This is a genomic window from Myxococcales bacterium, assembly GCA_022563535.1.
Classification (GTDB): domain Bacteria; phylum Myxococcota_A; class UBA9160; order UBA9160; family UBA4427; genus DUBZ01.
In genome coordinates, this window is record JADFNE010000032.1 from 1 (window position 1) to 48,765 (window position 48,765).

The following is a 48,765-nucleotide window of genomic DNA, read 5'->3' on the forward strand; positions in this document are numbered from 1 at the left end:
CTTCACCCTGTGGTGAAGGCCATCATCCTTCATTTCTGGCTCGCTTATGACCATCCCTTCATCGACGGAAATGGTCGAACAGCGAGAGCCCTGTTCTATTGGTCAATGCTGTCGCAAGACTACTGGTTGATTGAATACGTATCGATTTCCAGCATTCTTCGGAAGGCACCAGCCAAGTACGGACGCTCTTTCCCCTATACCGAAACCGATGAGAATGACATCACGTACTTCATCGATGCCCAGCTCCATGTGATTGGAAGGGCGATCACTGAGCTTCACAACTATTTGGCCAGAAAGATGAATGAAGTTCGCAAGACCGAGCAGCTTCTTCGGTCTTCTGTTCAGCTGAATCACCGGCAGCTAGCACTGTTAAGCCACGCGCTACGTCACCCCGGAACGCGTTACTCAATCGAATCCCACAGACGAAGCCACGACATCACCTATCAGACCGCGCGCTCAGATCTTCTCGATCTCACGGATAAAGACGTGCTCATTAAATCGCGTTCAGGGAAGGCGTACCAATTTACTCCAGTGCATGACCTGTACGAATGCCTAAAGTCTCTCGCCTAGAGTAGCCTGACTGCAAGTTCAAAGTGCATTAAAACTCGAGCCTATCACGAACTCCTCCAGGGCGTGCTGACCGGTCGGGCAGGCTAGGGCTCGAGTCAAATTGAACCGTGGTATTCTGCGAACGTATCTGGCGAGTCAGCCGCGGCGCCAGGTTGCCGCCTGCCGCTGAACGCCAAACCGTTGGGCGGCAAACTTGATGCTTGAAGACCTTGGAAATATCGCTGACCTGATCGCGGCGATTGCAACCATCGCAACTCTCGGGTACCTCGCGTTCCAGGTCAAACAAAATACGAAGGCCCTCCGGGGTTCGTCGGCTGAAACGGTCATGGAGAGTGAAATCGCTGCCGTTGCATTGACTACTCAACACATCAACGTCTTTCGACGCGGCAATGACAACATTTCAGAGTTGAATGCTGATGAGAGGGCTGTGTATGACCAACTCATATTTATCGAAATCTCGCAAACCTGGTCCGCGTTCACTCAATATCAGAGCGGACTGATGAGTGAGGTCACGTTCGCAGCGTTTCGCACTTCATGGGTACGCTCAATGAGGAACCCGGGTTTTCGAATCTCTTGGGCGGAACAAAAAAAATATTTCCGGAGGATTTTTGCCGATGCTTCGACGAATTGTCCGCTGCCAGCGAGAGTGCTGCCCCGCTTCCAGATTGAAGTCCGCGGATTCTCCGTGCGAATCAGTACCGGCGTGCAGTTTGATCGGCGTGCCCAGCACTGGTCAAGGCAAGCTTAGGAGGACTAAATATGATTACAGGTCGGTGTGAATGCGGCAGCGTACAGTATCAAGTCGATGGCGAGATCAACGACTTCAGTCACTGCCATTGCAGTCAGTGTCGACGGCTCCATGGTGCCGCCTTCGCGACGTACGCCGGTGTTGTACGCAACGAATTCTCCTTTCTATCGGGGCAGCAGGATCTAACGAGGTATGGGTCATCACATGATCACACCCGTGTGTTTTGCCGCATCTGCGGGTCCAATATCCTGGTTGAACTCGATTTCGAACCGGAAGCCGTTTACCTGGCAATGGGCACGGTAGACGGTGATCCAAAGTGTCCTCCCGCCTACCACATCTTTGTCGGCTCGAAGGCACCCTGGTACAACTTTGATGATTCGTCTGTGCGGCATGACACTTTTCCGGAGGATGAGTGAGCTGCCTGTCAGCCGACAACGACCAGCAGAGTCAAATTGATCCGTGTTACCGTTCTGGCGGCGCTGCAGTCCCAACGTTGGTGGTCAGCGCTAGTCGTTGCGGCTGAAACCCAGGCCGTGATGTGGCGCCGAAAGGAAATTGATGAACTGGAACGCGGTAGCGGCCATTTCCGAAGCGTTGGGCGCAGTGGGTGTGATCGTAACGGTGATTTACCTTGCGTTTCAAATTCGACAGAACACGAAGTCGATTCAGGGGGCTACTGAACAGACCCTCATGAATGCAGAGGTGGACGTGTTCGGATTGTGGGCGCAGCACGCGAGTGTGGCTCGGCGCGGTGACGCTGATCTTGGTGATTTAGATCCAGACGAGAGGGCGGCGTACGGGTATCTCGTGAGCGCGGAGATGTCCCAGCTGTATGGTGCATTCGTTCAGTACCAGCGAAAACTCATACCCGAATCTGTTTGGGTGGCGTATTTAAATAGTTGGCGGGACGTCGTCAATAGGCCGGGGTTCCGACAGATTTGGTCCGAAATTCAAACGAGCTGGCCGAAAGAATTCAGCCAGTGCCTCGACGAGGCCGTGGCGAGTTCGGAAGGGTCGCTCAATTGCTAGTTAGGCGGCATGAGATAGTGTCGAAACACATTTCAATCGCTCTCCTACTCCGCACCCTGGTCGGTTGCAGTGTATTCGCAGCTCCCATCTTCGTGGCCTGTGACTCGAATCTTTTTTCTGAAGGTCCATCCGCTGTCTGCACGGAGTCGGGCGTACAATGTCAGCTCTCGGCAGGGCCCCTCGGCGTTTGCGAGCGGTCGCCCTGTTCGCCCGGTGCAAACTCGCCCTGCTTCCAATGCACCTCGCAGCACTAGCCATCCTGCGCGACGCGCACGGGGAGTCGCCTGGTTCCGGGTTGAACCCGCCATATTTCACTCGCCGCGAATGAATGAACGTCCGCCCAACATGCCGTTGCACCGGGCGGGCTCACTCTTGGCCGTCACTGAGCGTGGTACCATGCCAGCTCTTCTGGTCTTCAGTGTCGGTGGTAGATCGCCGCCAGCTGCTGAATGCCGATCCGTTGGGCGGCCAGAAACCGATGCGTCTCGCTTTGGCCATTGTCGCTGCGATCTTGAACCTGGCGGACGCAAGTCTGGCCAGTGCGTGCCGGTGCCTTCCAAACGACACGGTCGAGGCTCAGTACGAACGGGCCGAGCTGGTCTTTTTCGGTCGAGTCACCTTCCACAACGGCGCAGAGAGTCGCGAGACCCAGCGGCGGTTCTGGGAGTTCGAGGTGGAAGGTGTTTGGAAGGGTCCCGTTCAGCAGAAGATTCGGATCTACGCGCATTCACCCAAAAGCGGAGAATTCACTAGCTGCGACCGCGAGCTGGAGATCGGACAAATGTACCTCGTCTTCGCGAGTACGTTTCAGGGCTATCCCGGGCGTTTCCAGGCAGGCAAGTGCTCAGGAACCGTGGTGGGTGCCGACGCCATAGAAGCTCTTGGCGTGATCGGTGCCCCAACCCATCGGTTCTCAAGGAACCAGGACGAAGTTGGTAGCCGCGTCGTCGAACATCTGGATCGTAAGGCCGCTGTCGTTTGAGTGGACGATCACGATCTCGTCTATTCCGTCTTCGTCGAAGTCGATGGCGACGGGGACGACGTTTCCGTCGAAGTTGGCGAGTTGTGCGTCCTCGGCTGCCGTCAGGTAGCCCGAATCGAGGCCCGGGTTCTGCATCGGCGCGAGGTTTTGGTTGGCGTCGTCAAGGATCAAGACCTGGTCGGCGAGGGGGCGCTTGAAGGTGATGACGATCTCGTCCAGGCCGTCGTTGTCGAAGTCGCCGGAAGCGGTGTGGAGTTCGCCGTTGCCACCCGCACCGAGGATGTCCAGAGCGACTTGCATCACGCCCTTGGCTGATCCGGGGAGTGCGAAGTACTTGAAGCCAGTCGTGATGTCGTCCAGGATCTGGAGCTGGTTGTCCCCGCCGCTGCCCGAACTCACGATCAATTCCTGGTACCCGTCACCGTCGATGTCTCCGCAGGACACGTGGTTTTCTATGACGCGCGCGTAGCCGTCGAGGAAGTCCGCCCGCACTTTGATCGTTCTTTCGGAAATGCCGCCCGAGCCGTTGGGTCGCCGGTTTCGGATCAAGATTCGGCCGGATTCGCGGCGCATGCGCTTGGATTTGGCATTGCTCAGCAGGTTGGTCAGCACGAGATCCACAACGCCGTCGCCCTCGAGGTCGCAGATCGTGTACTCGGTCCCGTAGGAGATTTGATTCTTGATGTTCTTGAAGCTTTTGAACTCTTGGGGAAGAGCGTCAAAGGATCCGCTGCTGTCCTCTTCGGTGGCCACACCCATTACGCCCAGGGTGGCCGCTTCGATGGACATTTCTTCGGAAGTCATTGGCTCATCGGGCACTGCCGCGAGAACCAGCAGCGCATCGGAATACGGGGTCATGACCGCCATGTCATCGTAGGCAGAGATTGAGATGAAGTTGTTCTGCGAATCTTCCAGGCTCAACGTGCTGCTCAGCACGCCACCGACCAGGTTGGGCATGCCGACGTCAATGTGCTGGTCGAAGACATCGGAGGTGGAGCCGACGTGAATCTTGTAGCCAGTGATGCTCGACTGCGCTGCGGGCGCCCATCCGACCGTCACCTCGACCACATTCGCGCTGGCGCTGGCCGCGGCAAAAGTGGCGCAACTCACAAGCACGATCGCGCGAGCGAGGTGTCGATAGGTTGCGAACGCATGCTGTCTGGCTTTCATGCTCGATTCATCGGGAGCGAGCCAGACTGCAAAGGTGATCTTCCTCACAAGTGCTGTGAAAGATTCACCTAAATCCGAAAATTACCCCGGGGAGTGTGGGCCATAAATGGCCCAGCACAGCTGCGCAATCGCGGAAAATGCGTGCGAGTTGCGCAGTGCTGATAAAAAAATGGCCGCTGTGAGGACAGCGGCGTCTCCAGGCCGTCTGAGCGGGCTGGTTGTGTCGTCCTGGTTTTGGTGCTCGTTCTAGTTGAACTTTACCTCGTTGTTCGAAAACAATTGAGCAAGCTTGCGCGCCGCTTCGTCGTAGGCCGCGGAATCCGCCCAGGTATTTTTCGGGTTGAGAATCTCGGTCGGGACGTTTGCGCAAGTCGTCGGGACGCTGAGCCCGAAGAAGGGGTCTGTCATGACTTCGGCGCCAGCGAGACTGCCGTCGTGGATCGCGTCGATGATGGCCCGGGTCCAGGCGAGCTTCATGCGCTTACCGACTCCGTAGCCACCGCCGCTCCAGCCCGTGTTAACCAGCCAGGCGTGGGTGTTCTGGGCCTCCATCTTCTTGGCGAGCATTTCGCCGTAGACCTTGGGGTGGCGCACCAGGAACGCGGCACCGAAGCAGGCGGAGAAGGTCGCCTCGGGTTCGGTGACGCCCATCTCCGTGCCCGCGACCTTGGCGGTGTAGCCGGCCAGAAACTGCTGCATTGCTTGTTCGGAGGAGAGGCGGCTCACCGGGGGGAGCACGCCAAAGGCATCGCAGGTCAAGAAGATGATGTTGCTCGGATGCCCGCCGATACAGGGTACGACGACATTCGGAATGAAGTCGATCGGGTAGGAGGCCCGGGTGTTGACGGTCAGCGAATAGTCGCTGTAGTCGACCACGCGCGTGGCAGCGTCGAACACGACGTTCTCGAGCACGGTGCCAAAGCGGATGGCGCGGAAGATGTCTGGCTCCTCTTCCTCGCTCAGATCAATTGCCTTCGCGTAGCAGCCGCCTTCAATGTTGAAGATGCCTTCTTCGCTCCAGCAGTGTTCGTCGTCGCCGATCAAGAATCGCTTGGGGTCTGCAGAGAGCGTCGTCTTGCCCGTGCCCGAAAGGCCGAAGAAGATCGAGACATCCTTGTCTGCGCCCATATTGGCGCTGCAATGCATGGAAAGCACGCCTTTGTCGGGCATCAGATAGTGCATGATCGAGAATACGCCCTTCTTCATCTCGCCAGCGTACTGCGTGCCGAGAATGACGAACTCGCTCTTTTCGAAGTTGATCGCCACGCTGGCATCAGACGTCACGCCCTCGACTGTGGTGTCGGCGGACTGCGCGCCGGCGTTGAAGATGACGTAGTCGGGTTCGCCAAAGTTCTCGAGTTCAGAGGCGTTCGGACGCATCAACATGTTGTGCATGAAGAGTGCGTGATAGGGGCGCGAACAGATGACGCGAATGGAGAGTCGGTAGCGGGGGTCCCAACCCGCCCAACCGTCGACCACATAGAGACGTTCCTGGGCATTCAGATAGTCGATGGCGATGCGGCGATTTTTTTCAAAGGAGTCGGGGGACAGAGGAATGTTGACGTCGCCCCACCAAATGTTGTCTCGGCTGGTCGGGTGGTCGACGATGCGTTTGTCCTTGGGACTGCGACCTGTCTTGGCGCCAGAGATCGCGACCATCGCGCCGCTCGAAGTCAACGAACTTCCGTCATACGCAGTGCCGTGTTCGTAGAGTTCTGCGGGGGAGAGGTTGCGGAGGATCTCCTTGGACGTGATTCCGTACTGATTGAGCTCAATGCTCAGTGCCATGTTGCGATTCCTAATTCGGAGGAGAGGGGCCGCGGGTCTCGCACGGACCCGAGGCGAGGGAGTTTACCCTGAGTGCGGCTTTCGGGTGAGTGATTCGGCGCGAGTTATCAAAATCCATGCCTACCCCGCGGGGCCGGACAGCGAGATCTCGCTGCCGATCCTTGAAAGTCACTCTTGCGACCCTACACAATTCGGCGCTGTGAGGTGCAGAATTGCTACGGTCGACCCGCAGGAGAAGATATAGGAGAAGAAGAGCGCCATGGGGTTTCTAGAGACCGTTCTCAGCCAGGCGATCGAAATCAATTTCGCCCCCTTCATCGTGGCCATCGTGGTCGGCAGCGCAATTGGACTCGAACGCGAGATCCACGGACGACCCGCCGGACTGCGCACGCACATACTCGTTTGTCTTTCGTCGGCCGTGCTGGTTCATGCATCGCGCATGGGATCGCTTGCCGCCCAATCCAACGGCCTTCTCGAAAATTATATCTACGACCCCAATCGACTCGGTGCGGGAATTGTGACGGGAATCGGCTTTCTGGGGGCTGCGGCGGTGATTCGCTCGGGCGACATCGTGCGCGGCATCACCACCGGTGCGTGTGTTTGGTCGGTGGCGAGTCTCGGGGTGGTGATCGGTCAAGGCCATTACGCCCTCGCACTGGCTGGCGCACTCACCATGCTGATGGTGTTGGTGGTCTTCGACTATATGTTCGTCTGGGTGACCCCCGTGGTGTATCGCAAACTCACGGTTAGCGGCCGACACAACCACTTTGTGACCGTCCGGAGCCGCATCGAAGCGCTCCTGCGCGAAGCGAGAATTACGGTGCAGGACGTTTCGTGCAACCTGCGGCCCGAGGCGGACAGCTTCGATCTCATCTTTCACATTCGCTGCCGAACGCAAGTCCGCGCTCCTGATATCGTGGCCAGAATCGTGGATCTCGAGGGTGTCTCGAGCGGGGAGTGGGGACAGCTTCAGCAGTAGGCAGCTCCCCGGCAGGTCTTTCAACGGGTTGCTGAACGCTGGCGAGGCTCATCCACAAAAAATAAAACCATCGCGATCGCGCCCAGTTGAAACACGATGGAAACTCCGAAGAGAATCTGCTTCGACCACACAACGGCGATCACACCGCCCAATAGCGGGCCGAGAAAGCCGATGAACTCCTGGGCGGAGTTGGCGAGCGCGATCCGCACCGGTAAATCTGCGCGAGATCCAAATTCGAGGGCCATGTTCTGGCTCGCCATTTGAAATCCCCCCATACCGGCCCCTACCCCGAGAAAGCCGAGGGCGAAACCCGGAAGGCTCGTCGCCGTCAAGATCCCCAACGCGCCTGTGATCCAGACCGCGATGGCAACCAGGAATACGAGCCGAAAGCCCGTGCGGTCGGCGACCAACCCCCAGGCAAAGTTCGTGACCGAGTTGGCCGTGATGAACGCCGTGGTGAGGATGCCGATGGTGGCGCCGGTGGGCATCGCGTGGCCCGATTCGGTCGCGACGCCGATTACATCTCCCACGTAGAGGATGTAGAAGGGCACGGCCATACGTCCCATGGTGGCCAGGGCTCGGCTCAGTACGTAGTAGGTGAAGCCCCGGTCGGATCGCAGCAGCGCCGGAATGTCTCGCAACCGACTCGCGAGAGACACCGCAGGGCGAACCTCTGGGGGCAGCGGTTCGCGAACCATCAGCAACATCGCGAGCCCGACACAAGTGAGCACAAAGGCCAGCAAAAAAATAACCGCGTAACCGTTGCCAAACACGTTGGGCGCTACCAGATAGCGCCCGCCGAGATACGCGACACCAGCCGCCGTGAGCCCCGCGAGTGAGGTTCGCAAGCCCACCAGAAAACCCCGCCGATCGACCGGGATCACCTTCGACATCAAGTAGTTGAAGATCACCATCTGCATGCCCATGAAGAAGCCAAAGAAAAAGAGAAAGACGCAGATCGCGATGACGGTTTCCCGGGGAGCCAGAAAGAAGCCCGCGAGCGCGATCCCCAGCACCTGCAGTCTCATCGCCATGCCGACGGCGAAGCCCACGGGCAAGACCCGCCGCCGATGTTCGATCAAATTTGCGCCGAGCATCGGCGATAGAAACATGCCCAGGTACTGAATCGAGCGACACAGCCCCACCACAAATTCCGAACCCGAAAGCATCAGGATGTAGGCGGGAAGGAAGGTGGGGGCATTGACCAGGCGAAACCCGGTCTGGCCCAGCAACCCGTGTGCTACGTGGGCGGCGAAGTTGCGCGGCAAGTCCCGACGGACTTGCTCCATATAGAGATCTTCGGACTGCTGCGCGAGGAGCTCGGTTTTACTGTTGTCTTTACTGTCGTTCGCCATCAACAGGCTGCTATCCGGCGGTGATTCCGTTGTCGATGCTGAAGATCGAGCCGTGAACGCTCAGTGCATCATCCGAAGCGATGTACGCCACGGCGCCCGCGATCTCCGATGGATCGCTCATCCCCCGTGGCGAGACATAGGCCTGCATGAGCTCGAAGTCCATGTCTTCGGGGAACTTGACGCCACTCGTCAGCGGGGTCGTCACACCCCCCGGCGCGACGGCGTTGATGCGGATGGTCTGCTTGACGTACTCGGCCGCCATCGCCTTGGTGAGGTTTACGAGTGCGCCCTTGCTCGAGCAATAGGCGGAGCAAAAGGCCTGGCCCATCAGCCCCGCATTCGATGCGATATTGACGATATTGCCGTTGGTCTCGAGCAGGTGGGGAATGGCGGCCTGAGACAGGAAGAACGGGCCGTCAAGGTTGATTGCGTGAATCAACCGCCATTCTTCCTCGCTGACATCGGTCACGGATGAAAAGCGCACGATCCCCGCGACATTGGCCAACACGTCCAACTTGCCGAACACGTCCACGGTGACCCTCACGGCTTCGAAGCAATTCGCGCGCTGGGAGACGTCAAAGGTTGCGGTCTGAATCGCCCCCCCCGAATCGTTTGCGATTTCTTTGACGATCGACTCCGTTTCGGCCAGTCCGTCGCTATTGATGTCGATGCCAAAGACCTTCGCTCCTTCCCGCGCGAGTCGTTCGCACACACTTCGTCCGATTCCCGATGCGGCGCCGGTGATGAGCGCAACTTTGTCGTGGTAGCGGTCCTGGTAGCGAGCTGTCATGGATTCTTTCTCCTGTTTCGTTTTCTCGATGCCCGGCTGGGTGGTGATCAGATTATTCGATGTCAACCCAACGCCGTTCGGCTGAAGAGAGCCTGATGGCGTCGAGCACTTTCTGTCCCGCCACACCGTCTGCGAACGTCGCCGGCGCGGGGTCGTCTGAAGTCTCCAGGCCCAGTGCGCGGTCTCGCAAGACGGCGCACAACTTAGTGTAAGGCGCGAGGTCGAACCCCGCCGCATGCAGACGATCGTAGGCCGTGACCATGAATTCTGCGGGGGCCGGGTCCGGCGGACCGTTGACCAGGTCTTCCGGGACGTCGAGCGTCTTGATGCCATCCGCATTGGCGAGGGTCACGCTGTCGCCTTCGATGGATAGCGTTCCCAGGCTCCCGTAAATCTTGGAGCAAACGACCGGCATGCCCCAGGCTCCCGCTGTGCTCTGGAGTACGCCGTCCAGCCCACTCTTCATGCGGAAGTGGATGGTGTAGGAGTCTTCCGCGGTCCAGTCCCGGTCGGAGACGAGCGAAAGCGACGCACTCACCCCGGCAAACTCGCCGAGGGTGGCACGCAGTTGATCAATCACATGCGAGGCGTAGGCGCCCAACCAGCCCCCGCCGTCTTTTTGCGAGGACCACCACGACGGAACTTCGCCACTGGGGTCGGCGAGGATCGGCACGTTCATGGTGAAGTTGGCCAGCCGCGGTTCGCCGATACAGCCTTGCTCAATCGATCGCGTGGCAAGGGCTTGCCCGGTCGAAAAGCGAAACTCAGTGCCGAGCATATGCACGATGCCAGCAGCTTCGGCCGCGTCGAGCATTTGCTGTGCCTCGGCGGCGTTGCGCGCAAAGGGCTTTTCGCAGAGTACGTGTTTGCCCGCAGCGATCGATGCAAGCGCAATCTCACAATGGGTGTGAGGGGGTGTCGCGATTGTCACGATGTCGACGCCGTCGAGCGCAAGTGCGTCGCTGAGCTTTGTGAGCCCGTGTTCGACTCCGACTTTGCCCGCGCGATCTCGCGTTCTCTCGGGGTCGCGCCCCACGAGTGCCCGCACGTTGATGCCCGCCCCGCGCAATGCGCGCAGGTGCGTGAGTACGCCAAAGCCTGTGCCAACGACAATGGCGCCGAGTCCTGAATCGGCCATGGGGGGCTCCTGGGCATATGAACGAATGGAGGAAACTTAGATCTGAGGCTTAGCTCAACCCGGCACTCACGTCACACGGTCGCGGGAACGTACCGAACCGTCCACACGAGACCGTGATAGACTGCGGCAATGAGTTCGCCTCTCGATCAATTGACGGTTCTCGCTGACCGGCATCCCGACAAACTCGCGCTCATCGAAGACCCGCCCCCCGGAGGTCGAGGCAACGCGGTGCGCTGGACTTACCGCGAACTCGAGGCCGAAGCCAACAAGCTTGCGAACGTACTGCTCTCCCTCGGCGTCGAGCGCGGTGACAAGGTGATCTGGTGCGGTCCCAACTCGTCGGGTGTGGTGCGAATGATTCACGCCGCGCGCAAGGCCGGGGTCTCGGCCGTGCCCCTGGGCTACCGCTTGACCGCAGAAGAGTCTGCCTACGTGGTCGAAAACTCGGATGCAGTACTGGCCTACATCGACGGCGACTATGTCGAACTCTTCACAGAGATACGCGGCAGCTGTCCAAAGCTGCGCGAAATCCTGGTCTTCGATGGAACGCCCGCGACGGGAATGAAAGACGCCGATGTTCTGATTGCGGACGCCAGCGCGGACGAGCCAGCCGTCGAAGCCGCGCGAGACACCGCCGGGACCATCATCTATACGTCCGGCACTACCGGCAAACCCAAGGGTGCCATGCGTCGAGGGGGTGGCGATCCCAAGACTTCGATCGGCTTGATGAAATTAATCGGCTACACCCACGACGATATCTACCTTACGACGGGCCCGATCTACCATTCAGGTCCCGGCGGGTTCATGGGGATCGCGTATGCGCTCGGCCAGACCGTCGTGCTGCAGCGCAAGTACGATGCAGAAGACTGGCTGCGGTTGATCGACCAGTTCAAAGTAACGAGTTCGTTTGCGGCGCCGACGCCGGTCCGCATGGCGTGCAATCTTCCCCGCGAGACCAAAGCGAAGTACGACCTGACGAGTATGAAGCGATTTGTCGCCAATGCGGCACCCTGGTCATGGACGCTCAAAGAAGCCTATCTCGAGGACTTTCCCGAGGAGTCACTGTTCGAGATCTACGGCTCTACTGAACTCGGTGTAAATACGATCCTGTGTCCGGAGGATCAGCGTCGCAAGAAGGGATCGTGCGGCAAACCCGCGCCCCACGTAGAACTCGCGCTCTTCGACGACGCTGGCAATCAGGTGACCGAACCCCATGTCGAGGGCGAACTCTTCGTCCGAAGCAAGAACGTCTTCTCGACGTACTACAAGGCCGAGGGCAAGTACGACGAAAGCCGACGAGGCGACTTCCACACCGTCGGAGACGTGGCGTACTACGACGAAGAGGGCTTCTTCTTTATCTGTGATCGCAAGCGCGACATGATCATCTCCGGCGGCATGAACATCTACCCGGCAGAGGTCGAAGCCGCGCTCGAACAAAACCGAGGCATCCTGGACGTTGCGGTGTTCGGAATCCCGAACGAAGAATGGGGCGAATCGGTTCACGCCGTGGTGGTGCGAAAGGGCGACGATCCACCGAACGAGCAACAGATCATGGACGATTCGCGAAAGTTTCTCGCGGGCTACAAGATCCCGCGCTCGATCTCGTTCATTGACGAGATCCCGCGCAACGGATCGGGAAAAATCTTGAAGAAGGAACTCCGCGCGCCCTTCTGGCAGGAGTAGTCCGCAAGATTTGCAACCGGGGCGTTGCGAGCATCGCTCAGAGTCGCGGCAGCACCTTGTCGGCTATGAGTTCGAGGCTCGCCCAGGCAATCTCCGGCGGCAGCCCGCCACACAGTGGCTGCAACATCAGGATCTGGTTCTTCTTTACGTAGTCGACCGCTTCGTCGGGTGTAAAGATCTGATACGCACCCTGCTGCGCGCGCAACTCGTCGACGGTCTGCGCGGTTGACTTCGAGACGGAGCGCGCGCTCCCCAACCACTTGGCGTACATCTGCGCGTCGTGAAGCATATGCGGACCGATCTCGGCCCAGGCGCGATCGAGATCGTCTGCGACAAACGCGGTCATGACCAGGCCCGCCTGGGGGTTCAGACAAATGCCGGGTTCGACGCCCTGGGCCTCGCATTCTTCGCGATAGATCGTTTCGAGTTCGGGATTCAGTCCCTGGGCCAGCATCCCCATCCCAAAACGGGCGGCTCGCCGTGCGGCCGCTCGGGTGTTGCCGGCCATCAGCATGCCCGGCCCCCCAACCGTTGCGGGTTTGGGCGTGACCCGCACCGTGCGCCCCTGGTATTCAAAGGGTTCCCCCGTCCAGGCGCTTCGCATGGCTTCGAGGGATTCGTCCATGCGCTTGCCCCGCCCCTTGAACGAGCGGCCGAACTGGTCGAACTCCCGCTCCAGATAGCCGACGCCGGTCGCGTAGGTGACGCGTCCTCCGCTCAGCAGGTCGAGTACGGCCATGTCTTCTGCCAGGCGCAACGGATCGTGAAGGGGAACGATGAGCGCGCCGATCTGGATCCCGATCGTCTTCGTGCGTCCGACCATCGCGCTGGCGAGAATCAGCGGTGAAGGCAGGTAGCCGTCCTCGGAAGCGTGGTGTTCGGAGATCACGATCTGAACACAGCCGTGCTCCTCGCCCCAGATCGCCATATCGAGGGCCGCCCGATACAAATCTTGGCTGCTGGCCGAACTAAAGGCCGGCGCTCGCATGTCGAAGCGCATCAAGTACACAGGAGTTCCCCTCTTTGGTTCCGGTTTGGGCCGGCCCGCGGTCGGGAGTGTTTTTTCGAACCTCCAGCGTACCGAGCCTACCCGAACCATGCCTGAGCAGCCGAAACGCGAGTGCCCCCGGGAGAAAGGTCACTCCTGGGCGATTGCATTGGGCGCCGGCTAGCGCGTAGACTTCTGCTCCTGAGCCGAAAGAGAAGCTCGCAAGAAGGAGCAACATGTCGAACGAAATCAGACCCTTCAAAATCGAAACTTCGGACGCAGAACTCGATGATTTGCGTCGGCGCCTGAGCGCGACCCGCTGGCCCGAGGCCGAAACCGTCGACGACTGGTCCCAGGGGATCCCTCTCTCCTACGTACAGGAAGTCTGCGCCTACTGGGGCGAGAAATACGATTGGCGCGCGCGCGAGGCGCTGCTCAATCAATGGCCGCAGTTCAAGACCGAGATCGACGGTCTTGACATTCACTTCGTTCACGTGCGCTCGCCCCACGAAGATGCGATGCCGCTCGTGATCACCCACGGCTGGCCGGGATCGATCGTAGAATTCCAGAAGATCATTGGCCCCCTGACCGATCCCACTTCCTTTGGCGGCCAGGCGAGTGATGCCTTTCATGTCGTCTGCCCTTCCATGCCGGGTTATGGCTTCTCGGACAAACCCGCAACAACCGGGATGAGCGTCGACAAGATTGGCGAAACTTGGGCCAAGCTGATGGCGCGCCTGGGCTACGACCGTTACGCAGCGCAAGGGGGCGACTGGGGATCGATGGTGACGAGTGCCCTCGGGATGCAGGACACCGAGCACTGCCTCGGCATCCACCTCAACATGCCGATCGTGGGCCCCGACCCCAGCACCATGAACGACTTGACCGAACGCGAAAAAGCGGCGTTGGCCTCGATGAAGCACTACGAGCAGCAGGGCTCGGGTTATTCGAAGCAGCAAGCAACCCGGCCCCAGACCCTGGGTTATGGGCTGACGGATTCACCCTCCGGACAGGCGGCGTGGATCCTCGAAAAATTTCACGCCTGGACCGACTGCAACGGCCATCCCGAAAACATACTCAGCCGCGATGAACTCCTCGACAATGTGATGTTGTATTGGCTGCCCGGAACCGGTGCTTCCTCGGGCCGACTCTATTGGGAAAGTTTTGCGAGTGTGAAAATGGATGAAATTTCGATCCCGGTGGGTTGCAGCATTTTCCCGCACGAGATTTTTCGCTGTTCGCGACGTTGGGCGGAGAAACGCTTCAAGAACATCATCCACTGGAACGAGTTGGAAGTTGGCGGGCACTTCGCGGCCTTCGAACAACCCGAGTTGTTCATCGAAGAAATCCGCACCTGCTTCCGCAATCTGCGCTGAGGGCAGCTGTCGCCCCGCTTGCGCTGTATTCGCAGTCCCGTTTGGGATGCTACTTTCGTTTGCGGTGAACGCATCGAGTCCCGCTGTCCAGCGGCTTCGCAAGGGGCTGCCCATTCTGGTTCTGGCCCTCGCACTGGTGTATTGCGTCGGTGCCCACTTTCACATTCATCGCGTCAATACCGAGATTGTGAAGGCCGACCAGGGCGCCTACATCGCCTACGCGCGGCAAATGTCGTTGACCCGCTATGCGGTGGTCGGGGGCCGGAACCAGATGCCGGTCTTTCCGTTTCTGATCAGCACTGTCGATCGCTACGGGATTTCGACCGATGACCTTTTTCTGCGTGCGAAGTATCTGAATGTCGGCTTGAGTCTGTTGGTTCTGGTGGGTGTCTTCGGGTTGCTGCGCCGCAACCTGCCCGGTTTCGAAGCCCTCGCGTTGACGCTCATCACGGCGTTCACGGTTTACGTGTACCGTGCTGGATACGCACAGGCGGAACTGCTCTTCTACGGGCTGTTCTTCTTGTCGTTCCTGCTCGCGCTGTCACTGCTCGCGACGCCCGCCTGGGGCGTTGCCGTGCTTTGCGGACTCGTCATGGGGATTGCGTTTCTCACCAAGGCGTCGGTTTTGCCGCTGCTTGCTGCGTTTGTCTTCTGGGGGCTCGCCGCCGCCGCGGCGGGAAATGCGAGATTTCGGGCGATTGCCGTCACTGCAATGGTGGCGGTCGTCTTTCTCGCGACCATCTCTCCGTACATTCACACGAGCAAGGAACGCTTCGGTCGCTGGTTCTACAACGTCAACACGAGCGTCTACATGTGGGCCGACTCCTGGGACGAAGTGAAACAGCTCATGCGTGACACCGGCGATCGCGAACACTGGCCCGATCTTCCAGAACATTTATTGCCGAGCCCGCAGCGATACTTCAAAGAACACAGTCTGGGCGAAATTGCCGCGCGAGTTGCAAAAGGGTTCTGGACCAGCGAATTGCGTCATCTGATCCAGATGCCGTTCGGCTATGGCAAGTATCTGATCTTCTACTCGCTCGTCGCGCTGGCGGTCACGGTTCGCTGGCGCGAGAAGGTCTTTGCCAGTTGTTTGGCTCACGGTCGTTGGATTCAAACCGGATTCGTACTCAGCGTCATTGTCGGCTACGTGCTCGCGTACGCGTTCTATTCTCCGATCGTTCGCGGACCGCGACTCGTCCTGGCCCTCTACCTGCCAGCGATGTTTTCTATTTTTTGGCTGCTCACGCGCAAGGAGATCGCCGAACAATCCTTGTGGTCGTCCGGCCGCTTCGAGGTTGGATTGGTTCACCTGCATGCCCTAGCGTTGATGATGTTGGCGTTCGATATCGTCTTCACATTGCCCGACGTCATTGTCACAACTTTTGCCGGTGCCTGATTTGTCGACTGCAAGCGAGATTCAGCGATGAGCAATGAAGCGCAACCCACAGAAGCGCCCCTGGCGGAGACCGAAGCAAGCGGCATTGTGGCGGTCGTCGACTGGCTTGCGGGGTCGAACGCCCGAGTCGCTGCAACCCAGGCCGCCCTTGCCTTGGCGATCTACGCCGTCGTGCTCAGCGCGCCGCTCTTTTTTGACGATCAACAGTTCATCGAGTGGAACCATCACGTCACCGGCTTCGACCTGGCAGAAATCTATTCTTCCAGCGTAACCGAGGGCGCGGGATTTCAATCCAACACCTACCGGCCCAACCAACAGTTCGTATACGCCCTGATCTACAAGTTCTTCGGACTGTCTCCCGTTCCCTATCACCTGTTCTCATTGATGGTCCACATCGCCAATGCCATGCTGGTCTTTTTGCTCCTCAACGCGTTCTCGCTCCACAGAACGGGTTGCTTTCTCGCTTCGCTGGTGTTTCTCGTTCATCCCATCCAGACCCAGGCGGTGAGTTACGTGTCGGGACTGGCCGGGCCGTTTGCGCTCATGTTCTTGCTCGCCGGAATTCACGCGTGGATCGCGAGTCTTGCGCAAGAGAGTTCGGGACGGCGCGCCGGATTGTTCGCAGCTGCATTGATCTTGTTCGTGGGGGCGTTCTTTACCAAGTCCGACATGGTGATTCTTGCGCCCTTGACCCTCGTGTTGGCGATCTACTTTGTGCTGAGCGGGCGCATTCAGGTCAGCCGCTATCTCGTGCTGTCGCTTGCGAGCTTTTCACTGCTCGCCTTTGGCTTCCTGGCCATCAAGCTCACGCTGCTCAATTTTGCCGGGGCCTCGGGCATGATTACGGGCAGTAACGTCTACACCGAGAACCTTCACATCCGTCTCTTTACCTTCATCAGTGTGCTCGATCGCTATGCCGAGCTGATCCTGTGGCCTGCGGTGATGAGCTACGGCAAGCCGCTGACTGCGTATTCGAGTTTGCTCACGTATCACGGCCTTGCGGGGCTGCTGATTCTCGCGATCGGAGCGATGGCGGTGCTTCGCGTCAGACAGGCGCCGCTCGTGTTTCTCGGCTGTGGCTGGTTCTTTGCTGCACTGGCCCCGTATTCTGGCGTCATTCCCCTGACTGCGATGTATCTCGAACACTGGCTCTACGCTCCGCTGATCGGCCCCGTGATGCTGCTCGCCGGTCTCTATCATCAGCTGACACCCGCCGCGCGCAATCGAGCAGCGGCGATCGCGGTTTCTGTTTTGCTGATCCTGATGGTTCGCACCGGGGTGCGAAACTACGAATGGGCGGATGCCGAGCGCTTCTATCTCGCAGAGATACGAAACGCCGGACCTTCGATGCAGATGTTCAACAACCTTGCCATTCATCTCGAGAGTGTGGGGAAGACCGATGAAGCGATCGAAGTACTGGAATTCATCATCAGTAACGTGGATACAGCTCCGGAACCCCATGTCAATCTGGCCCGGATCTCCGCCGAGCGCGGCGAGTTCGAACGCGCTCGGGGAGGATTTCTGCGCGCGCTCGAGATCGATCCAGTCAATTACAATGCGCTCATCGGCCTACGGGATCTCTACGACGCCCGGGGAGATGTCGAGCAGGCGATGAAGGTCGATCAACAGATCCGCGGGATTGAACGCGATCGGGGACTCTAGGGGCCAAACCTGTGGGACTACAACTTCAGGACTACCACTTGTAGGCAGCCGGCCCCTCGATCACCTTGCGTACGACATCGACCAGGGCATCGGGCATGAACGGCTTCTGCAGGAACCCCGCCAGGCCCAGTCCCTCAAGCTCTGCGGCGGCCCGCTTTTCCGAGTAACCACTCACCAGCACGACCTGGGCGTCGGGGCGGATCTTGCGAATCTTCTGAAACGCCTGGAAGCCTCCCATCGTCGGCATGGTTCGGTCGAGCAACACCAGCTTGATCTCGTCGGCGTTGCGGGCGAAGACCTCGACGCCTTCGCGACCGTCCGCAGCGGTGACGACCTCGAGCCCCACCCGTGTGAGAATGTCGACCGCAAGTTCGCGCACGCCCTGGTCATCGTCCACGACCAGCACCATGTCACTCGCCCGCCAGGTCGTGGCTCGCGGGCTACTTGAAGTCGTTGTAACCGCGGCTCCCTGGGAGGCCGGAAACAACACGCGAAACGAAGTTCCGACATCGGGTTCGCTGTTAATCTCGACCGCGCCCCGGTGGCCCCGAACAATGCCTGCGACCGCCGCCAATCCGAGCCCCCGGCCGGTGAACTTGGTCGTGAAGAACGGGTCGAAGATCTTTGAGGTGGTCTCTGCATCCATGCCGCACCCGGTATCTGTCACTTCGAGATAGACGTGTCGACCGGGGTTGAGGTTTTCCGAAAAAATCGCTTTGGCGGGCGCCTTCGAGAGATTCACCACTCCGGTTCGCACGTTGATCTTGCCCTCGCCATCGGACAGTGCTTCGCTGGCGTTGCTGATCAGGTTGATCACCACCTGGCTGATCTGTGCGGAGTCGGCTTCCATCGGCGGCAGCTCCGTAGCGAGATCGAACTCCAGCACGGTCTTTCCCGACACCGCCGATTCGACCAGCCGCCCCATCTCCTCGACGAGCTGCGAAAGGTCGATTTGTTCGAGTTGCAGCGGCCCCTTGCCCGCGTAGGAGAGCATCTGGTTGGTGAGCGCCGCGGCGCGTTCGGTGGCCTGGCGAATCTTCAGCAGGCGCTTGCGCAACGGCGAATCGAGCGGGACTTCGTCGAGCACCAGGCTGGCTTCACCCATGATGGGGGTCAAGAGATTGTTGAAGTCGTGCGCTATGCCGCCGGCCAACACGCCCAGGCTCTCGAGCTTCTGGGTATTGACCATCTGTGCTTCGAGGTCCCGGTGCTCCGCGTTCTCCCGCAGTTCGTCGGTGATGTCGTGAGTGACCGACAGCAGGCGCTGCTCCCCATCACTGCGTTGGTAGACATGGCCCTTGGATTCGAACCAGAGATAATTTCCGTCCTTGGTACGCACCCGATAAGGTTCGAAGCGCGCGATCTCCCCGGTCTCCACCGACCGCTCGGAAATCTCACGGATGCGATCGACATCATCTTCATGAATGAGTGCATACGGCGGCATTGCGAGCAACTCTTGTTGGGTGTAGCCAAGCGTTGCGGAGTGATCGGAACTGATGAACCGAGTCAGGCCATCGGTCGTCGTTTCAGTGATCAGATCGCGACTCATCTCTGAGACCACGCGATAGCGCTCCTCGCTCTCGATCAGCTGGCGTTGCGCATACACCAGTTCCGTGATGTCCCGGGTGACGGACATTGACTGATAGCCACCGTTGGCATTTTTGTACGAAGCCTGTGAATTGATTTCGAGCCAGCGCCATTCTCCGCGTTTGTGCTTTGTGCGGATCACGCAGCGGAAAGCTCGTCCGTGCGTGGAGAGAGCAGTTGCGCCCTTGACCAGGACTTCCCGATCATCCGGATGAATTTCGATGCAATCCCCGGCGAGAACCTCTTCGGGGGTAAAGCCCAGGACATCGACACAGCCAGGGCTCACATAGGTGGTCTGCGACTGATCGTCCGCCTCAGTGACAAAACCATTCGTCTGGTCGACCAGGCTCAAGAGACGATCGATACGTTTGGCGAGTACGGGAAGGTCGAGATCCGGTGAAGGGGTCGGGATCCGACTGATCACTTGATTCTTGAAGGTCTGCCCCGCAGATTCATCATTGGCCATGACGCCACTCCATCCGTCTAGATAGAGTAACCGAAGCGCAACACTGGTGCAGTGATGGGCTTTTGGCCCATATATCCGGTTGTGCTGCCCCAGGAGCGTGCGAGGTGTGCCTATTCGGGCTTGCGCATGCGTACTGCGCGCGCGTGGGCGGTCAGTCCCTCGCGCGTGGCAAAGTCCACGACCGCGTCGGCATCCTCGGCGACGCTCACATCGTCGTATTCGAGCGTGCTGCTCGCTTTGATGAAGTCGTTACACGACAGAGGCCCGAAGAAGCGCGCGGTTCCCCCGGTGGGGAGTACGTGGGAGGGGCCGGCAAAATAGTCACCGAGGGGAACGGGTGTGTTGACGCCGGTGAAGATCGCCCCCGCGTCCAGGATCGCGTCCGCGCAAGTCGCGTCTTCCGTAGTCATGATCTGCAGGTGTTCCGGCGCGAAGCGGTTCGCGATCGAACAAGCACTGGCGAGGTCCCGCACGAGGATGATTGCCCCATAGGATTCGAGTGCGGGACGAATCACATCGGCGCGCTCGAGTTCGCTGAGTTGCGATTCGACGCACTTCTCGACTTCGGTCGCAAATGAAGCATTCGGCGTGATGAGCACTGCCGAACCCGGGTTGTGTTCCGCCTGGGCGAGTAGATCGGCCGCAACCCAGTCTGCCCGGGCGCTCTGGTCGGCGACGATCACGACTTCGCTCGGCCCGGCGATCGAATCGATCCCCACCCGTCCAAAGAGCTGCCGCTTGGCTTCGGCGACGAACGCATTGCCCGGGCCAACGATCTTGTGGACCGCGGGGATGGACTCTGTCCCATACGCCATGGCGGCCACCGCCACGGCTCCTCCCAGACGGTAGACCTCGCTGATCCCGAGTTCGCCCGCGAGTGCGAGCGCCATCGAATTGATTTCGCCATCGGTCGGAGGGGAGACCATGACGATTTCACTGACACCCGCGACCTGGGCGGGAACGACCGTCATGAGCACCGTTGAGGGATAGAGCGCCTGTCCGCCGGGTACATAGACGGCCGCGCGTTTGATCGGCGTGTAGCGCACCCCGAGTTTGCGCCCGCCGCGAACAAGTGGTGCGGGGGCTTTGATCAGGATGTGCTCTTGATAGGCCCGGATGTTGTCGATCGCGCGGCGCATCAGGGCGAGAAACTCGGGCTCGGCTGCGGCGTGGGCTTTGGCGATCAATTCCGCGGGAACGCGCAAACTCTCGGGGGAGATGTCTGCACGATCGAAGCGCGAAGTCAGTTTCGCCGCGGCCTCGTCGCCGCCGCTGCGCACCTGGCTCAAGATGTCCGAAACAATCGCGGGTACGTCGAGGTCCGACGCCGCGTCGGCTCCCAGCAGTCCGCCAGCGAGAAGAACGGCGAGCAAGGCATCGAGTTCGGCCTCGCCGCTCGGGCTGCTCATTTGAATCAAGCGAATTGCGCTCATGCTTTGTCGCCACCCTCGCCGAGACTGTGCTCAGCCGCTTCGAAACCGCAGTATAATAGTTCTTGTCACCCGCGCGAAATCGAGTCCGAGAGGGTAGTCTGCCGGGGGGCTAGACGCCGACAAACGAAGAGAAGCCGCCGAGCCGCCGAGCCGTAGAACCGATGATACCCGCGCTGAAAAGATTCTTCCGATTCCTCATTTCCGGCGATCCCGGAAACCAGCCCCACCCGGCGCCGCCGACTAACCTCGACGCAAAGGTCACGGAAACCTCCGAGTCAAGCGCCGACACCGAATCCCGGGCAAACCATTTCACGAGGAATCAGATCCTCGAGGATCTGGTGGCCCACATCTGTTCAACGATGCCCGACCCCCGATCTCCCGACGAGATCGATATCCGCTTGCACATGTACGATGCCGGCTATCTGACGTCCATAACCGCAGCAGACCTGCTCGTCCACGTCGATGCTCGCTATGGGATCGATATTTCGGAGACCCAGCTCATTGGACCGCTGCAAAATCTCGACGCCCTCGCCCGGTACGTTGCGTCGGGTCGCTAGCCCGGCTTGCCCTCACCCTTACTCCCGTCATCCAGCCACCGTCCCAGCACGCGAACGAGTTCAGCGGGTTGAATCGGCTTGCTCACATAATCGTCCATTCCCGCGGCTAGACACTGTTCGCGGTCGCCCTGCATCGCGTTGGCGGTTACGGCGATGATCGGAATCCGATTCGTGGACTCCGACTCTCGAATGGCTCGAGTGGCCCCGTAGCCGTCGAGGATTGGCATCTGGCAGTCCATGAAGACGAGGTCGAATGCCGATTGCTGAAGAGCGTCGACGGCCTGCTGACCGTCTTCGGCGATCACCACCGTGCAGCCTAGTTTTGTCAGCATCTTCTTCACGACCTTCTGGTTCACCAAATTGTCTTCTGCCACGAGGATGCGGGCCTCGAAGAACATGGCTTCGGGCTGTGGGGGATTCTTCGCGCTCGACTTGACGTCTTGCGTTTCGCCCTTGGCCTCGTCGAATTGAAAAGGAATGACAAACCAAAACGTCGATCCTTCTCCCTCAGTGCTTTCGACGCCGATCTCGCCTCCCATCAACTCAACCAGTTGTTTGGAGATTGCGAGCCCGAGACCGGTTCCGCCGAACACGCGAGTGGTTGAGGCGTCGGCCTGGGTAAACTTGTCAAAAATGTTCTCGAGGCGATCCCATGGAATGCCAACTCCGGTGTCTTCGACCGCGATGCGAATCTTCGCAGATGTCTCGTCGCGGGATTCACAGCTCACCTTGATCACGATCGTCCCTTCGGGCGTGAACTTGATCGAGTTCCCTGCCAGGTTCAGCATGATCTGTCTCAGCCGGCCGTCGTCCCCGACCAGATGACGTGGGACATCCTCTGCGATCTCCGCGTGCATGCTCAGGTTACTGTCCTGGGCTCTCGAAGACAGGAGCCCGACGACCCCTTCCACGGTCGAGACAAGATTGAACGGCAATGGCTCGATTGCGAGCTTGCCCGCCTCCATCTTCGAAAAGTCGAGTATGTCGTCGATGATCGTGAGCAGTGCAGTCCCCGAACTGGCGATGGTTTCTGCTTGTTCGCGCTGTTCAGCGTCGAGCTCGGTATCGAGCAACAAGTTGGTCATGCCGATCACACCGTTCATAGGTGTGCGGATTTCGTGACTCATGCTGGCGAGGAATTCACTTTTTGCGATCGATGCAGCCTCAGCACCCTCTTGCGCCTGTCGCAAGTGCGACTCGGCAAGCTTGTGCTCGGTAATGTCTCGAAAAATCCCGCTAAAATAGGTATTCGGGCCGACCTGAAATGTGTTGATCGCGAGATCCAGCGGAAATTCGTCCCCATTCCTTCGCTTTCCCGTGACCTCGCGGATCGTTCCGATCACGCGCTCTTCGCCGGATTCGAAGTACCGGGCAATGTGGCCATCATGAGCGCTGCGATCGGGTTCTGCGGCGAGTGTCGAGACGTTTTCGCCGATCACGTCGTCGCTGGTGAATCCAAAAATCTCTTCGGCTGCATTGTTGAAGGAACGAATGATCCCCCGTTGATCGATCAAGACATGTCCATCGAGCATGGTGTCGAGTACGGCGCGTTGGCGCGCTTCGCTGGCCTCTGCTTGCTTTCGGACGTCCTCGTGATCGCGCAGCAAATTCAAGGACGCGCGGCGCATTCGCTGCACTTCGTTCAGCTTCTCTGCCAGATTCAACTCTGATGTCTGCAACTGTTCGCGTTCGTTCTCGATGCGTCGCAGATATTCTTTCGCCTGCTCTTCGGCAAACTTCTGCTCCGAAACATCGCGGATGATCGCGGTGGTGGTGCCGTCCGTGGTCTCCCGGGCCCCAGGCTGATGTCGGCGGGAAACAAGTCTCCATTCTTGCGGCAGCCGAGCATTGGTTTTGTGCTCGACAGCTCCAAATTGACGGCGAAATCAGCACTGGGGATCGTGTCTTCTGAGGAATGCTGTTCTTTGAGCAGCAGGGTTGCCGGCTGGCCAATGACCTCGGCGGCCGATCGTCCAAATAGATTCTCCGCGCCCGGGTTGAATCCCACGACGAGTCCGTCCGGGGCGATCGTCACCACACCTTCGCTGATGTTGCGAACGATTGAGTCTGCGAGGCTGACTGCACCTTGCAGGGAATCCATCACCTTGTTGTAGAGAACGGCGATCTGGCCCAGTTCGGTGAAGGGTTCGGCTTGGACGCGAATATCGAGATTTCCAGTCTGCGCCTGCTCACTCATCACACTGAGCATGTCCAGGAGTTCGGTGGAGGCACCGTGTTCGGCGGCGCTCAATCCGATGTGTTCATCCTCAGGAGATACTCTCAGCGGAAAAATGCGGTTGATTCCCCGAAATACCACGGTTACCGCGCCAAATGTCCAAACGAAACAGACCAACACCCCGAGTAGTTGAACGGCGAATTGATCGAAGCGCGAGAGTCCGGTTCCAAGGGTCTCGAGGTCTCCAAACAGCGCGACTGCCAAGGTTCCCCAGACTCCCGCAGCGGCGTGGACCGGGAATGCGCCGATGACATCGTCGATCTCGTGGCGCTCGAGCAACTCGCTCATCCGCAGGGCGACCAACGCCCCCGCGGCTCCAATCACCACCGATATGGCGGGGCCGACGGCAAAGCATCCCGCGGTTATGGCAACGAGTCCCGCGAGGGATCCATTGACCAGATCCGAGTAGTGCACCTGGTTGCGCCAAAGGCCATTCCGGCCGCTGACCCTCCGCAAGCGGCGAGAATCGTGTTTGCAATGATCTTCGGAACCCTGTCGTCGAAGGCGAGAGTGCTCCCGCCGTTGAATCCGATCCATCCGATCCATAACAGGAGCGCTCCGAGCATCGCGAGGGGTGCATTGTATCCCGTAAACGGTTGCGTCCGCGTACCCCCGCCTTCGCGGGCGACAAAGCGATCCTTTCGGGGCCCAATGATCATGACCAAAGCGAGCGCGGCCCAGCCCCCGACTCCGTGAACCACGGTCGAGCCCGCGAAATCCACGAAGCCAAGCTGATTCAACCAACCCGCTTGTGCTCCATCGGCTCCGGCGTTCCACACCCAATGGCCAAACAACGGGTAAATCAGCGTCGAGAGGACGACTGTGACGAGCAGGTAGGATGAGAAGCGAATTCGTTCGGCGACGGCGCCGGAAACGATTGTCACGGCCGTTCCGCAGAACATCATCTGGAACAAAAAGACGGAGTAGGCGCTAGCGGATTCGCCGCTGACTTGGGTGAATATTTCGGGACTTCCGAGGACGCCGCCAAGCGAGCTGCCAAAGATGATCGCAAAACCCGCCGCCGCGAAGATGATGCTCGACAGGGCGAAGTCCGCGATGTTCTTGATCGCCACGTTGATACTATTTTTGGTTCGGGTCAGTCCCGATTCCAGGCACAAAAAACCTGCTTGCATCAACAACACGAGCGTGGCACTCAGGAGGATCCACAAAATGTCGATCGGTGAAGATTCCACTACGATGAGCCTCCCAGCTGCAGTTCTTCGTCATCGCTTACGTCATATTTAGCTTCGCTGCCGTTGTCGACGAGTAGGTTGTTCACTTCTGTCTTCAAGTCGACCATGCGAAGTTCGCGGTCTACCGAAAAATGGTTGAAGGCCTCGAGGTCAACGCGGCTCTGTTCGGCCTCGTCCAGGGCTCCGCGCAATTGGTCTTCTCGCTGGATGCGATCCGAAATGTCGTGCATGCAAGCGATGAACGAGACTTCACCATCACGGCTGGCCTTCGTGATCGAAATTTCAATTGGGAACTCGCTGCCGTCGGCGTGCAATGCGTTTACTTCAATTCGCTTTCCAGACAATTCTCGGGTGTGATCCGCAAGGATCTGCTGGACCCCTCTTTTGTGTGCTTCGTAGCTGGAGGCAGGAATCACGAGATCTGTGACTCGCGACCCGATTGCGGTGTTGCGAGGAAAGCCAAAAATCTTCTCTGCCGCATGATTGAATTCCGTAATCAGGCCCTCTTCGTCCATTGCGATGATGGCTTCGTCCGCTGAATCCAGAATGAAACCTTTGTGCAGCTTGCTCTGTTCGAGTTCGAATTCGACGCGAGTGCGCCGCATTGTCTCGTCGCCGAGCCGGCGCTCGCCTTCGGCCAACGCACTGGATCGGTCGATGATCGTGCGGCCGAGATAAGCGAGAATCCCAAGCACCACCATCGTCCCGAGCCCTACGAGCCACCATATGGCGTCGAAGCTCGCCTGGGTTCGCGCGATTACCAATTTGAGGGGTACCGAGACTTCGACGACCCCGCGAACGTCCCCAACCTTCCAGTCATTCCTGGGTGTCTGGGGGTGCGAGTTGTGACAGTTCACGCAAGCTTCGCGCATCAAGTCTGCCGTCGCGTAGTAGATCCATGGATCTTCGCCCAGGAGTTCCAGCCTGACGACGTGGGCCTTGGGGTCTGCACGCAAAGTATCAATCGTGTCGAGGTCGAGCTGACTCAGCGCTCCGCGTTCTTCTGCCCGCCACGGGAACGGGAACTCGCTGAAGAGACGGGTCTTGCCACCACCCCTGGCAGCCAGACGGTTTCCGAGCATCATGCTCAGGGTGGCGGGGAGGGGAATTGCGCCTTCGTGGGATTGGTAGTCATGGGTAATCCGGACACCGCTCTTTTTTGCGTTGCGGACGACTTCTGACGTATAGAGGGTACGAAACTCGCGGATCACCGTAGAGAGCTGCGAGGCGTTTTCGATTGCATTCGAGCGAATCAGATCATGCGAAAGCTGATTCATTTGCCAGTACACAAACCCGATCACCGCGAGGAAGACTGCCCCCGTCAGCCAGAGTTTGTTCTCCGTCTTGTCATCGAATGACGTCGACACGCCTAACCAACCCCCGGTTCGATCCGAAGCGCCGCAGCGGAAATTCGGCCCGCTTACACGGTTGTCGCATCGGGATGCCTGTGTGCGCGATCAATGACGAGAACCGGCTATCTGGGCGGGAGCCTGGTGCCGAATCGGGAAGCGAATTGCGACCATCACTCGTTTCGCGGCGCCAGATCGATGCGGATTCGCATTGCAAGAGTCTGCAAAAGTGCAACACTATCGTTGTGAACAAACGTTCGTGAACAACCCCTCGGTGCCCTTGCGGAATCCTCCGATTGAGACTCCCGCAGGCCCCGTGCCAGCAGGAGACCCTAGATGGCGAGTCCGGCCCCGGATTTCAACGAGTTCAATCTCGTTCACCCCGTCCACTACGCAGAACAAGGTTATCCCCACGAGACCTGGAAGTGGTTGCGGCAGAACGATCCAGTTCACTACTGGGAAGAAACCGAGGGCATCCCGTACTGGGCGATCACCAAGCACGCGGACATTACGACGATCGGCAAGCTGCCGACCAAGTTCCTCAACGGCCCGATGCTCACCATCAGTCACCTGCCCCCGGTCCCGACTAGTTTTCCCCCGACTTTGATTCAGCTCGACCCGCCAAAGCACGGCGTGTTCCGGCGACTCATCAGCAAGGGCTTCACTCCCCGTGCGCTTCGACGCTTTCATGCCGAAATCGACCGCATTGGCAAGGAGATTGTCGATGACCTGGTTCAAACCGAAGCCGGTGAATGCGACTTCGTGACGGAGATTTCCGCCCCGCTACCGATCGCGGTCATTGCCTGGATGCTGGGACTGCCGAAGGAAGACTGGAACCTGCTCTTTGATTGGACCAACCGGATCATCGGCGCCGGGGATCCCGAATTTACGGCCGAAGGCAAGACTCCCGAAGAATCCGCCAACGAAACCATGACCGAGTTGTTTCTCTACTTCACCAAGCTCGTCGAGGAGAAGACGAAGAATCCCGCCGATGATCTCGTAACCAAGTTCACCCAGATGGAGATCGACGGCCAGAAGCTGTCCCCGATGGACGTACTCACCTGGTGTCTCATCATTGTCATTGCGGGCAACGAGACCACCCGCAACGCGACCACCGGCGGCATGCTGGCGTTCATCGAAAACCAGGCCGAGCTTCGCAAGCTACAGCAAGACCCGAGCCTGCTCCCTCAGGCGGTCGAAGAAGTCGTGCGCTGGACTTCCCCCATCATTCACTTTGGACGCACCGCAACAGAAGACTTCGAACTCCGAGGCAAGAAGATTCGCAAGGACGATGTGCTGGCGCTCTTCTATCCCTCGGCCAATCGAGACGAAGAGATGTTCGAGCAACCCGACAAGTTCGACATTAGTCGAAATCCCAATCCGCACCTGGGCTTTGGGGTGGGAGAGCACTTCTGCCTGGGCGCTCATCTCGCTCGACTCGAAATCGAAGTGGCGTACAAGTACCTGCTGCCGCGCATCGAAGAGATAGAGCTCACGGGCCCGGTCGATCGCTTGCACTCGAGCCTGGTGGGCGGCGTCAAACACTTGCCGATCCGCTACAAGCTCAAGGCGCAGTAGAGGCGCAGGCGCCCACTTCGTGGCCTGCTATCGGAACCGGCTCGCGTGCGAAATTGCGTCCGGTACACTCAAAGCATGACGGACCGACACCCCTATCGAATTTCCGGCGATTTACCCCTCGCGATCGGACCCCTGAGCGACGCCCCATCCGATCGAGATTTCGTCGCACTATGTTGCTGGTTGCAAGAAAATCGAGCTTGGGTCCACGAGCAGCTCATGGAGCACGGCGCTCTGCGTTTTCGCGGTTTCGGGATCGACACACCCAAGCACTTTGAAATTCTTGCTCGCTCGATCGACGCAGAACTCAAAAACAACTACCTCGGTACGTCGCCGCGCAACGAGCTCACGGAGTACGTCTTCAGCGCGAGCGAATTGCCCGACTACTTTCCGATTCCTCAGCACTGCGAAATGAGCTTTTGCAGTACGCCGCCACGTCGACTCTTCTTTCAATGCCTCGAAGCACCCGCTGCCGGCAGTGGCGAAACGACTCTCTGCGATTTTCGCAAGGTCTGGCGCGATCTTCCCGACGAAATCTGCAAGCGATTCGAAGAGAAGGGTATCCGTATCGTGCGGAACTATGCCTGCAGGAACACAGAGTCCACGGAAAACGAGCGAAGCAACGATCCAACCATGCTCAAGAGTTGGGACGAGATGTTCGGGACCACCGATCGTAATGAAGTCGAAAAGCAGTGCCGCGAAGAGGGATTCGAAACCGAGTGGCTCGAGCACGACGGCCTGCGCCTGACCAGCACGCAGCCGGTGTTCAGGGATCATCCAGTCACCGGAACCCGAGCCTGGTTCAATCACACGACGACTTTTCATTCGGGCACTGCGCTCGCCGAGCTTTCACGCATTGCGAAGTACCGTCCCAGCGAGCGACACCAGGGGTTGGTGAAGATTGCGACATTGCTACAGGAAAAACTCGAAGCCACACCTCCCGAAGAGCGCTCGATGCACTGCACTCATCTCGACGGCAGTGAAATCTCACAGGCCGACCTCGAAGTCGTGCGCGACACGATCTGGAAGCATCTGGTTGTAGAGCCCTGGGAAAGGGGCGACGTCGTGGCAATCGACAACTATTCCATTTCCCACGGCCGCCTTCCTTATGAAGGAGCCAGGAAGATTGCGGTTTGCTGGGCTTGATCGGTAATCAGCACCGTAGACTTCGAGCCCTGGTTCTTTTGTGCGCCACGCTGCCGATCTTCGGCACCGCGTGCTCTACTGAAGCCAAGCGGCCCAATGTTCTGTTCATCGTGGTAGACGATCTCAGCGACTGGACTTCAGTGTTGAAGGGTCATCCCCAGGCCCGTACCCCAAACCTCGATCGATTGGCCGCGCGAGGGCTTTCCTTCACCAATGCCCACGCGCCCGCGCCGACCTGCGGCCCCTCGCGCGCGGCGGTAATGACGTCGATCCGTCCCAGCACTTCGGGCAACTACAAAAACACGGATACGTACACCGGCAATCCAGTGCTCAATCAGGCGCTTTCCCTGCCCGAGCTGTTTCAACGAGGAGGTTATCAGGTGACGGGCGCCGGCAAGCTATTTCACGGCCACCACTTCAAAACTGAACTCAAAGGACGCGGTTTTGACGTCTATTGGCCGTCCAAGGAAAACGATCACTACAAGGAGCCGAAAGCGCGCGCGCGGCCCAAGCCCATGGCGGACTGGGGCCAGGGCGCGAAGAGTTTCTGGGATTGGGGTCCGATGGCTCCTCATATTACTTTCGACGACATGTCTGATGGCCGCATGGTGAACTGGGCCCGAGAGCAGCTCCGCTCCGGGGCGATTCAAGAACCCTTCTTTCTCGCAGTTGGGATCATCCGACCTCATCTTCCCTTCTACGCGCCCCAGTTCTATTACGATCAGTACCCGATCGAGGAAATCGAACTCCCCGAAGTTCTGGAAGATGATCTCGCGGATGTCCCACTCGCTGGTCGAATGATGGGCATTGGCGAAGCGCAACATCAACAGATCACGAGCCACGGTCAGTGGAAGACGGCGGTCCAGGGTTATCTCGCAACGACCGCATTTGCGGATGACTGTGTCGGAAGAGTTCTCGATGGATTGCAGGACAGCGGCTATGCGGACAACACCATCGTGGTGCTGTGGTCCGATCACGGTTGGCAGTTCGGTGAAAAGAAACACTGGGCGAAGTTCACGCTGTGGGAGCGTGCCACCCGGGTCAACTTGATTTTTGCGGGCCCCGGTATCGTCGAGGGCATGAGCTCCGATGCGTCGGTCAACCTGCTCGACCTCTATCCCACGCTCGCCGAACTGACGGGGCTCGAGCTTCCCAAGAAGCAGATCGAAGGCCGTTCGCTAACCTCGCTACTCAGCGCGCCTGAACTTGCCTGGCCCTTTCCGAGCGTCACCACCTATGGCTATATGAACCACGCCGTGAGAGACCAGAACTGGCGCTACATCCGCTACCAAAACGGCACTGAAGAACTCTACGATCACCGAAACGATCCTCGCGAATGGACGAACCTTGCGCAGAACCCTGCCTATCGGGAAGTCAAGCAGAGCCTCGCACGTGCGCTGCCCAACACGAATGCGGATCGAATCGAGGGGATTTCGGCTCCGCGAGTTCGCGCGCTGCCGTAGTTTCCACGTTCTGGAACTACATCACATTACCTAGGTGCCTGACCCAAGACTCTCGTGGAAAGCCCAGGCGGCGATGCACTGGTGCATGGGCGTCGCGACGAGTCTTGGGTCAGACACCTAGTTGCGGCAACCAAATGGAAACTACTGGGAAGCCCGTGCGAAACTCACTCTCGCCTTTGCGAATTCCAAGATTGAAAGAATTGCAACACTCAAGTTGTAATTTTTGGGGCCGATCAGTGAGGTTGGTCACAGTGTGACTGCGGCCAGCGGAGCTCGGACGAACCTGTCGTTCTGATGGCTCCTCGAAAAGAGCAAACCCAGCGAAAGCTGGGGACGCAAAGCCAGTGCCCTATTTCGGAAAACGCTTCCGAGCGGGTCGAACGGCTACCGAAGGGAGCACGCCATGACGAGCGAGCGCAAGCAACACACCCTGATGCTGGTTCTTCTGATTCCACTTCTGGTCTCCGCAGGGACCCCGCCCCCAGTTGTTCTCGAAGCACGAGAGTTCGTTCCGATACCCCCGCCACACTATGTAGAGGTGAGAGACTTTCTCGCGTCTCGTCGCACTCGGCTCCCCGATTCGGAAATCAAAGTTTTGACCCGTACGATTCTCGACGAAGCGCGCCGAAGTGGCATCGAGCCGCGTTTGATCCTCGGCTTGATCCACGTCGAGAGCAGCGGAAACTCGAGGGCCGTATCCCGGGTGGGTGCGTTGGGTCTGATGCAGTTGCGTCCCGACACCGCTGCCGCCATGGCGCGAGAACTCGAGATTCAATGGGATGGGCCGGAGAGTCTTTTCGATCCCAATCTCAATGTTCGCCTGGGTGTGCGTTATCTGACCCGATTGATTGACCGGTTCGGCGATATCGATGTCGCCCTTGCCGCCTACAACTTTGGACCCACCCGCATCGCCCGGGCGATCCGCCGAGGGCGTCCGGTGCCGGTTCGTTACTCCGACAAGGTGCACCGCGCATACCTTGCAACTACAGTTTCAACGACAGCCTTGATCTAGCAGCCTGTTGAGGCGCGGTTTAAAAGCCGATTACGTTCGTCGTGATCGTCCCGATCGTGAAAAGCATGCCCATGGCAGCACTCCAGCGCAGGCCTTCGCTTGACTTCGTATCCGATAGGCGGCGGTACACCCGAATCATTGTGTAGAACGCAGCGAGGATCCATGCGTCGAGCGCAAACCGCCCGACGAATGAAAGCGCTCCGGGGTTCTCGAACTGCACGCCCACGGTCAATACCAACACGACACCCAGCAGGATTGCGATTCTCGGCAGTACGACGCGAAGGCCGCGCTCGCCCTCGGCGTTGGGTCCAAAGAGGCCAGCGTGGGGTGGTTTCGTGTGGGCAAGAATCTTTCGCGCGGTTTCGTGGGCACGCTCGGCTTCTTCGGGCTCGGTCTCTGGGCTGAACGGGCCGAGCTCTCGCTGCATGAGCTCTCGAACCGCTTGCTGTTGGAATTCATGATTCCTACCCGTCATCATGAAGATCAGTCCGATGTACCCGGTCGGGAGAACGGGCGCTTCTTCAAACACTTGCAGCTGTTGAAACGGTCGCGCGGGCTCGCGGTGGTGATCCGCGTGGCGAGACAGGCCCGTCAGTCCGTAATAGGTAAACCAAGAATGAGTGTCCCAGGAGTCGCTTGGCCGTATCCGGCGTGCGGTTCTGCGCAGACCCCAATGTTCGAAATAGTTGACGACCTCGAGCAGGCGCGATGCCATGAAGGCTTGAACCAGGAAGACTGCAAAGGATGCAGGTCCAAACTGAAACCAGATCGCAAAGCCGATTCCCCAACCGACCACGATCCCATGCAGCACCCGGTTGCCCAGGGTGCGTACGTCGAAGAAAGGCATGTTGGGGTCGCCGAGACGCTTGGCTTCGATTCGCCAGGCGCTGCGCATCTGGGCCGGCACGGTTCTGCGGTAGAAGGCCTCGTAGGACTCGCCGAAGCGGGCGGTCGCCGGGTCGTCGGGCAAGCCGACCTTTACGTGATGGCCTCGCAGATGCTCGGTGTAGAAGTGCTCCTGCAGAACCGACGCGAGCACGAGCCGACCCAATGTTCGCTCAAAGAGATTGTTTCGGTGAATGAGTTCGTGGGCGTTGATGATCGAAAACCCAGAACTCCCCCCGACGACGAGCAACACCATCGCGGTGTCGACCGAGAAGAAACCCTGGATCGCGTACATCCGCGCGAGTTCGAAGACGATCAAGAGTTGCAGACCGGCGAGAAAGTAGACCAATCCATCGAAGGGCCACCCGGGCGTGCTCGCCACCGGCTGTCGTCGTTCTACGGTTGCATTCGAATCGATGTCGAGTAAGAACACGGAAGGCAACATGAATAGAGGTGCGACGTACCAGGGATGGGGGCCCGTCCACAGAAACGCCAACGTGCTGATCGGGAACAACAGAGATGTGAGGTGGCGAGTCCAGATCCAGGAAACAGCTGGCCAGCTCAGCGCGTGTTCCGCGGCTTCGGGGGAAACAGATGAAGTAGAGGGTTCGAGCGACACAGGCTTCCTCGCGGCTTTTCGGAGCTTTCTCGGGGTCTACTAACGAGTCGTTACGCAGTGGGCGCGCGTAGGGCAGAAAACGATTGACGTGATTATCGGGCACAAACCGAGTGCGGTAAAGGAAAATCCGATGCGTTTCGGTTCAGTCCAGGTCTCGCCTCATCAACTTCACCAAGCTGTGGAGTAGCTTGAGCTCTCCTACCCGCGGCCGCGACCGCCCAAACAGTCTGCGGATTTTTGCCAGGGCGATATCGCGCCCGGCGTCGACGAGAAAATCTCGCGAATCCAGCGTCTCCTCCAGGTATTTGTAGAAAAATTCCATGTCGCTCTGAGGCGGGTAGTCAATTGACTTGGGGTCGGGTGGCTGGAACTGGTCCGAGGCCAGAAAAATTTCGTAACAGAGCAATTGCACAGCGGATGCGAGGTTGAGCGACGGGAACTCGGGGTTGGTTGGAATCGCAAGTTGGAAATTGCATGCGTTCATGTCGTGGTTGCTGAGGCCAGTTCGCTCTGGACCAAACAGTACCGCGACGGGTGCGCGATCTGTGGCGTCGCGCACGAGTCTCTCGCCGCAGGTTCTCGCACTGAGGGTTGGATGGGGGTGTGCGCGGTTGCGAGATGTCGTCCCGACCACGGTCGGACAGTCTCCAATCGCATCCTCGAGGTTCGACACGATCTTGGCAGCAATCAAGGTGTCGATCGCCCCGACCGCGCGACGCTCGGCATCGTGGGATGGGAAGTTTACGGGGCGAACGATGTAGAGGCTCTTCATCGCCATCGTCTTCATCGCCCGGGCAACCGCGCCAATGTTGCCGGGGTGCTGAGGTTCAACGAGAACGATGCGAATGTTGTCGAGGCTCAATGTCTTTCCTCGTTTCTTCTGATTCGTCAGCCCATATCGATGTCGAAGCGGTCGATATAGGGTACAAAGCGCGTCGTTACATCCTCGACGGTCAAGCCCCAGTCGTCCAACTGATACTGGTGTTTCCCGTGCTGCCCTTTTGGGTGGGCCGCGATGTGGGTGTTCATCGCCTGTCTTGCTGCATCGCCGAGTTCCAGGTCGAAGTGATCGTAGATCTGCCCCACGACTCCCATCGAGTCCGCTACGAAACTATCGTGTTTGACGTCGATGAAGCGCGCGGGGTCGCATTGGTCCCGCAACGCGAGCCCGCGCTCGAGGGACGTGGCGTAGAAGTCCATCACGATCGGGCCGAGCTCTTGCTTCGACATCTCAACCTGATCTTGCATCAGCATGTGGGTCATCGAACAAATAGAAGCCGTGCAGGCCAGCGGGTCGCGGTGACTCCATACGATTGAAACGTCGGGAAAGGTGTCGATCAGCGAATCGATGCCCCACATATGCGCCGGTGCCTTCAAGAGCCAGCGGTCCCCCGGGCGCTGCCAGTCGAGCATCTGCAGCAGCAGACGGTAGTAGGAATACATCTCGTGCAAATCCTGCTTCCGGTACCAGGAACCGTACGGTTCCAGCATGACTTCGGTGCCGAAGTGTACGCCGCCCAGGGAATAGGCGTGGAGCAGTACGCACTCTTCGGGAGTGTCCGCGCTGGAGAAGTGCATCTTGGTGAACTCGGGATTCTCTTTCCGGCTCTGTTTGTAGTAGGCCTCGATGGCATCGTGGCGCGGATCGCTGGCTCCGGGTGCAAGGCCTTCCATCGGATCCGGGAACTGGGTCTCCCACAACAACAGCGCTCGTGCGGATGGGTCGGCGCCGAGCAGGTTGAAGAGCGCAGAGGTCCCCGAGCGGGGCATGCCCGTGAGCACCATCGGAGAATTTATCGGCCGCTCTTTGATCTCGGGATACTTCCGCAGCGCCTCCGCGACGCGAAGTCGCGTGGCCAACAGGCCAACGACGCGACGGTACGCTTTTTTGCGTCCCTTGGTACTGGTGATGTGGCTGTCGTAGGTGCGGAGCAGGACATCGAGCGCTGGGCGGAAATCTCCCGGACCGAAGTCGGCGAGCTGCGTATTGCCGCGCGCATCTTCAAGCAGGGCTTCGGGGTCAAAGCGGATTTGACTCGTGTCATTGCTCAACGGAAGGGGGTCTCCGGGTAGTTCGCTGGGGGTCACTCACTTTTGACGATAGCGAAGAGCTGGCTCCAGGTGTTTTAGATTTCGTGGACGCTTCGGGTTGCGCAACTCATCGAAAAGCGGCTCGAGGCCGTTGGCCTTCACTTCGTAGAGCATCCCCAACAACTCGCCCAGCCTGCCCTTCGGAAAACCGTTCTTCTTGAACCAGACGACATACGGCTCTGGAAGATCGATCAGGACTCTTCCCTTGAAACGGCCGAACGGCATGGGCATGCGCGCCAGGTCATACATCATCGAAGGGTCTGGGACATTTACAAGCAATGCCGGGGAGTTTTTGGAATCAGCCATTTTCGATGTCACCCGTTTACGCTGGCGGGACGGTGGCGGGGACGAGGCTCCTGACCCCCGGCGTGCATTCTAGCTTGCGCCCAGCTGGCAGGCTCGTGTCAGCGCCTCGGCGGAAGACAGCGCGAAGCGTTTCTGAAGCCGGCGAACCCAGAAATAGCCGATCTTCGAGAGAGGGACCGCGGGACGTGAGAATGCGAGTATTTCGTAGCTCACTTCCCCGGTTGTCGGATCGAAGCTGACCGCGAATCGTTCCTCACCCCGCTCGACGTGACCCGGAAGCGTGCCATACGCGAAGACCGCTTCGTTGGAGGTGTCGTCGGCACATTCCGCGTAGACGACTCGGCACGGGTTGAGGAACCAAAGACCAGCAAAACGGGTCAAGGTTGCGACAATCTGATCGGATTTCGGTTGCGTCTTGTCGCCATGAAACTCGAGCCAGGGAATCTCGAACTGTCGCCACGCCAACAAAGATGTTCGAGCCCGCTCAAAGAGATCGCGACCGATCCCCAATGAAAAACGGTGCCGGTCTACGTCGTAGTGGACTGCGATGGAATCGAGAGAAGCGGAAGTCGCGGTCGCTCCTACTTCGGGATAACTGAACGAGCTGTCGGAAAGACTCAGGTGATCGTCGATCTCAATTTGGGACGGACGGCAAAACCGAATCACTTGATCGCTCCCGCTACTGCCGCTCAACCGAGTCGTCCGTCTCCTCGGGATAGAAGCGCCAATCCTTTCCCACGATCAGACGCGCGCCGCGGCGATATGTGAAATAGGACCAGACCCATTGAAGTACCACGAACAGGCGATTCTTGAATCCGGCGAGGTAGTAGATATGAATGACCAGCCACGCCGCCCAGGCCGTGATCCCGGCGAACTTGATGTTTCCAGATTCGAGGATCGCACGGCGTCGACCAATGGTGGCCATCTGGCCCTTGTCGTGAAAGCGAAAGTCCGGATAACTGCCTCCACGCACCATCTTGCGTATGCGGCGCGCGAGATATCGCCCCTGCTGGAGCGCGGCGGGCGCCATGCCGGGCAGCGGATTGCCGTTTTCATCGGCGACGTGGGCTTGATCGCCCGCGATGAAGACTTCGGGATGCCCCGGAAGACTGAGATCGCCACCGACCATCACCCGCCGCTGCCGATCGAGCTTTGCCCCCAACCGAAGTCCCAGGGATGAGGCCTTGACGCCGGCGGCCCAAAGGACAGTCCGGCACGCGAGGCGTTTACTCCCGACGTCCAGGCCACTGGCGTCGATGTCGGTTACCGGGCTTTCGGTCCAGATCTGCACTCCGAGACTCTCGAGATCCCGAACTGCGCGGGCAGCGAGTTTGTCGTCGAACGTTGGAAGGATCCGCGGCCCGGCTTCAATCAAGATGATCCGGGCCAGCGCCGGATCGATCTGTCGAAAATCTCGCGTGAGTGTAAAGTGGCTCATCTCGCCAATGGCCCCCGCGAGTTCCACTCCGGTCGGCCCGCCGCCCACGATTACAAAGGTCAGCAGAGATCGTTTGACTTCGGGTTTGGTTTCCTTTTCCGCTTCCTCGAAGGCCGAAAGCACCCGTCGTCGAATCTCGGTCGCCTGTTCCAAGGTTTTGAGCCCCGGCGCGTATTCTTCCCAGGCCTCGTTGCCGAAGTACGCGTGCTTGGAGCCGCAGGCCAGAATGAGATAGTCGTAAGGATGATCGCCCGCGTCGCTCACCACTACCCGTTTGGACAAGTCGACGTCAAGCACTCGCTCTCGCAATACTCTGATGTTGCGAGCCCGGGACAGGATCCCGCGGATCGGTTCGGCAATTTCAGCCGGGCTCAACCCCGCGGTTGCGACCTGGTAGAGCAAGGGTTGGAAGAGGTGGTGATTGCGTTCGTCGATCAGGATGACGTCGATGTCGCGCGCGTTGGCGAGGCCTTTGGCTGCGTTGAGTCCTGCGAAACCGCCGCCGACGATGATTACGCGCTTCGTCATCACAGCAGGCTAGCCGCTTCGCGTTACCCGTCCAACCAGTTCACGAACTGTCCGTGGAAGCCGCACTCGGCAAGTACGCGATCCTCTCGTACGCCGCTTCCGGGCCAAAGAGAGAGTCGAAGCTCGCATACATCCACGGAACTCGCTTCCATGCGAAGCCACGCGAGGGGAGCCGTGGTATCCGCGGCAGCTCCCTTCTCCGCAAGCAGCGCCTCGACGCCCCGCCGGTCTTCGTGAGTCATGTAGTACCAGAAAACCGAGTGGAAGATGACCGTCACTCGACCGGGCGAAGGGGCGGCCAGCTTTGCTTCGAGCCAAGGCAGGGCGCGGGCTGCATCGATCTCGACCCGCGCGTTCCGCACTCGTTCTGCAGCCTGGGCAAAACGTTGGCGACGTTCGGGTTGATCGGGCCAAATGAACGAATCCAAGCGAAATTCCGCTTCCGCCTGGCTGAGGTCGATCGGAAACAGATCACACGCTGCGCGCTCCGCGACGACTAGCTTTGCATCGAGCTTTGGCGGAGGGCCAGACCACGCCGTGTCGAGCAGAGGCAAGGCATCTGCCGCCCCCCAATGGCAATCTCCAAGTCGATAGCGATACTGATCCCAAATATGATTGAGCCCAGCGCTTGCGCCCAACTCGAGCTGTCGCAGCGGCATTTCCGTAGCGGCGGCAAGCTCGAGAAAGCCTCCGAGCAGAACCGCCGAGCGACACACTTCGTTGGTTTGAACTTGTTCCTCGAGTTCAGGAACGATGCGATCGGCCTCAGCCGACACCGCTGCAAGAAAGGCTTCCTCCAACCGAGGCGATTCGGGCTTTCCACCCATGCTCGGGTAATGGCGCGCCAACTCGGGCAATTCGCCTTTCAAGACGAGACGATGGACCGCTCCAAACAGACGCATCGCCACCGCATCCAAGAGGGCATTGCCCGACCATCCTTCCAATAGGCTGGCTACCGGTCCGCCTTTTTCGAGATCCCGGGCACACGCACGAGAGAGCGCAGTGTACAGCGGTGAGCCGAGTCGCTCACAAATATCTGCCTGTGCGTCGAAATAGCGTATGACATCTCGAGTTTGCATACGGGCAGTGCTTCCAATGCAGCGGTCTAATATAGTAGACACTACGTGTCCACGTATCGATAGCATGCTTCGAGCGAGACGGAGGTGTACTGGTGACGCATTCCATGATGACACGACTCGGGTTCCCTGCAGCCGCCGTGACACTGGCAATCTTGCTGGCTCCCAGTTTCGCTTCACCGGCAGACGCAAAACCCGATCGTCCCAACATCATCATAATGGTGGCGGACGATCTCGGTTGGGCCGACGTCGGGTTCCGGGGTGGTCCCATCGAGACCCCCTCCCTCGATCGTCTGGCCGCCGAGGGCACCGAGCTGCACCGCTTCTACACCACTCCGATCTGCTCTCCTACTAGAGCTGCCTTGATGACGGGACGGGACCCGATCCGGCTGGGCGTCATGTACGCGGTGATCATGGCTTGGGATACCAACGGCATTCATCCCGATGAACACTTCATGCCGCAGTCCTTTCAGGCGGCCGGTTACCAGACCGCCATGGTGGGCAAGTGGCACCTCGGCCATGCGCAACAGAGTTACCACCCGAACGAACGCGGCTTCGAGCATTTCTATGGCCATCTCCACACTGAGGTGGGGTACTACCCGCCCTTTGCCAATCAGGGCGGCAAGGACTTTCAGCAAAACGGCAAGTCGATCGAGGGTGATGGCTACGAGACGTTTCTCTTGAGCACTGAAGCATCGCGCTGGATCAAGGCGCGGGACAAAGAGAAACCGTTCTTTCTCTACATGCCGTTCATCGCCCCCCACACTCCACTCGACGCGCCACCCGAACTGAAGAAGAAGTACGAAGACATCGAAACCGATCTCGAACCCGCGCGCAGCAAGGGAACCGACGGAACCCGGCTCATGGCCAAACTCTTGCTGCGCCCGAGTGCGCGCCCGATGTACGCTGCCGTGGTCGATGCACTCGATCAGGCAATCGGCCGGGTGCTCGACACCCTCGACGACGAGGGCATCGCAGAAAATACCATTGTGCTCTTCTTCAGTGACAACGGCGGCGCCGCGTATTCAGTCGGGGGAGCCGACAACGCCCCTCTGCGCGGGGGCAAGGGGGATACCTTCGAGGGCGGCATCCGCGTGGTTTCATTGCTGCGATGGCCCGGCAAGGTCGCGGCGGGGGCAAAGATGGACCAGATCATGACCGCGATGGATGTCTTCCCGACCCTTGCTAGCGCGGCCGGGATTAAAACTCGCAACCGACGTTCGCTTGACGGACGCGACATGTGGCCCGCAATCGCCGAAGAAAAGAAAATATCCCGCAAGGAGTACATCTATTTTGGTTCGGAAACGCCCATCTACGGTTCGATCTCATTGACGGCGTTCAACGACGAATGGAAGTTGGTACAGGAAGTCGAACAGGAACAGATTTCGGCAACCGTCACCAACTACTTGTTCAAGATCAGCGAAGACCCCAACGAATACAACAACCTCGCTGCGGCTCATCCGGATGTGGTCGCGGACCTGGCGACCAAGATTCACGACTGGCGCGCGCTGTATCCCATCAGCGGAACCCGTAGCCAACTCGTCCCGCCTCCGGGCTGGAGAGCACCCAAGGACTGGGCCAGTTATCCGATTCCACTAGATGAGTTGCAGGACGAACCCGCCCCGGGGATGCCACCGCCCGGACTCGAGAAATTACTCGATCGCATGCACGGAGAACGCGGTCGCCTGATCTACGACTGCGCTCCGAAATGGTGGCTTGCCGGGGTCTGCCTCGAGGAAGACTGAACTGGAGACCTACTACTTAACTTTGTGTAGAAGTCATGCTGACTGTGCAGCTGACGTCTCAGTGCTTCCTGGAGTGCCCCCTGGGTTGAGACTCGGGGCCGGGTCGACGGTTCTACGGATCGAGTCGCTTCTTCGCCCTGCCGATCCGGAGGGAAACTGATCGCGTCGCTGGCCTGTCCGGTACGCAACGAGGCTTCCCAGGCTATGCCCAAAACGCTCTCGCTCTTGATTGTCGACGACAACCCCGGCGATCGAGAAATCTACACTTGCTTCCTCCAGAAGGACACCGAGCGCACCTACCAGATCCACGAAGCTGCCACGTTGGAAGAGGCGCGCCAGTGCATCGCCAAAACGAACTTCGACGTCGTGTTCCTCGACTACGGTCTTCCCGATGGCCCAGGACTCAAGTTGATCGAATGTCTGGAAGAGAATTCAGACGAAACTCCCGCGGCAACGGTCATCATGCTCACGGGGCAAGGGGGGGAAGAGATTGCCGCCGAGGCGCTGCGGGCCGGGATCAGCGACTACATCATAAAAGACAGTTTCAATGCTCAAGTCTTGATTCATGCCGTAGAAGCCGCTTTGTCCCGGGCGCGTCTGCGGCGCAAGCTCAAGCATCGCAACGACGAACTCCGCGCGCTGGCGAGCACGATGGCCCACGACCTTCGAACGCCCCTTGCCACCACGCAGAAGTCGGCTGCGATTCTGAAGCGGAGCGCTGCGGACAAGCTCAACGACAAAGAACGGCGAATACTCGATCGCATCATCGCGAGTCATCAGCGCATGGACCGCTTGATGGTCGACATGATCAAATACTCGCGAGTCGACGCATCCAAGGAGCCGACCCACCCGATATCGCTCCCAGAAGTTTTGCACGAGGTGCTGTTGGATCTCGAGGGCCAGATCGATGAATCCGGGGCATTGATTTCGATTGGGTCCCTGCCGATTGTTGTGGGCGAGCACCATCATTTTCGATCCCTGTTCATGAATTTGATCGGCAACGCAATCAAGTTTTCCGCCGATGCACCACCCGAGATTCGGATATTCACCGAAAAATTCGACGACGAATCCGCAGTCTGTGTTGAAGACCAGGGCATCGGGCTGGATTGCCGGCACGCGAGCCGGATATTCGAAATCTTCCAACGTCTCCATACCGAGGACGAGTACTCGGGAACGGGGCTAGGGCTGGCGATCTGCAAGAAGATCGTCGGAAATTGGGGCGGGCGAATCTGGGTCGATTCCGTTCCGGGAAACGGCTGCCGCTTCTATTTCACAGTCGAAACCGCAAAGAAATATGCGAGTCTACCTGCACCCCGCGTGCGTCCCAAGAGACGACGGCCTGTCTGGGTTGCGATCGGCCACGAGTCTGGGAACAACCAGCAGGCGCGAAACATCAGCTCGACCGGTATCGGGATCTACTGCGACCCCTCGTCAAACGCTCTCACGGTCGGCCAGGAGATCGATCTAAAGCTCGAGTTGCCGTCCCTGTTGCCATTCGCATTGAACGGCATCGTTCGACACGTCACCCAACAGTCGAGTGTGTCGAGCCATGTTGGAGTCGAGTTCTTCGGACTCGAGACGGATCAACGGGCGCACATCTGCCACTACATCGATCATCGCGAATAGTCCGAATCCTCCGCCCCACCGCTTGCGCAATCGATGTCACGCTTGATCACCGGCATTTCAGGCGAACAACCACACCCGAACTCACCACCCGCCCCTTCGCGATCAAACCCAGATCCCCGATCATGCACGTAGGTAGGAAGCGCAAACGTGACAGCTAGTTGCGCTCACGGTCCGGCGAGTAGCGGCGTATGGCGGCATGGAGGGGTGTGGGGGACGGCTCCACGGCTCCAGACGGCTCCAACGAACTCGACTTCAAATTCGTAGCAATGGCGTACGAACACCTCTTGTCTTTGGGGACTGAACCGCATCATTCAAAATTACCTGCGGTAGATTCATCCAGCATGAGCGCGGCACCCCCGCGGCACTGGCTTTTTCTACTAAAGGGGCACCCAACGCCCTTTCCTGAATCGAATTAGGAGAGACGACCCATCTCCAGATCTGCCTGCTACTCGCAAACCCATTGATTATCGAGCTTTTTGCAATGATCCGGCGAGCCGCGCATATCCCATAGTTAGAGATATAGGGCTTACGCGCGTCGCTGGCCTGCACCATCGCTACATCTGGGGGAAAGCGGCTTAGTCGTTGCTCGGCAACACGCACGGGTGGTGTTGTTGGCTTCGAATGCGAGTTGAGGACCCGCAGGGTCTCCGTTCCCAAGAGTCAGTTTCCCGTGTACCTGTGCAGGATCCAGTACGGATAAACCAGGACGATCACAGCGCCCAGCACGCCGAGCATCCCGCGGTGCCAGTTTCGGGGCCGGATCGTGCGCCCCCCCTTGCGAAACAGCACGGTCTCCCGAAGATCGCGGTGCGTAGAGAGGTAGATCATACAAAACAGGGAGGGTAGGAAGAGCGCCATAACCAGACGCGCACCAGATGCGATGGGCGCGTAGAACGAGTACAGGAGCAGATGGCCGAGGATGTGGCTGGTGATGAAGCCGGTTACGACCCAGCGATCGTCATCGAATAGGACTCGACCCATCGCCGAGCGCGCCCGTACCGAGATGGTAAGGATCAGAACGAGGTAGAGGGCCAAAAGGCCCGCGGCCGCGGGTTGATGCTTGGCTTTCTTCATTACCCTCACGAAGCCGTTGGCGGTTCGGCCGGCGATCTGACTCGCCGTGTGCTCACGAAGATACTTGCGAAGGCTCGGAATCTCCTCTGCGGGCATGTCCGGCCAGTGCAGACGGTCCCCGTGCGCCCCCGTCGTAGCCTTTGCTTCTGCGAAGGAATCACACCAGACATAGAAGGTCGAATTGACGTTGTAGAACCAGTGGCCGAAGCGCTCCTTGCTCGTCTGGATGTAAGGGAAGACGGTCATGAGGAAACCTGCGAGCAGCAGCAACATGGCGAGGGGACGCCGCCAGCCAATCGGCGTCGGCGCTCCATTGCGTAACGAACGTCGAAGGTCGACTATTGCGCCCACAGCACTCCAGGCCAGGAGCAGGATTAGAAATGGCAGGAGCGACGCCTTGGTCAACTGCGACACCCCGGTGGCGACGCCGGTCAGCAAAGCCAGCCACCATGACGGTCGGTGCAGCACGCGCAGCGCTAGCAGAAACGCAAAGAAGCTCATCGTGTAGAACAGAATCTCAGCCTGTGCGTACGCCGATTTGTAGACGAATACGCCAAAGGCAGCGATCAAAGCGAAGGTTGTCGCCTCGAGTGGAGGAAGCCATTGCCGCGACACCCACCAGATGGCGACCAGCGACAGCATCGAGAGAATAATGTTCAGGTGTTTGACCCGGTTGAAGAAAGCTTCCTCGCTCATCCCGTCCTGATAAACGAGGCTGGCTAGAAAGGGGAAGGCGGGCATTCGATTTCGTCCGCCAACGTACGCGTAGTCCGTCTTGGCTATCTCGCGGGCGTAATTCAAGTAGGCGCCTTGGTCCGTCCGATGAATTTGATCGTTGACCCGGTGGAGGTGCTGCCATGCACCCACCCAATAGACGAGCGCAAGCAACACCATGACCGTGGGCACAAGCCAGTGTGGCAGAGACTTTTTGGCTGTAAGCACGCACTATCCTCGGCAATGAGAGTCAGCGCACGAAAGTAGACCACCCTGACGCGACCGTGAAGGTCGATACCCGTGCATCGTCAATAATCATAACTGCCCTATGTAGTCCTTCGAAGTTTCCGCGAGTAGCGATGGTGCAGCCCCTCGAGCACGATCCGGATCTTCTCCTCCGGCGCGAACTTCCTGCGGGTCCTACGTCGGATCTCACGAACTGCTGATTCGGAGGATTGCTTTCTTCTTCCTGCCATTTCGAGACTCTCCTCGGGGCACGAGACCCCGTGATGTGTCTCTTAACTTAGGGCATCCAAATGTCCGAGTTCTGCTGACGGGAAACACTCAACGCCCAACCCCCTCAACCCCTCGAAACCACACCCGACTTCACCACCCGCCCCCGCGCGATCAATCCCAGATATCCGATCATGCACGTAGGTAGGAAGCGCAAACGTGACAGCTAGTTGCGCTCACGGTCCGGCGAGTAGCGGCGTATGGCGGCATGGAGGGGTGTGGGGGACGGCTCCACGGCTCCAGACGGCTCCAAGAATCCGCACGACAGATTCAAGCTCAAACGCACACGAGTATCCCCCGCAGCCCTTGTGCCCTCGCTCGAGGAGCAGTCATCCGACGGCCTTGCACGGTTGCAGGAGAGGTGACGGCCTGGTTCGTGCCACGTGACGGTCGTCGAAGATCACCGACGACTAATGCGAGTGTCGGAGGCCCGCCGCCTCGCCGTCATATTCGTGTGGAGTGATCATAAAGCTCAGCCCTTGGCAGAGCTCTTCGGGACTCGCGCTCAATAGACCTGGAATAGCACTGCGTCGGCGTCCTCAAACACAACATTCAAGCCGGCCTGCTCCATTTTTTTCACCCAATAATCCGCTCTGTCACCGCGTTCAGGCGGAGTGAGGTGAATTACCACGTAACGAACGGAGCCCCCTGCGAGCTCTGCCTTGATTTGCTCCTGTTTCATGCCCCTCATGCGGCCAACGAGGGATTCAACTACGCGACCGACTGCGTAGCCCTCGGCGATGGGCAGACCGTGGTCGGTTTGGTATGCCAGGTAGAGCGCGATGTTCGTAGAGGTGAGCGGAAGATCGAGGATCCCGAAACGCAGCTCATCCCTCGGGATGGCCGCGTAGACCGCTGGAGGAATCACGTTCGTGTGCTGTCGGGCGACGGAAAAATAGTCGAAGAAGATCACCATGGCGGCACCCAGAACGAAGGCGTGCTGGCGCCAACCGGGGGTTAGGCCATCGCGTACACGTCCGATTCCTACCGCCACCAAGATACCGAGAAAGAGATACACCACCAGCATCCCTCGGTTGGGTGCGCGCAGCGAGTCGAGGAATGGCAACGCCTGCAGGAGCCGAGTGGGCAGCACAACTGGAGTCAGCACTCCCGCCACCCTAAGGTGTGCTCCCATGCTGAGCAGCAGGAACGCCAGCGCACCGCACGCGAAGCGAGATGCAGCCGCCGGTACTCGGTTGAGCGCCACGCAGGCAAGAGCCAGACAACTCCAGCCCAAGTAAGCTGTGCTACCGGCTGGGAACCAGCCGTTCAAGGGGAAACGTGCGTTGAGTCGTTGCAAGGGCGGCCATTCCGCAAGCAGATGTTCGGTGTGTGGCGCAATGAGCGCTGTTACGTCTGCCACGAAAATGTCGTAGCCGGTGTTCCCCATCACGTCCATGTCCCTACTGCCGGTGGAAACCATGAAGACAATCCATGGCGAAAGCGGCAGGATTCCCGCGCCCACCACAATAAGCGTGGTTCGCAGTACGTCCGGCAGCACCACTTCACCGCGTCGCCACGCCAGATAGACATACGCGAAGGCCACAAAAAATAGGGCGTAGATGAAGTGGTACCAGCTGCACGCGGCGTTCAACAGGAAAAAGAAGGCCGCGACTGCGGTATCGCGGGCGGCGGAGGTACGCACGGCCCGAATGAAGTAGAGCACGAAGAAGGGCAGAAACTGGATCGACGAGATGTTCATGTGCGCCAGCGCGTAGCCGTAATGCACCGGGCTGAAGGCGTACACGAAGCCCGCGACAAGGCTGGTGGCGGAGTCCCGTGTGAGGTATCGGCACAGGGCGAACGCACCGAGGCCCCCGATCACGAAAGTGTGAAGCTGCAAGAGGTTGTAGATTGCCGGAAGAGTCAAAAAAGCGCGCAGGGGAATCGCGAGCACAAGGTTGTACCAGGAGTAGACGTGGTATTCGAGGGAGGTGCCTTCCGGGAAGAAGAAGAGGTCTGTAAAGCGGAGCGTCGCATCGCCGCGTCCGAGCAGTGCGTCATGCCCCCACCACAGCGTCCAGAGGTACCCGGGCTGATCCGAGGGCGGACCCAGGACTGCCGTTTCGAACTCCGCGAACAGCGGATGGAAGAATGCCAGCGTACAGCCAATGTAGACAGCGGCAGCGATCCAGATATCGAAGCGCCAGAGTCGAGGTTCGTCGATGAGCGAGGTGCACGGTCCGCGCTGGGTGGCGCGCATGAGTCTGGCGAAGACCGTGGCCACTCCCCACACGAAAACCGGGGTGACTGTGATGGTCCAGGCCGAATGAATGTCCACCACTCCGAGCGTGTGAAGGAAAAGCGCGAGGGCAGCGAAAACTGCGACGAAAACCGCAGCAATCTCGTTGGCACTCTTTGACATGACCGCTCCACGGGCCGCTCATTGAACGCGCAGGATGGAGCTTAGGGCAGGTCTCGACCGGTCTCACCGACGCATCCCTGCACCAACCTCGCAGACAAAGCCACCACCCGCCCCTTCGCGATCAAACCCAGATCCCCGATCATGCGCGTAGGTAGGAAGCGCAAACGTGACGGCTAGTTGCGCTGACGGTCCGGCGAGTAGCGGCGTATGGCGGCATGGAGGGGTGTGGGTGACGGCTCTACGGCTCCGGACGGCTCCAACGAACTCGACTTCAAATTGGTTGCAATGGCGCACGATCACCTCCCATTGTTGGGACCTGTTTTCGGCGTTCAATCGCAACCCTTGGTTTCACAGTACACCAAGCCGGAATCCGCAATGAACGACGATCAGCGACTGCGGAATCACGAAAACCGCCCCTGGGTTCGCTCGCGACCCGTGAAGGCGATGTTCTGCCCGCCCGAGTATGCGGACCTCGAAACCATTGCTGAGGGCTGGGGAGTGCCGGTCTCGACGGCGATGTTGTGGGCGATTGTCGTCGGTGAACTCGCGAGATGGCGACGCCAAGCCCCGGAGTACGGCAAGAACGGCATTGCGATTGCCTCCGCGATCACGGTACTCCGACTCAAGAGTTTGGAGGACGGGAGCGATACCACTGCGGTAGACACACTAGAAGAGGATTGATCCCGAAAATGGCGCAATCTCGCGCACCGCTGGCGCTCATTCTCCGGGCCCACGGAATCCGCCGTGTCGATCTCGCTGCAATCGCCGGGGTGGACCTGAAGGTGATCCATCGACTGTGTCGGGGAGACTTCAACGGGATGAAGATCGGGACGTTGTCTCGAGTTGCGTATACCCTGGGCTTATCATCTGCCGATCTCGTGCCCGCCCTTGTAGAGCGGCCAGCCGTCGAAATTGTTCGGCAGTTGCACCGTCGGCCTGGTCCGATCATGTATAGGTGGTCACCGAAGCGTACACTCCACGATCGCGAACCAGTCGGTGGAATGAGTTAGACGTTCAACTGAGTTCCTGCTCGGCCCACCGACCGAGCATTCGCTCAGTCTTGGCTCGAACCTCAGTATGGGCCTCGACTATCTCAGCCTCAAAATCGATCTGCGTAATCGGTTGAGCGCGATACATGGCCTCATCATATCTGTCTTTGAGTAGCCTGTGATATCTGACAATCCCATGCATCGAGCCACCCAAGCGTGTCATTTCTCGACAGCGTTCGGAGTCAGCTCCTGGATGCTTGTTGATTACCCTTAAGGCTAGTACTGCATCGATGTGATGAAGTGACGACCAATAGGCGCTTGCCACAGCAATCTCGATCTGAGCCTCTACAAGTTTCGCGAGCGGGTAGTCCTCCACGAATTGCCAGAGCTTTCGAGCCAGATCTAGATGTTCGTTGGTTGAGGGCATGTGAGCAGCGGCTTTGCCGTCGCGACCTACAAGTTGTAAACGGTCTCATCGCCGCCGGGAGAGGCGGGCCGACCGCGATGCACATGAAATTCAAAAAGAATGTCTGGCAATAATTCGATTAGTTCTTGCTCGATATCGTAGACTCGAAATCTAGTGCCTTTGTCGTCCTTTGACAGGTAGGTCCATACATGGACCGAGAGTTGACCATCTTTCTCGCGCTCTGCAATCTCGATATTTTCAACTTCGCTGATCTGCCTCATTCGAGCTTGTAGAAAAGCCTCAAGAGTTTGCCTTGAAGAAGTGTGAAAGACGATCGGTATTTCTTTGTTGAGCGACTCAATTTTTTGTTCGACTTGGTTTGTATAAAGTATGAAAAACTCGCCAGTACTCTGATCAGACTCGTCTTGGGCCGCCGTACGAGTGAACTGGCATTCCGTCGCTATAAAGTAGTCGTCGGCGATCGCAACTGCGCTCATTGAATCTGCCCACCTGGAGGCTTTTCATTGGCTGGTCGGCGTAAGTTGTCCGGAGACTCGGTCGCTGTAATGTTACTCGACTTGATGAGGTAGACAGGATCTCCTTGAGGGTCGTAGGCATTGTCGATACGCACGATTTCTGAAACAACTAGCTTGATTCGCACCGTGGAGCCGTCGTTGCACTTGTAAACACACCACGATTCGTCCTCGACTTTGAAC

41 protein-coding genes and 1 riboswitch are annotated in these 48,765 nt (G+C 58.9%); of the genes, 18 read left to right on the plus strand and 23 right to left on the minus strand.

From position 1 onward, the window contains the following. The 4 genes from IH881_11445 to IH881_11460 all read left to right on the plus strand — a co-directional run. Positions 1 to 570: Fic family protein (locus IH881_11445; GenBank protein MCH7868302.1), on the plus strand; the 570-nt coding region annotated here is incomplete at its 5' end. Between the two features lie 196 nt (positions 571 to 766). Beyond that, complete coding sequence (locus IH881_11450; protein MCH7868303.1) at positions 767 to 1,318, plus strand: hypothetical protein; 552 nt, start codon at positions 767 to 769, stop codon at positions 1,316 to 1,318. A gap of 11 nt (positions 1,319 to 1,329) precedes the next feature. Then, entirely contained in the window at positions 1,330 to 1,734 is a 405-nt protein-coding gene (locus tag IH881_11455; protein ID MCH7868304.1) for a GFA family protein, read from the plus strand. A gap of 142 nt (positions 1,735 to 1,876) precedes the next feature. Then, positions 1,877 to 2,347: a hypothetical protein gene (locus tag IH881_11460; GenBank protein ID MCH7868305.1), complete on the plus strand. Its 471-nt coding sequence runs from the start codon at positions 1,877 to 1,879 to the stop codon at positions 2,345 to 2,347. 415 nt (positions 2,348 to 2,762) lie between these two features. Here IH881_11460 and IH881_11465 read toward each other — a convergent pair whose 3' ends face one another. From IH881_11465 to pckA, 3 genes are all read right to left on the minus strand, one after another. Continuing rightward, the gene (locus IH881_11465; GenBank protein ID MCH7868306.1) at positions 2,763 to 3,074 is read right to left on the minus strand and encodes a hypothetical protein; all 312 of its coding nucleotides are present in this window, start codon (positions 3,072 to 3,074) and stop codon (positions 2,763 to 2,765) included. A 186-nt stretch (positions 3,075 to 3,260) separates the two neighbouring features. Continuing rightward, positions 3,261 to 4,499, minus strand: a complete 1,239-nt coding sequence (locus IH881_11470; GenBank protein MCH7868307.1) for a VCBS repeat-containing protein — start codon at positions 4,497 to 4,499, stop codon at positions 3,261 to 3,263. A gap of 246 nt (positions 4,500 to 4,745) precedes the next feature. Further along, positions 4,746 to 6,287 carry a phosphoenolpyruvate carboxykinase (ATP) gene (pckA, locus tag IH881_11475; GenBank protein ID MCH7868308.1) on the minus strand — a complete coding sequence of 514 codons (1,542 nt, stop codon included), beginning with the start codon at positions 6,285 to 6,287 and terminating at the stop codon, positions 4,746 to 4,748. A 259-nt stretch (positions 6,288 to 6,546) separates the two neighbouring features. On the opposite strand from pckA, the gene IH881_11480 reads away from it, so the two are divergent. Further along, the gene (locus IH881_11480; protein MCH7868309.1) at positions 6,547 to 7,266 is read left to right on the plus strand and encodes an MgtC/SapB family protein; all 720 of its coding nucleotides are present in this window, start codon (positions 6,547 to 6,549) and stop codon (positions 7,264 to 7,266) included. A 20-nt stretch (positions 7,267 to 7,286) separates the two neighbouring features. Here the strand turns inward: IH881_11480 and IH881_11485 are convergent, their stop codons facing one another. The 3 genes from IH881_11485 to IH881_11495 are packed head-to-tail and all read right to left on the minus strand — an operon-like array spanning position 7,287 to position 10,549. Beyond that, positions 7,287 to 8,621 carry an MFS transporter gene (locus IH881_11485; protein MCH7868310.1) on the minus strand — a complete coding sequence of 445 codons (1,335 nt, stop codon included), beginning with the start codon at positions 8,619 to 8,621 and terminating at the stop codon, positions 7,287 to 7,289. A 10-nt stretch (positions 8,622 to 8,631) separates the two neighbouring features. Further along, positions 8,632 to 9,411 (minus strand): SDR family oxidoreductase, encoded by a 780-nt coding sequence (locus IH881_11490; protein MCH7868311.1) that lies wholly within the window; start codon positions 9,409 to 9,411, stop codon positions 8,632 to 8,634. Positions 9,412 to 9,463: 52 nt separating this feature from the next. Then, positions 9,464 to 10,549, minus strand: a complete 1,086-nt coding sequence (locus tag IH881_11495; protein MCH7868312.1) for a Gfo/Idh/MocA family oxidoreductase — start codon at positions 10,547 to 10,549, stop codon at positions 9,464 to 9,466. A gap of 129 nt (positions 10,550 to 10,678) precedes the next feature. Between IH881_11495 and IH881_11500 the strand changes: the two genes are divergently transcribed. After that, positions 10,679 to 12,232, plus strand: coding sequence for an AMP-binding protein (locus IH881_11500; protein MCH7868313.1), 1,554 nt, complete (start codon positions 10,679 to 10,681; stop codon positions 12,230 to 12,232). A 37-nt stretch (positions 12,233 to 12,269) separates the two neighbouring features. On the opposite strand, the gene IH881_11505 is transcribed toward IH881_11500, so the two are convergent. Continuing rightward, positions 12,270 to 13,241 (minus strand): LLM class flavin-dependent oxidoreductase, encoded by a 972-nt coding sequence (locus IH881_11505; protein MCH7868314.1) that lies wholly within the window; start codon positions 13,239 to 13,241, stop codon positions 12,270 to 12,272. A 215-nt stretch (positions 13,242 to 13,456) separates the two neighbouring features. Between IH881_11505 and IH881_11510 the strand changes: the two genes are divergently transcribed. Genes IH881_11510 through IH881_11520 form a run of 3 tightly spaced genes read left to right on the plus strand, consistent with a single transcriptional unit; the run spans position 13,457 to position 17,657 of the window. After that, positions 13,457 to 14,596 (plus strand): epoxide hydrolase, encoded by a 1,140-nt coding sequence (locus IH881_11510; GenBank protein ID MCH7868315.1) that lies wholly within the window; start codon positions 13,457 to 13,459, stop codon positions 14,594 to 14,596. Positions 14,597 to 14,642: 46 nt separating this feature from the next. Beyond that, on the plus strand, positions 14,643 to 15,995 hold the full coding sequence (locus tag IH881_11515) for a hypothetical protein (protein MCH7868316.1): 1,353 nt from the start codon (positions 14,643 to 14,645) through the stop codon (positions 15,993 to 15,995). Positions 15,996 to 16,022: 27 nt separating this feature from the next. Continuing rightward, the gene (locus IH881_11520) at positions 16,023 to 17,657 is read left to right on the plus strand and encodes a hypothetical protein (GenBank protein ID MCH7868317.1); all 1,635 of its coding nucleotides are present in this window, start codon (positions 16,023 to 16,025) and stop codon (positions 17,655 to 17,657) included. A gap of 31 nt (positions 17,658 to 17,688) precedes the next feature. Here the strand turns inward: IH881_11520 and IH881_11525 are convergent, their stop codons facing one another. Both IH881_11525 and hisD read right to left on the minus strand, forming a co-directional pair. Then, the gene (locus IH881_11525; protein ID MCH7868318.1) at positions 17,689 to 19,710 is read right to left on the minus strand and encodes a PAS domain S-box protein; all 2,022 of its coding nucleotides are present in this window, start codon (positions 19,708 to 19,710) and stop codon (positions 17,689 to 17,691) included. A gap of 110 nt (positions 19,711 to 19,820) precedes the next feature. Then, positions 19,821 to 21,143: a histidinol dehydrogenase gene (hisD, locus tag IH881_11530; GenBank protein ID MCH7868319.1), complete on the minus strand. Its 1,323-nt coding sequence runs from the start codon at positions 21,141 to 21,143 to the stop codon at positions 19,821 to 19,823. Positions 21,144 to 21,304: 161 nt separating this feature from the next. Between hisD and IH881_11535 the strand changes: the two genes are divergently transcribed. Then, complete coding sequence (locus IH881_11535; protein ID MCH7868320.1) at positions 21,305 to 21,700, plus strand: hypothetical protein; 396 nt, start codon at positions 21,305 to 21,307, stop codon at positions 21,698 to 21,700. On the opposite strand, the gene IH881_11540 is transcribed toward IH881_11535, so the two are convergent. From IH881_11540 to IH881_11555, 4 genes are read right to left on the minus strand one after another with little or no spacing between them, the layout of a single operon-like run. After that, on the minus strand, positions 21,697 to 23,379 hold the full coding sequence (locus IH881_11540) for a PAS domain S-box protein (protein MCH7868321.1): 1,683 nt from the start codon (positions 23,377 to 23,379) through the stop codon (positions 21,697 to 21,699). The two genes, IH881_11535 and IH881_11540, sit on opposite strands and share 4 nt — an antisense overlap. After that, the gene (locus IH881_11545) at positions 23,361 to 24,350 is read right to left on the minus strand and encodes a PAS domain-containing protein (protein MCH7868322.1); all 990 of its coding nucleotides are present in this window, start codon (positions 24,348 to 24,350) and stop codon (positions 23,361 to 23,363) included. Before IH881_11545 ends, IH881_11540 begins: the two co-directional genes overlap by 19 nt. After that, entirely contained in the window at positions 24,299 to 25,129 is an 831-nt protein-coding gene (locus IH881_11550; protein MCH7868323.1) for an ammonium transporter, read from the minus strand. Before IH881_11550 ends, IH881_11545 begins: the two co-directional genes overlap by 52 nt. Continuing rightward, entirely contained in the window at positions 25,129 to 26,496 is a 1,368-nt protein-coding gene (locus tag IH881_11555; protein MCH7868324.1) for a PAS domain S-box protein, read from the minus strand. Before IH881_11555 ends, IH881_11550 begins: the two co-directional genes overlap by 1 nt. Before the next feature lie 318 nt (positions 26,497 to 26,814). Here IH881_11555 and IH881_11560 point away from each other — a divergent pair, with 318 nt between their 5' ends. The 4 genes from IH881_11560 to IH881_11575 all read left to right on the plus strand — a co-directional run bounded on the left by IH881_11560 (position 26,815) and on the right by IH881_11575 (position 31,674). Continuing rightward, positions 26,815 to 28,056, plus strand: a complete 1,242-nt coding sequence (locus tag IH881_11560) for a cytochrome P450 (GenBank protein ID MCH7868325.1) — start codon at positions 26,815 to 26,817, stop codon at positions 28,054 to 28,056. 75 nt (positions 28,057 to 28,131) lie between these two features. Continuing rightward, positions 28,132 to 29,199 carry a TauD/TfdA family dioxygenase gene (locus IH881_11565; protein ID MCH7868326.1) on the plus strand — a complete coding sequence of 356 codons (1,068 nt, stop codon included), beginning with the start codon at positions 28,132 to 28,134 and terminating at the stop codon, positions 29,197 to 29,199. Continuing rightward, positions 29,187 to 30,662 (plus strand): sulfatase, encoded by a 1,476-nt coding sequence (locus tag IH881_11570; GenBank protein MCH7868327.1) that lies wholly within the window; start codon positions 29,187 to 29,189, stop codon positions 30,660 to 30,662. Before IH881_11565 ends, IH881_11570 begins: the two co-directional genes overlap by 13 nt. 300 nt (positions 30,663 to 30,962) lie before the next feature. After that, positions 30,963 to 31,054: riboswitch (cyclic di-GMP riboswitch) on the plus strand. An 11-nt stretch (positions 31,055 to 31,065) separates the two neighbouring features. Continuing rightward, complete coding sequence (locus IH881_11575) at positions 31,066 to 31,674, plus strand: lytic transglycosylase domain-containing protein (protein ID MCH7868328.1); 609 nt, start codon at positions 31,066 to 31,068, stop codon at positions 31,672 to 31,674. 19 nt (positions 31,675 to 31,693) lie between these two features. Here IH881_11575 and IH881_11580 read toward each other — a convergent pair whose 3' ends face one another. From IH881_11580 to IH881_11610, 7 genes are all read right to left on the minus strand, one after another. Further along, positions 31,694 to 33,178, minus strand: a complete 1,485-nt coding sequence (locus IH881_11580; GenBank protein MCH7868329.1) for an alkane 1-monooxygenase — start codon at positions 33,176 to 33,178, stop codon at positions 31,694 to 31,696. Positions 33,179 to 33,320: 142 nt separating this feature from the next. Next, positions 33,321 to 34,040 carry an RNA methyltransferase gene (locus IH881_11585; protein ID MCH7868330.1) on the minus strand — a complete coding sequence of 240 codons (720 nt, stop codon included), beginning with the start codon at positions 34,038 to 34,040 and terminating at the stop codon, positions 33,321 to 33,323. 26 nt (positions 34,041 to 34,066) lie between these two features. Continuing rightward, complete coding sequence (locus IH881_11590; protein MCH7868331.1) at positions 34,067 to 35,230, minus strand: sulfotransferase; 1,164 nt, start codon at positions 35,228 to 35,230, stop codon at positions 34,067 to 34,069. 36 nt (positions 35,231 to 35,266) lie between these two features. After that, entirely contained in the window at positions 35,267 to 35,575 is a 309-nt protein-coding gene (locus IH881_11595; GenBank protein ID MCH7868332.1) for a DUF3820 family protein, read from the minus strand. A 69-nt stretch (positions 35,576 to 35,644) separates the two neighbouring features. Beyond that, positions 35,645 to 36,241: a DUF1990 domain-containing protein gene (locus IH881_11600; protein ID MCH7868333.1), complete on the minus strand. Its 597-nt coding sequence runs from the start codon at positions 36,239 to 36,241 to the stop codon at positions 35,645 to 35,647. A gap of 13 nt (positions 36,242 to 36,254) precedes the next feature. Further along, the gene (locus IH881_11605; protein MCH7868334.1) at positions 36,255 to 37,541 is read right to left on the minus strand and encodes an NAD(P)/FAD-dependent oxidoreductase; all 1,287 of its coding nucleotides are present in this window, start codon (positions 37,539 to 37,541) and stop codon (positions 36,255 to 36,257) included. Between the two features lie 23 nt (positions 37,542 to 37,564). Further along, the gene (locus IH881_11610; protein ID MCH7868335.1) at positions 37,565 to 38,620 is read right to left on the minus strand and encodes a DUF2332 domain-containing protein; all 1,056 of its coding nucleotides are present in this window, start codon (positions 38,618 to 38,620) and stop codon (positions 37,565 to 37,567) included. Between the two features lie 107 nt (positions 38,621 to 38,727). On the opposite strand from IH881_11610, the gene IH881_11615 reads away from it, so the two are divergent. Both IH881_11615 and IH881_11620 read left to right on the plus strand, forming a co-directional pair. Further along, positions 38,728 to 40,362, plus strand: a complete 1,635-nt coding sequence (locus IH881_11615; GenBank protein ID MCH7868336.1) for a sulfatase-like hydrolase/transferase — start codon at positions 38,728 to 38,730, stop codon at positions 40,360 to 40,362. A 204-nt stretch (positions 40,363 to 40,566) separates the two neighbouring features. Then, the gene (locus IH881_11620) at positions 40,567 to 41,988 is read left to right on the plus strand and encodes a response regulator (protein ID MCH7868337.1); all 1,422 of its coding nucleotides are present in this window, start codon (positions 40,567 to 40,569) and stop codon (positions 41,986 to 41,988) included. 660 nt (positions 41,989 to 42,648) lie between these two features. Here the strand turns inward: IH881_11620 and IH881_11625 are convergent. After that, a complete protein-coding gene (locus tag IH881_11625) occupies positions 42,649 to 44,004 on the minus strand; it encodes a hypothetical protein (GenBank protein MCH7868338.1) in 1,356 nt (451 codons plus the stop codon). Between the two features lie 790 nt (positions 44,005 to 44,794). Then, positions 44,795 to 46,654, minus strand: a complete 1,860-nt coding sequence (locus tag IH881_11630) for a hypothetical protein (GenBank protein MCH7868339.1) — start codon at positions 46,652 to 46,654, stop codon at positions 44,795 to 44,797. A 207-nt stretch (positions 46,655 to 46,861) separates the two neighbouring features. On the opposite strand from IH881_11630, the gene IH881_11635 reads away from it, so the two are divergent. Further along, positions 46,862 to 47,335: a hypothetical protein gene (locus IH881_11635; protein ID MCH7868340.1), complete on the plus strand. Its 474-nt coding sequence runs from the start codon at positions 46,862 to 46,864 to the stop codon at positions 47,333 to 47,335. Positions 47,336 to 47,343: 8 nt separating this feature from the next. Further along, on the plus strand, positions 47,344 to 47,664 hold the full coding sequence (locus IH881_11640) for a helix-turn-helix transcriptional regulator (protein ID MCH7868341.1): 321 nt from the start codon (positions 47,344 to 47,346) through the stop codon (positions 47,662 to 47,664). Positions 47,665 to 48,096: 432 nt separating this feature from the next. On the opposite strand, the gene IH881_11645 is transcribed toward IH881_11640, so the two are convergent. Further along, positions 48,097 to 48,546, minus strand: a complete 450-nt coding sequence (locus IH881_11645) for a hypothetical protein (GenBank protein ID MCH7868342.1) — start codon at positions 48,544 to 48,546, stop codon at positions 48,097 to 48,099. Positions 48,547 to 48,765: the final 219 nt, after the last annotated feature.

Coding starts and splice junctions, on each gene's coding strand:
- hisD (MCH7868319.1), bottom strand. CDS start 21,143: ATGAGCGCAATTCGCTTGATTCAAATGAGCAGCCCGAGCGGCGAGGCC.
- IH881_11640 (MCH7868341.1), top strand. CDS start 47,344: ATGGCGCAATCTCGCGCACCGCTGGCGCTCATTCTCCGGGCCCACGGA.
- IH881_11535 (MCH7868320.1), top strand. CDS start 21,305: ATGATACCCGCGCTGAAAAGATTCTTCCGATTCCTCATTTCCGGCGAT.
- IH881_11635 (MCH7868340.1), top strand. CDS start 46,862: ATGGCGGCATGGAGGGGTGTGGGTGACGGCTCTACGGCTCCGGACGGC.
- IH881_11615 (MCH7868336.1), top strand. CDS start 38,728: ATGACACGACTCGGGTTCCCTGCAGCCGCCGTGACACTGGCAATCTTG.
- IH881_11460 (MCH7868305.1), top strand. CDS start 1,877: ATGAACTGGAACGCGGTAGCGGCCATTTCCGAAGCGTTGGGCGCAGTG.
- IH881_11470 (MCH7868307.1), bottom strand. CDS start 4,499: ATGAAAGCCAGACAGCATGCGTTCGCAACCTATCGACACCTCGCTCGC.
- IH881_11560 (MCH7868325.1), top strand. CDS start 26,815: ATGGCGAGTCCGGCCCCGGATTTCAACGAGTTCAATCTCGTTCACCCC.
- IH881_11610 (MCH7868335.1), bottom strand. CDS start 38,620: ATGCAAACTCGAGATGTCATACGCTATTTCGACGCACAGGCAGATATT.
- IH881_11645 (MCH7868342.1), bottom strand. CDS start 48,546: ATGAGCGCAGTTGCGATCGCCGACGACTACTTTATAGCGACGGAATGC.
- IH881_11565 (MCH7868326.1), top strand. CDS start 28,132: ATGACGGACCGACACCCCTATCGAATTTCCGGCGATTTACCCCTCGCG.
- IH881_11500 (MCH7868313.1), top strand. CDS start 10,679: ATGAGTTCGCCTCTCGATCAATTGACGGTTCTCGCTGACCGGCATCCC.
- IH881_11455 (MCH7868304.1), top strand. CDS start 1,330: ATGATTACAGGTCGGTGTGAATGCGGCAGCGTACAGTATCAAGTCGAT.
- IH881_11620 (MCH7868337.1), top strand. CDS start 40,567: ATGCCCAAAACGCTCTCGCTCTTGATTGTCGACGACAACCCCGGCGAT.
- IH881_11490 (MCH7868311.1), bottom strand. CDS start 9,411: ATGACAGCTCGCTACCAGGACCGCTACCACGACAAAGTTGCGCTCATC.
- IH881_11495 (MCH7868312.1), bottom strand. CDS start 10,549: ATGGCCGATTCAGGACTCGGCGCCATTGTCGTTGGCACAGGCTTTGGC.
- IH881_11450 (MCH7868303.1), top strand. CDS start 767: ATGCTTGAAGACCTTGGAAATATCGCTGACCTGATCGCGGCGATTGCA.
- IH881_11485 (MCH7868310.1), bottom strand. CDS start 8,621: ATGGCGAACGACAGTAAAGACAACAGTAAAACCGAGCTCCTCGCGCAG.
- IH881_11630 (MCH7868339.1), bottom strand. CDS start 46,654: ATGTCAAAGAGTGCCAACGAGATTGCTGCGGTTTTCGTCGCAGTTTTC.
- IH881_11605 (MCH7868334.1), bottom strand. CDS start 37,541: ATGACGAAGCGCGTAATCATCGTCGGCGGCGGTTTCGCAGGACTCAAC.
- IH881_11510 (MCH7868315.1), top strand. CDS start 13,457: ATGTCGAACGAAATCAGACCCTTCAAAATCGAAACTTCGGACGCAGAA.
- IH881_11520 (MCH7868317.1), top strand. CDS start 16,023: ATGAGCAATGAAGCGCAACCCACAGAAGCGCCCCTGGCGGAGACCGAA.
- IH881_11575 (MCH7868328.1), top strand. CDS start 31,066: ATGACGAGCGAGCGCAAGCAACACACCCTGATGCTGGTTCTTCTGATT.
- IH881_11515 (MCH7868316.1), top strand. CDS start 14,643: ATGCTACTTTCGTTTGCGGTGAACGCATCGAGTCCCGCTGTCCAGCGG.
- pckA (MCH7868308.1), bottom strand. CDS start 6,287: ATGGCACTGAGCATTGAGCTCAATCAGTACGGAATCACGTCCAAGGAG.
- IH881_11465 (MCH7868306.1), bottom strand. CDS start 3,074: ATGCGCGTAGATCCGAATCTTCTGCTGAACGGGACCCTTCCAAACACC.
- IH881_11480 (MCH7868309.1), top strand. CDS start 6,547: ATGGGGTTTCTAGAGACCGTTCTCAGCCAGGCGATCGAAATCAATTTC.
- IH881_11525 (MCH7868318.1), bottom strand. CDS start 19,710: ATGGCCAATGATGAATCTGCGGGGCAGACCTTCAAGAATCAAGTGATC.
- IH881_11595 (MCH7868332.1), bottom strand. CDS start 35,575: ATGGCTGATTCCAAAAACTCCCCGGCATTGCTTGTAAATGTCCCAGAC.